This window comes from Mesorhizobium sp. B3-1-6 (assembly GCF_006439555.1).
In the GTDB taxonomy this organism is placed as follows: Bacteria; Pseudomonadota; Alphaproteobacteria; order Rhizobiales; family Rhizobiaceae; genus Mesorhizobium.
The window spans coordinates 1-50,435 of record NZ_VFTM01000042.1 but is presented as its reverse complement, the minus strand read 5'-3'; the positions used below and the strand labels follow the sequence as shown (position 1 = coordinate 50,435).

Annotated in this window: 47 protein-coding genes; 28 read left to right on the top strand and 19 right to left on the bottom strand. The window is 63.8% G+C overall.

All coding sequences use genetic code 11. From position 1 onward, the window contains the following. Positions 1-191 precede the first annotated feature (191 nt). Positions 192-782 (bottom strand): hypothetical protein, encoded by a 591-nt coding sequence (locus tag FJ414_RS28075; RefSeq protein ID WP_140647617.1) that lies wholly within the window; start codon positions 780-782, stop codon positions 192-194. Between the two features lie 211 nt (positions 783-993). Between FJ414_RS28075 and FJ414_RS28070 the strand changes: the two genes are divergently transcribed. Together FJ414_RS28070 and FJ414_RS28065 are read left to right on the top strand one after the other, a co-directional pair. Continuing rightward, complete coding sequence (locus tag FJ414_RS28070) at positions 994-2,532, top strand: trimethylamine methyltransferase family protein (protein WP_140647616.1); 1,539 nt, start codon at positions 994-996, stop codon at positions 2,530-2,532. 65 nt (positions 2,533-2,597) lie between these two features. After that, complete coding sequence (locus tag FJ414_RS28065; protein ID WP_140647615.1) at positions 2,598-5,024, top strand: FAD-dependent oxidoreductase; 2,427 nt, start codon at positions 2,598-2,600, stop codon at positions 5,022-5,024. Between the two features lie 107 nt (positions 5,025-5,131). Here the strand turns inward: FJ414_RS28065 and FJ414_RS28060 are convergent, their stop codons facing one another. Continuing rightward, the gene (locus tag FJ414_RS28060; protein WP_140647614.1) at positions 5,132-5,521 is read right to left on the bottom strand and encodes a DoxX family protein; all 390 of its coding nucleotides are present in this window, start codon (positions 5,519-5,521) and stop codon (positions 5,132-5,134) included. Between the two features lie 197 nt (positions 5,522-5,718). Here FJ414_RS28060 and FJ414_RS28055 point away from each other — a divergent pair, with 197 nt between their 5' ends. Further along, complete coding sequence (locus tag FJ414_RS28055) at positions 5,719-6,207, top strand: hypothetical protein (RefSeq protein WP_140647619.1); 489 nt, start codon at positions 5,719-5,721, stop codon at positions 6,205-6,207. Positions 6,208-6,237: 30 nt separating this feature from the next. Here FJ414_RS28055 and FJ414_RS28050 read toward each other — a convergent pair whose 3' ends face one another. Further along, entirely contained in the window at positions 6,238-7,014 is a 777-nt protein-coding gene (locus tag FJ414_RS28050) for a VOC family protein (RefSeq protein WP_140647613.1), read from the bottom strand. A gap of 267 nt (positions 7,015-7,281) precedes the next feature. Between FJ414_RS28050 and FJ414_RS28045 the strand changes: the two genes are divergently transcribed. The 5 genes from FJ414_RS28045 to FJ414_RS28025 all read left to right on the top strand — a co-directional run bounded on the left by FJ414_RS28045 (position 7,282) and on the right by FJ414_RS28025 (position 12,414). Continuing rightward, positions 7,282-8,016: a gamma-glutamylcyclotransferase gene (locus tag FJ414_RS28045; protein WP_140647612.1), complete on the top strand. Its 735-nt coding sequence runs from the start codon at positions 7,282-7,284 to the stop codon at positions 8,014-8,016. 112 nt (positions 8,017-8,128) lie between these two features. Next, positions 8,129-9,493, top strand: a complete 1,365-nt coding sequence (locus tag FJ414_RS28040) for an NAD(P)-dependent oxidoreductase (protein ID WP_140647611.1) — start codon at positions 8,129-8,131, stop codon at positions 9,491-9,493. Positions 9,494-9,495: 2 nt separating this feature from the next. Next, positions 9,496-10,809, top strand: a complete 1,314-nt coding sequence (gene preA, locus FJ414_RS28035; RefSeq protein WP_140647610.1) for an NAD-dependent dihydropyrimidine dehydrogenase subunit PreA — start codon at positions 9,496-9,498, stop codon at positions 10,807-10,809. Positions 10,810-11,408: 599 nt separating this feature from the next. Then, positions 11,409-11,927 carry an Rrf2 family transcriptional regulator gene (locus tag FJ414_RS28030; protein WP_140647609.1) on the top strand — a complete coding sequence of 173 codons (519 nt, stop codon included), beginning with the start codon at positions 11,409-11,411 and terminating at the stop codon, positions 11,925-11,927. A gap of 28 nt (positions 11,928-11,955) precedes the next feature. Beyond that, positions 11,956-12,414 (top strand): carboxymuconolactone decarboxylase family protein, encoded by a 459-nt coding sequence (locus tag FJ414_RS28025; protein ID WP_140647608.1) that lies wholly within the window; start codon positions 11,956-11,958, stop codon positions 12,412-12,414. 255 nt (positions 12,415-12,669) lie between these two features. Here FJ414_RS28025 and FJ414_RS28015 read toward each other — a convergent pair whose 3' ends face one another. Further along, entirely contained in the window at positions 12,670-13,392 is a 723-nt protein-coding gene (locus FJ414_RS28015; RefSeq protein ID WP_140647607.1) for an SDR family oxidoreductase, read from the bottom strand. Next, positions 13,389-14,234, bottom strand: coding sequence for an SDR family oxidoreductase (locus FJ414_RS28010; RefSeq protein ID WP_140647606.1), 846 nt, complete (start codon positions 14,232-14,234; stop codon positions 13,389-13,391). The genes FJ414_RS28015 and FJ414_RS28010 overlap by 4 nt, the downstream gene beginning before the upstream one ends. A 103-nt stretch (positions 14,235-14,337) precedes the next feature. Here FJ414_RS28010 and FJ414_RS28005 point away from each other — a divergent pair, with 103 nt between their 5' ends. Then, on the top strand, positions 14,338-15,210 hold the full coding sequence (locus FJ414_RS28005; protein WP_140647605.1) for a helix-turn-helix transcriptional regulator: 873 nt from the start codon (positions 14,338-14,340) through the stop codon (positions 15,208-15,210). Positions 15,211-15,513: 303 nt separating this feature from the next. Here the strand turns inward: FJ414_RS28005 and FJ414_RS28000 are convergent, their stop codons facing one another. After that, entirely contained in the window at positions 15,514-16,155 is a 642-nt protein-coding gene (locus FJ414_RS28000; RefSeq protein WP_140647604.1) for a TetR family transcriptional regulator C-terminal domain-containing protein, read from the bottom strand. Positions 16,156-16,382: 227 nt separating this feature from the next. Between FJ414_RS28000 and FJ414_RS27995 the strand changes: the two genes are divergently transcribed. Next, the gene (locus FJ414_RS27995) at positions 16,383-17,711 is read left to right on the top strand and encodes an aspartate aminotransferase family protein (RefSeq protein WP_140647603.1); all 1,329 of its coding nucleotides are present in this window, start codon (positions 16,383-16,385) and stop codon (positions 17,709-17,711) included. Between the two features lie 92 nt (positions 17,712-17,803). Here FJ414_RS27995 and FJ414_RS27990 read toward each other — a convergent pair whose 3' ends face one another. Further along, positions 17,804-18,442, bottom strand: a complete 639-nt coding sequence (locus FJ414_RS27990) for a TetR/AcrR family transcriptional regulator (protein ID WP_140647602.1) — start codon at positions 18,440-18,442, stop codon at positions 17,804-17,806. A 121-nt stretch (positions 18,443-18,563) separates the two neighbouring features. Between FJ414_RS27990 and FJ414_RS27985 the strand changes: the two genes are divergently transcribed. The 3 genes from FJ414_RS27985 (at position 18,564) to FJ414_RS27975 (ending at position 21,810) form a co-directional block, all read left to right on the top strand. Next, positions 18,564-19,814: a Zn-dependent hydrolase gene (locus tag FJ414_RS27985; protein WP_140647601.1), complete on the top strand. Its 1,251-nt coding sequence runs from the start codon at positions 18,564-18,566 to the stop codon at positions 19,812-19,814. Between the two features lie 164 nt (positions 19,815-19,978). Next, complete coding sequence (hydA, locus tag FJ414_RS27980; protein WP_140647600.1) at positions 19,979-21,430, top strand: dihydropyrimidinase; 1,452 nt, start codon at positions 19,979-19,981, stop codon at positions 21,428-21,430. A 2-nt stretch (positions 21,431-21,432) separates the two neighbouring features. Next, complete coding sequence (locus FJ414_RS27975; protein WP_140647599.1) at positions 21,433-21,810, top strand: hypothetical protein; 378 nt, start codon at positions 21,433-21,435, stop codon at positions 21,808-21,810. A gap of 17 nt (positions 21,811-21,827) precedes the next feature. On the opposite strand, the gene FJ414_RS27970 is transcribed toward FJ414_RS27975, so the two are convergent. Then, positions 21,828-22,238, bottom strand: coding sequence for a cupin domain-containing protein (locus tag FJ414_RS27970; protein WP_181175451.1), 411 nt, complete (start codon positions 22,236-22,238; stop codon positions 21,828-21,830). Positions 22,239-22,351: 113 nt separating this feature from the next. Here FJ414_RS27970 and FJ414_RS27965 point away from each other — a divergent pair, with 113 nt between their 5' ends. The 5 genes from FJ414_RS27965 (at position 22,352) to FJ414_RS27940 (ending at position 27,182) form a co-directional block, all read left to right on the top strand. Further along, positions 22,352-23,143 (top strand): ABC transporter ATP-binding protein, encoded by a 792-nt coding sequence (locus FJ414_RS27965; protein WP_140647597.1) that lies wholly within the window; start codon positions 22,352-22,354, stop codon positions 23,141-23,143. A 392-nt stretch (positions 23,144-23,535) separates the two neighbouring features. Beyond that, on the top strand, positions 23,536-24,414 hold the full coding sequence (locus FJ414_RS27955) for an ABC transporter permease (protein ID WP_140647595.1): 879 nt from the start codon (positions 23,536-23,538) through the stop codon (positions 24,412-24,414). Continuing rightward, on the top strand, positions 24,411-25,565 hold the full coding sequence (locus FJ414_RS27950; protein ID WP_140647594.1) for an ABC transporter permease: 1,155 nt from the start codon (positions 24,411-24,413) through the stop codon (positions 25,563-25,565). Before FJ414_RS27955 ends, FJ414_RS27950 begins: the two co-directional genes overlap by 4 nt. Positions 25,566-25,604: 39 nt before the next feature. Then, complete coding sequence (locus tag FJ414_RS27945; protein ID WP_140647593.1) at positions 25,605-26,576, top strand: ABC transporter substrate-binding protein; 972 nt, start codon at positions 25,605-25,607, stop codon at positions 26,574-26,576. Between the two features lie 168 nt (positions 26,577-26,744). Beyond that, positions 26,745-27,182 carry a CHRD domain-containing protein gene (locus tag FJ414_RS27940; protein ID WP_140647592.1) on the top strand — a complete coding sequence of 146 codons (438 nt, stop codon included), beginning with the start codon at positions 26,745-26,747 and terminating at the stop codon, positions 27,180-27,182. A gap of 58 nt (positions 27,183-27,240) precedes the next feature. On the opposite strand, the gene FJ414_RS27935 is transcribed toward FJ414_RS27940, so the two are convergent. From FJ414_RS27935 to FJ414_RS27925, 3 genes are all read right to left on the bottom strand, one after another. Beyond that, the gene (locus tag FJ414_RS27935) at positions 27,241-28,890 is read right to left on the bottom strand and encodes a thiamine pyrophosphate-binding protein (protein ID WP_140647591.1); all 1,650 of its coding nucleotides are present in this window, start codon (positions 28,888-28,890) and stop codon (positions 27,241-27,243) included. Beyond that, the gene (locus FJ414_RS27930; RefSeq protein WP_140647590.1) at positions 28,887-30,059 is read right to left on the bottom strand and encodes a CaiB/BaiF CoA-transferase family protein; all 1,173 of its coding nucleotides are present in this window, start codon (positions 30,057-30,059) and stop codon (positions 28,887-28,889) included. The genes FJ414_RS27935 and FJ414_RS27930 overlap by 4 nt, the downstream gene beginning before the upstream one ends. 81 nt (positions 30,060-30,140) lie before the next feature. After that, positions 30,141-31,073: an alpha/beta hydrolase gene (locus tag FJ414_RS27925; RefSeq protein ID WP_140647589.1), complete on the bottom strand. Its 933-nt coding sequence runs from the start codon at positions 31,071-31,073 to the stop codon at positions 30,141-30,143. Positions 31,074-31,320: 247 nt separating this feature from the next. Here FJ414_RS27925 and FJ414_RS27920 point away from each other — a divergent pair, with 247 nt between their 5' ends. Beyond that, entirely contained in the window at positions 31,321-32,331 is a 1,011-nt protein-coding gene (locus FJ414_RS27920) for a ribonuclease (RefSeq protein WP_140647588.1), read from the top strand. Positions 32,332-32,361: 30 nt separating this feature from the next. Here FJ414_RS27920 and FJ414_RS27915 read toward each other — a convergent pair whose 3' ends face one another. Further along, positions 32,362-33,639 (bottom strand): GGDEF domain-containing protein, encoded by a 1,278-nt coding sequence (locus FJ414_RS27915; RefSeq protein WP_140647587.1) that lies wholly within the window; start codon positions 33,637-33,639, stop codon positions 32,362-32,364. A gap of 266 nt (positions 33,640-33,905) precedes the next feature. Between FJ414_RS27915 and ettA the strand changes: the two genes are divergently transcribed. The 4 genes from ettA to FJ414_RS27895 all read left to right on the top strand — a co-directional run bounded on the left by ettA (position 33,906) and on the right by FJ414_RS27895 (position 38,117). Continuing rightward, positions 33,906-35,555: an energy-dependent translational throttle protein EttA gene (gene ettA, locus FJ414_RS27910; protein ID WP_140647586.1), complete on the top strand. Its 1,650-nt coding sequence runs from the start codon at positions 33,906-33,908 to the stop codon at positions 35,553-35,555. Between the two features lie 40 nt (positions 35,556-35,595). Next, entirely contained in the window at positions 35,596-36,363 is a 768-nt protein-coding gene (tam, locus tag FJ414_RS27905; RefSeq protein ID WP_140647585.1) for a trans-aconitate 2-methyltransferase, read from the top strand. Between the two features lie 110 nt (positions 36,364-36,473). Next, complete coding sequence (locus tag FJ414_RS27900) at positions 36,474-36,809, top strand: hypothetical protein (protein WP_140647584.1); 336 nt, start codon at positions 36,474-36,476, stop codon at positions 36,807-36,809. Positions 36,810-36,995: 186 nt separating this feature from the next. Then, positions 36,996-38,117, top strand: a complete 1,122-nt coding sequence (locus tag FJ414_RS27895; RefSeq protein ID WP_140647583.1) for a beta-ketoacyl-ACP synthase III — start codon at positions 36,996-36,998, stop codon at positions 38,115-38,117. Between the two features lie 7 nt (positions 38,118-38,124). On the opposite strand, the gene FJ414_RS27890 is transcribed toward FJ414_RS27895, so the two are convergent. After that, positions 38,125-38,691: an isoprenylcysteine carboxylmethyltransferase family protein gene (locus FJ414_RS27890; protein ID WP_140647582.1), complete on the bottom strand. Its 567-nt coding sequence runs from the start codon at positions 38,689-38,691 to the stop codon at positions 38,125-38,127. Between the two features lie 180 nt (positions 38,692-38,871). Here FJ414_RS27890 and FJ414_RS27885 point away from each other — a divergent pair, with 180 nt between their 5' ends. Beyond that, entirely contained in the window at positions 38,872-39,501 is a 630-nt protein-coding gene (locus FJ414_RS27885) for an MOSC domain-containing protein (protein WP_140647581.1), read from the top strand. A 235-nt stretch (positions 39,502-39,736) separates the two neighbouring features. Here FJ414_RS27885 and FJ414_RS27875 read toward each other — a convergent pair whose 3' ends face one another. The 3 genes from FJ414_RS27875 to tsaA all read right to left on the bottom strand — a co-directional run bounded on the left by FJ414_RS27875 (position 39,737) and on the right by tsaA (position 41,663). Next, the gene (locus tag FJ414_RS27875) at positions 39,737-40,576 is read right to left on the bottom strand and encodes an SDR family oxidoreductase (protein WP_140647579.1); all 840 of its coding nucleotides are present in this window, start codon (positions 40,574-40,576) and stop codon (positions 39,737-39,739) included. Positions 40,577-40,845: 269 nt separating this feature from the next. Further along, positions 40,846-41,160 (bottom strand): DUF2293 domain-containing protein, encoded by a 315-nt coding sequence (locus FJ414_RS27870; protein ID WP_140647578.1) that lies wholly within the window; start codon positions 41,158-41,160, stop codon positions 40,846-40,848. Next, positions 41,157-41,663 carry a tRNA (N6-threonylcarbamoyladenosine(37)-N6)-methyltransferase TrmO gene (gene tsaA, locus FJ414_RS27865; RefSeq protein WP_140647577.1) on the bottom strand — a complete coding sequence of 169 codons (507 nt, stop codon included), beginning with the start codon at positions 41,661-41,663 and terminating at the stop codon, positions 41,157-41,159. The genes FJ414_RS27870 and tsaA overlap by 4 nt, the downstream gene beginning before the upstream one ends. A 140-nt stretch (positions 41,664-41,803) precedes the next feature. On the opposite strand from tsaA, the gene FJ414_RS27860 reads away from it, so the two are divergent. Both FJ414_RS27860 and metF read left to right on the top strand, forming a co-directional pair. After that, a complete protein-coding gene (locus FJ414_RS27860; RefSeq protein ID WP_140647576.1) occupies positions 41,804-42,811 on the top strand; it encodes a metalloregulator ArsR/SmtB family transcription factor in 1,008 nt (335 codons plus the stop codon). Then, the gene (gene metF, locus FJ414_RS27855; RefSeq protein WP_140647575.1) at positions 42,811-43,728 is read left to right on the top strand and encodes a methylenetetrahydrofolate reductase [NAD(P)H]; all 918 of its coding nucleotides are present in this window, start codon (positions 42,811-42,813) and stop codon (positions 43,726-43,728) included. The genes FJ414_RS27860 and metF overlap by 1 nt, the downstream gene beginning before the upstream one ends. A 370-nt stretch (positions 43,729-44,098) precedes the next feature. On the opposite strand, the gene FJ414_RS27850 is transcribed toward metF, so the two are convergent. After that, the gene (locus tag FJ414_RS27850) at positions 44,099-45,019 is read right to left on the bottom strand and encodes a DMT family transporter (RefSeq protein WP_140647574.1); all 921 of its coding nucleotides are present in this window, start codon (positions 45,017-45,019) and stop codon (positions 44,099-44,101) included. 213 nt (positions 45,020-45,232) lie between these two features. Here FJ414_RS27850 and FJ414_RS27845 point away from each other — a divergent pair, with 213 nt between their 5' ends. Next, positions 45,233-46,453, top strand: a complete 1,221-nt coding sequence (locus tag FJ414_RS27845) for an alanine racemase (RefSeq protein WP_140647573.1) — start codon at positions 45,233-45,235, stop codon at positions 46,451-46,453. 145 nt (positions 46,454-46,598) lie between these two features. On the opposite strand, the gene FJ414_RS27840 is transcribed toward FJ414_RS27845, so the two are convergent. Both FJ414_RS27840 and FJ414_RS27835 read right to left on the bottom strand, forming a co-directional pair. Beyond that, entirely contained in the window at positions 46,599-47,777 is a 1,179-nt protein-coding gene (locus FJ414_RS27840; protein ID WP_140647572.1) for a lytic murein transglycosylase, read from the bottom strand. Positions 47,778-47,960: 183 nt separating this feature from the next. Continuing rightward, the gene (locus FJ414_RS27835) at positions 47,961-48,752 is read right to left on the bottom strand and encodes a GH25 family lysozyme (protein WP_140647571.1); all 792 of its coding nucleotides are present in this window, start codon (positions 48,750-48,752) and stop codon (positions 47,961-47,963) included. Positions 48,753-48,983: 231 nt separating this feature from the next. On the opposite strand from FJ414_RS27835, the gene FJ414_RS27830 reads away from it, so the two are divergent. Then, positions 48,984-50,366, top strand: coding sequence for a serine hydrolase (locus tag FJ414_RS27830; protein WP_140647618.1), 1,383 nt, complete (start codon positions 48,984-48,986; stop codon positions 50,364-50,366). Positions 50,367-50,435 lie beyond the last annotated feature (69 nt).

The window sequence follows — 50,435 nt, the reverse complement described above, 5'->3', positions numbered from 1 at the left end:
CCAAAAATCAGCGTTGAATCTGATTTGCCGGCCCGTGGGAATCCCAATTCCTTAAATCGTCACTACGGCCTAATGCATATCGCGCAAAAGTGTGCAGCGGTTTTGCGACAGCGACATGCATGAAAACAAAGGCCTAAAGCGCGTCGCCTGAATCCGCTTCAGCGCGACGCGCTTTAGGCCCAGACGAAGCGTTAACTGCCGCACTGCCGCATCTGCGCGGCGTAATCGCGGGCCATCTGGTCGGTGGCGCGCGCGTAGCCTTGAACGCCGGCGTCGCCGCGATTGCCGCGGCCATAGGCGGTCCAGCCGAGATAGTAGGCCAGATAGAGATTGTAGGTGTCGTTGCGGGCGACGCCGAAGGTGCCGGCGGTCTTGGAGTGGTACCAGCCGACGAAGTCGATGGCGTCGGCAAAGCGCGTGCGGCGCGCCGCCCAGTTGCCGGTCTCGCTTTGATATTGCGACCAGGTGCCGTCGAGCGCCTGCGAGTAGCCGGTGGCGCTCGAGACATGGGTCCACGGGATGAAGCCGAGCAGCTTGGTGCGCGGCGGGCGGGCGTTGCTCTTGAAGCCGGATTCCTTGCGCACGGTCGCCATCAGCACGGGGACGGGAATGCCGTATTTCTGCTCGGTCCGTTCGGCGGCCGACTGCCAGTTGTCGAACCAGCCGTCATTCTGGTCGAAGACGGCACAGACATTGTTGATGTGGCTGGGCGCTGTCGCGCAGGCCGAAAGCGCCAGCAGCACGGAGACAGCGACAATTTTACTAAAACTCGACCTACGCATTGGAAGACGAATAGGCCGAAATCATAAAAGGAGTCTTGCGCGGTTCCTTAACGCGGATGCGGAGGCACGAAAAAGCCGAGTGTCGATATTACGACCATCGGCGTCGTTATTCTCTTCATTGTCTTTGAAAAATGCCGCCTTGGCTAAAATCACGCCGGCAAATGGCGAATTCCTGACAGCTCGCATCTGATGCCGGCGCTCTGATGCGCGCATGAGCGAACCAAGACGCAAGCGCGGCGCCGAGCGCACCAGCAACCGTGGGCCAGCGGCCATTCCACAACTGCCGCGGCGGCGAGTGGAGAATCCCTATCCGCCCATGGCGCTGCTGTCGGCCGACCAGATCGAGGCCATCCACCAGGCGTCGATGCATATACTGGAGAATTTCGGCATCGAGGTGATGAGCGCGCGGGCGCTGTCGCTGTTCGAGCGCGCCGGCGCCAAGGTCGATCACGGCTCGATGAATGTGCGCGTCGATCGCGGCATGGTCGAGGCGGCGCTGAAGTCGACGCGCCCGGCCTACACGCTGACGCCCCGCAATCCGGACCACGCCATCCATCTCGGCGGCAGCACGATCAACTTCACGCTGGTGGCGGGGCCGCCCAATGTGCATGACATGGAGCGCGGCCGCCGCGCCGGCAACCTTGCCGACTATTCGGACCTCGTGCGGCTGGCGCAGCATTTCAACTGCATCCACATGCTGGGCAATCAGGTCTGCGCGCCGATCGAGCTGCCGGCGAACACAAGGCATATGGACACCTATTTCGCCAACCTGACGCTGACCGACAAATCTTTCCACGTCTCGGCGATCGGCCGGGGCAGGGCGCTCGACGGCATCGAGATGATGGCGATCGCGCGCGGGCTGACACTTGATGAGATGCGCGACGATCCCGGCGTCAACACCATCATTTCGGTCAACTCGCCGCGCCGCTTCGACGAGATGATGGCGGAAGGGCTGATGACCATGGCCGAATACGGCCAGTCGGTGGCGGTGACGCCGTTCACGCTGATGGGCGCGATGAGCCCGGTGACGCTGGCTGGCGCGCTGGCGCAGCAGAATGCCGAAGCGCTGTTCGGCATCGTGCTCACGCAGCTGGTGCGTCCGGGCGCGCCGGTGATGTATGGCGCCTTCACCTCCAATGTCGACATGAAGTCTGGCGCGCCCGCCTTCGGCACGCCGGAAAACACCAAGGCCAATATCGCTTCCGGGCAATTGGCGCGGCGCTATAGATTGCCCTATCGCACGACGCCGGGCTCGGCCTCGAACGCGGCGGACGCGCAGGGCGCTTATGAAACTCTGATGGCTTTGTGGGGCGCGGTGCTCGGCCACGGCAATCTCGTCTACCATGCCGCCGGCTGGCAGGAGGGCGGCCTGACGGCCTCGTTCGAAAAGCTCATCATCGATGTTGAGATGATGCAGCACATGATGGAGTTTTTGCGCCCGATCGTGGTCGACGAAGGCGAACTGGCCGTGGACGCGCTGGGCGCGGTGCCGACCGGCGGCCATTTCTTCGGCGAGCCGCACACGCTGGAGCGCTACGCCACCGCCTTCTACCAGCCGATGCTTTCCAACTGGCAGAATTACGAGGCCTGGCAGGAGGCTGGCGGGCTCGACACGACGGCGCGCGCGACGCGGCTGTGGAAGAAAGCGCTGGAGGAATATGTCCAGCCGGCCATGGACCCCGCCGTGCGCGAAGCGCTCGAAGCCTATATGGCGCGCCGCAAGGAAGCGATCGGGCAGGGCGAACCGTGATGGAACAGCTTCCCATCCTGATTCATTTCAATCTCTCAACTCACTGAACCAACGAGAAAAACCCCATGAAGTCGCATGCAAAGGTCGTGGTCATCGGCGGTGGTGTCGTCGGATGCTCGGTGCTGTTCCATCTTGCCCGCCATGGTTGGACCGATGTCGTGCTTCTCGAACGCGATGAGCTGACCTCGGGCTCGACCTGGCATGCGGCGGGCGGCATGCACACCATCAACGGCGACCCCAACGTCGCCAAGCTGCAGAAATACACGATCTCGCTCTACAAGGAGATCGAGGAGCTTTCGGGACAGGCGACGGGCGTGCACCTGACGGGCGGCGTGCTTCTGGCGGCAACCGAGGCGCGGCTCGACTGGTTGCGCGGCGTCGTCTCCAAAGGCCGCTATCTTGGCATCGACCTCGAGGTGATCTCGGCGAAGGAGGCGGCAGAATTGATGCCGCTCATCGATCCCAGCCAGTTCGTTGGCGCCGTGCGCAACAAGGAGGACGGCCACCTCGATCCGTCCGGCGTGACCCACGCCTATGCCAAGGCCGCGCGCAAACTGGGCGCCGAGGTCGAGCGCTTCACCAAGGTCGAGGACATCGTGCGCCGGCCCGACGGGTTGTGGCGCGTCATCACCAACAAGGGCGAGGTGGTGACCGAGCATGTCGTCAATGCCGGAGGGCTGTGGACGCGCGAGGTCGGCCGCATGGTCGGGCTGGAACTGCCGGTTCTCGCCATGGAGCACATGTACCTGATCACCGAGGACATGCCGGAGGTCGCGGATTGGAACAAGAAGACCGGCACCGAGATCATCCATGCCGTCGACTTCGACGGCGAGCTGTATCTGCGCCAGGAGCGCGGCGGCATGCTGATGGGCACCTATGAGAAGGCCAACAAGGTGTGGTCGGAGTTCACCACGCCTTGGAATTTCGGCCATGAACTGCTGGAACCGGACATCGACCGCATCGCGCCGTCGCTGGAAGTCGGCTTTCGCCACTTCCCGGCCTTCCAGAAGACCGGGATCAAGCAGATCATCAACGGCCCATTCACCTTCGCGCCCGACGGCAATCCGCTGGTCGGCCCGGTGCGCGGCCTGCCGGGCTTCTGGGTCGCCTGCGGCGTCATGGCCGGCTTCAGCCAAGGCGGCGGCGTCGGTCTCGCGCTCTCCAACTGGATGATCGAGGGCGATCCCGGCGCCGACATCTGGGCGATGGATGTCGCCCGCTACGGCGACTGGGCGACGATGGCCTACACCAACGCCAAAGTGCGCGAGAATTACTCGCGCCGCTTCTCGATCCGTTTCCCCAACGAGGAATTGCCGGCCGGGCGCCAGCTCAAGACGACGCCGGTCTACGACCTGCTGTCGGCCAAGGGCGCGCAATGGGGCGTTTCTTTCGGGCTTGAGGTGCCGCTGTGGTATGCGCCCGCGGGCGTCAAGGATGAGTTCTCATGGCGGCGCTCCAACGATTTCGCCCATATCGCCAATGAAGTGGCGGCGGTGCGCGGCGGCGTCGGTCTGTCGGAGATCTCGAACTTCGCCAAATACAAGGTGACGGGCGAGGGCGCCTCGGCCTGGCTCGACCGTGTGCTTGCCTGCAAATTGCCGAAGCCCGGCCGCATGACGCTGGCGCCGATGCTGAAGCAAGACGGCAAGCTGATCGGCGACTTCACGCTCGCCAACGTTGGCGACGGCGAATGGTTCATCGCCGGCTCCGGCGTCGCCGAGCAATACCACATGCGCTGGTTCGAGGCGCATCTGCCCAAGGACGGCTCGGTATACATCGAGGCGCTGGGGCAGAAACTCACCGGCCTCGCCATCGCCGGACCGAAAGCGCGGGAGGTGCTGGCGAAAGCCAGCCGCGCCGACGTCTCCAATGCCGCATTCCCGTTCATGGCGGTGGCGCGGATGGATATCGGCATGGCGCCGTGCCTGGTCGGGCGCGTCAGCTATACCGGCGATCTCGGCTACGAGATCTGGGTGGCGCCCGAATATCAGCGCGCCGCCTTCCAGGCGCTGCTGGCGGCGGGCGAGGAATTTTCGATCGGCTTGTTCGGCTCGCGCGCGCTCAATGCGCTGAGGCTCGAGAAGAACTATGGCTCATGGGCGCGCGAATACCGGCCGATCTACGGACCGCTCGAGGCCGGGCTCGACCGTTTCGTCGCCTATGGCAAGGATGCCGATTTCATCGGCAAGGCAGCGGCGCTCGCCGAGCGCAAAGGGGGCGGCAAGCTTCGGCTGCGCAGCTTCATTGTCGACGCCACCGATGCCGACGTCATCGGCGACGAGGCGATCTGGCATGACGGCGTCGTGCTCGGCTGGGTCACGTCCGGCGGCTATGCGCATAATTCGAGGAAGTCGGTAGCCTTGGGCTATGTGCCCAAGGAGATCGCCGACAGACCGGATGGGTTCGAGATCGAGATCCTCGGCCAGCGCCATGCGGCGCGCATCCAGGCGGCGCCGCTGTTCGACGCCAATTTCGAACGGATGCGCGCCTGAAGCGCTACGGCTTCGCCGATGCGCTTCAGGCGCTTGGCTTTGTGCATGCCGTCATCCCAAAACGGCTGAGCACTTTTGGGCGACATGCACTGGCGGTGCATGCTTTGTCAGCCGCGGCGGTTGTCCAGCGCGAAGGCGCCGGACCCGGCGAAGATCAGATAGAGGAAGATGAAGCAAAAGGAGATCGCCAAGTCGCCGCCGTTGTTTACGGGGAAGAAGTCGCGCGGGAAGTGCGCCATGAAATAGGCGATGGCCATTTCGCCAGCCAGGAGGAAGGCGACCGGGCGGGTGAAGAGCCCGAGCGCCAGCAGGATGCCGCCGGCGAATTCGAGAATGCCGGCCGCCGTCGTCAGCCCGGTGAGGGCGTGCGGCTGAGCGCTGACCGGGAAGTTGAACAGCTTCTGCGAGCCATGTTCGATGAACTGCAACGCGGTCATGATGCGCAGCACGCCCAGCGCCTGCGGCCGGTACCGGGCAAGGCTTTCAAAAAGCTTCATCTAAAACTCCATTTTACCCCGCCCGGCCATAAATTGTCACCCGGCAATGGGCCACTCACTTCCCACGGCCCCACCATCAACAATCGGTGAGTGAAAATGGTTTCACCTCCCAATAAATGTTCTCGCAATGGTTGCATATTTATCCCTATGGTTGTATTGATATGCCGAGACATCAAACCATACGGGTCCGCTTTGCCATGAAAAAAATCCTCATCAGCCTATTCGCAATCCTTGCAGGCACCAGCTTCGCTGCGGCCGCTGACGGGGGCTGCGATGCCTTCAAATGGCCGGTTGCGCGCGAGCAGGCCTTGTTCCCGGCGGCGCCGGCCGGCCAGTCCGGCACCTCCCTGACAGTCGGGCAAGCGGTGGATTTCTCGCTCGAGGCCGTCGACACGGTCAGCTTTGAAGTGCCGCCGGAACGCGCACCGGCAGCCGGCACGTTCGGCGCGACGGCCAGCGTGGCCGTGCCGCCTGATGGCGAGTTGCAGCTCAGCCTATCCGACGAGGCCTGGATCGATGTCGTGCAGGACGGCAAGACCGTAAAATCGGCGGCTTTCAGCGGCGTCAAGACCTGCCCGGGCATCCGCAAGAGCCTGCGCTTCAAGCTCGCCGGCGGCGCGGCGATCATCCAGATCAGCGGCGCAAAAAAGGCCGATCTGAAGGTGGCTGTGCTGACGCCGGAGTGATCCGGCGCCAGCCCATCCAAGCACGCGCTGCTACCGCGTCGACGCCAGCAGCGCGAAATGCGCGCCTTGCGGGTCCTGGCACTGGATGATCCACTGGCCGCTCGGCACCTCCATCGGGCCCATGATGACCTTGCCGCCATTGTCGGTGACGCGCTTGGCGGCGGCGTCGATGGCGTCGACGTTGAAATAGAACTGCCAGACGGGAACCGGGATCTGCGGCGGCTTGTTCATGATGCCGCCGCCGGATTCGGGGCCGGCGCCAAAAGTCTGGTAGATGCCCATCTCACCCATGTCCAACTGGCCGGCGCTCTCCCAGCCGAACTGGCTGGAATAGAAGTCGAAGGCGGCTTTCCAGTCCGAGGTGTAGAGCTCGTGCCAGCCAACATGGCCGGGTGTGGTCGCCGGCACCGGCGGCTGTTCAGGCTGATTGGGCTGAAGGAACATGAAGGCGGCGCCTTGCGGGTCGGCAACGACGGCGAAGCGGCCGACGCCCGGAATGTCGTCCGGCGCGCGGTGCACCGCACCGCCGGCGTCCTTGAGCGCTTGCGTCGAGGCGTCGACGTCCTTGGTGTAGATATAGCCCACCCAGGCCGGCGGCATACCCATCTTGGCGGGTTCTTCCGGCATCGTCATCAGCCCGCCGACGCCGCGCACGCTGGAATTCATCACGATGTAGCGCGGCATGCCAGGCGCCTTGTCGAAGGGCTCGGCCCGCCAGCCGACAACGGCGGTATAAAAAGCCTCGACGGCGTCGAGGTCGGTGGTCATCAGTTCGTACCAGAAGAAAGGTTGCGGGGATTTCGGCATCGTCGGTCTCCTCACCGGTTCAGGCAGCGATCGCGGTTCGATCCATCCTAGGACGATCCTGGCGACAGAAATCCGACATCTGGGCTGGAATTCGAGGATGGCAAGGCACCAGCGCATATCGCCTAGGGCGCGCAGCGGTTTTGCGACGACGACATGCATCAAAGCGCGCCTCGCTCCGATCCGTTCCTGCGTGATGCTTTAGGATTCGCAATCTTGCGCGCCATGGGGTTTTCGACTTTGCTTGTTGCCGATGAGGGGTTTCGATCCATGCGCCACATGTCACTGACGCCGGAACTTGTCGCTCTGTGCCATCGGGAGGAGGTCGACCCTGGCCCCAGCGGGGATTGGACACAGCTAAGCGACGATGATTTCCGGACGCTCGCCACGCGTCTTGCCGGCGAGGCCGATGAAGGTCCGCTTTGGGTGTTCGCCTATGGCTCGCTGATCTGGAAACCGGCCTTCGAGTCCGTCGAGCAGTTGCGCGCCTCGGCGCATGGCTGGCATCGCTCCTTCTGCCTGGATCTCGTGCGCTGGAGAGGCAGCGCCGAGCAGCCCGGACTGATGATGGCGCTCGAACGCGGCGGGCGCTGCGATGGCGTGATCTACCGCCTGCCGGACGGTGACAAGGCAGCCCAGATCGAAAGGCTGTTGCGACGCGAGATCGACGATCACGAAGCCGTCAGCTCGGTGCGATGGGTCCCAGTGCGCACCGTGCAAGGATCGCTCAAGGCGCTCGGTTTCTGGGTCGGCGTCACCGGCAGGGGGACGTCTCTCGGGCAGCCGCTGGAGAGCGTAGCAAAGATATTGGCTTGCGCATGCGGCCATGTCGGTTCCGGCGCCGAATATCTCTACAACACCGTCAGCCACCTCGAGACCTTCGGCATCCATGACCGCAATCTGTGGCGGCTGCAGGAACTGGTGGCGGACGAGATCCGGTCGATCCATGGCCACAAGGTCACAAGCCATGCCATAGCAGAGGTTACTGAGGTGGCTATAACATGATTTCATTTGTCATGTTTTACTCAGCCATTACAGTGGCTTGGCCGAAAATTGACCAATTGATAAAAAAATAAAACGTGCTAGCCTTCCCAAAACGACAACAAGGGGAGCTGGAATGGCGACTGGTCATTTCATCGAAGGCATTGCCGGCGGCCGGCTGTCTTCCGAGCAATATGCCGACAATTTTTCCGACCTGCATCCGCCGCTCGATCATCATGAGGCGCTGGTCGAATCCGATCGCTGCTATTTCTGCTACGACGCGCCGTGCATGAACGCGTGTCCGACTTCGATCGACATCCCGCTGTTCATCCGCCAGATCGCGACCGGCAATCCGCTGGGCTCGGCCAAGACAATCTTCGACCAGAACATCCTTGGCGGCATGTGCGCCCGCGTCTGCCCGACCGAGACGCTGTGCGAAGAGGTCTGCGTGCGCGAGGTGGCAGAGGGCAAGCCTGTGCAGATCGGCCGGCTGCAGCGCTACGCCACCGACGTCGCCATGAGCGAGGACAAGCAGTTCTACAAGCGCGCCGAGCCGACCGGGAAGAGCATCGCCGTGGTCGGTGCCGGGCCGGCCGGGCTGGCGGCAGCGCATCGCCTCGCCCGTCATGGCCATGAGGTGACGATCCTGGAGGCGCGGCCGAAGGCCGGCGGCCTCAACGAATATGGCATCGCCGCCTATAAGAGCGTCGACGATTTCGCCCAGGCCGAGGTCGACTATGTCACGGCGATCGGCGGCATCGATATCCAGAACGGCAAGGCGCTCGGCCGCGACTTCCAGCTTGCCGACCTGATGCGTAACTACGACGCGGTGTTCCTTGGGCTCGGGCTCGGCGGGGTCAATGCGCTGCGCGCCGATGGCGAGGATGCCGATGGCGTCACCAATGCGGTGGAATTCATCTCGGAACTGCGCCAGGCGAGCGACCTTTCCAGCCTGCTGGTCGGCCGACGCGTCGTCGTCATCGGCGGCGGCATGACGGCGATCGATGCCGCGGTGCAGTCGAAGCTGCTCGGCGCGGAAGAAGTGACGGTCTGCTACCGGCGCGGCCAGGAGCACATGAACGCGTCCGGCTTCGAACAGGACCTGGCCGCCGCCAACGGCGTCACCATCCGCCACTGGCTGCAGCCGAAGCGCGTCCTTGCCGAGAACGGCAAGGTTTCGGCAATCGAGCTCGAATACACCGCGATCAGCGGCGACAAGCTCACAGGCACCGGCGAACGGCTCACGCTTGTCGCCGACCAGGTGTTCAAGGCGATCGGCCAGAGCTTTGTGCCGGCGCATCTCAACGGCAGCGGCGAGCAGATCGACCTCGAAGGCGGACGCATCAGGGTCGACGCGGAAGGCCGCACTTCGCTGGCAAAAGTCTGGGCCGGCGGCGACTGCATCTTCGGCGGCGACGATCTGACGGTCTCGGCGGTGGCGCAAGGGCGCGACGCCGCCGAGAGCATCCACCGGGCACTGGCCTCTAACGGGAGGGCATGAGCATGGCAGACATCCGCAACAATTTCGTCGGCATCAAATCGCCCAACCCGTTCTGGCTGGCCTCGGCGCCGCCGACGGACAAGGCCTACAATGTCATCCGCGCCTTCAAGGCCGGCTGGGGCGGCGTGGTGTGGAAGACGCTCGGCGAGGAGGGCCCGCCGGTCGTCAACGTCAACGGCCCGCGCTACGGCGCGATCTGGGGCGCCGACCGCCGCCTGCTCGGCCTGAACAATATCGAGCTGATCACCGACCGCGACCTGCAGGTCAATTTGCGCGAGATCAAGCAGGTCAAGAAGGACTGGCCCGACCGCGCAATCGTCGTCTCGCTGATGGTTCCCTGCGTCGAGGATGCCTGGAAGGCAATCCTGCCGGTGGTCGAGGACACGGAAGCCGACGGCATCGAGCTCAATTTCGGCTGCCCGCATGGCATGTCGGAACGCGGCATGGGCGCGGCTGTCGGCCAGGTGCCCGAATACATCGAGATGGTGGTGCGCTGGTGCAAGCAGAATACCCGTATGCCGGTCATCACCAAGCTGACGCCCAATATCACCGATGTGCGCAAGCCCGCGCGAGCGGCACTTGCCGGCGGCACGGACGCGGTGTCGCTGATCAACACCATCAACTCGATCACCGGCGTCGATCTCGACAGTTTCGCCCCGCAGCCGACCATCGATGGCAAGGGCTCGCATGGCGGCTATTGCGGTCCGGCGGTGAAGCCGATCGCCATGAACATGGTGGCCGAGATCGCTCGCGATCCCGAAACGCATGGCCTGCCGATATCGGGCATCGGCGGCATCACCACTTGGCGTGATGCCGCTGAATTCATGGCGCTCGGCGCCGGCAATGTGCAGGTCTGCACCGCGGCCATGACCTACGGCTTCAAGATCGTGCAGGAGATGATCGCCGGGCTGGAGAACTGGATGGACGAGAAGGGCCATGCCTCGCTCTCCGACATCATCGGCCGCGCAACGCCCAACGTCACCGACTGGCAGTATCTCAACCTCAACTATGTCGCCAAGGCGCATATCGACCAAGACGCCTGCATCAAATGCGGCCGCTGCCATATCGCCTGCGAGGACACCTCGCACCAGGCGATCACCAATATGGTCGACGGCGTCAGGCATTTCGAAGTGATCGAGGCCGAATGCGTCGGCTGCAACCTCTGCGTCAATGTCTGCCCGGTCGAAGGCTGCATCACCATGGAGCCGCTGGCGGCCGGCGTGATGGACCAGCGCACCGGCAAGCCGGTGTCCCCGATCTACGCCAACTGGACGACGCACCCCAACAATCCGATGGCCAAGGTGGCGGCGGAATAGGCTTGGGTTCCTCGCCCCACGCAGTGGGGAGAGGTGGCCCGGCGAAGCCGGGACGGAGAGGGGTCTTCGGGACGGCTGGACACCGCCGAGGCCCCAAATTGCCTGTTGCCATTCCTTGCGCCTCGTTTGCGGCTACGGCGTGCCACATTTCCAAGCGGCTGGCCTTTGGCGATAGCGTGCATGGGAGCTTGGCGCATGCATTGTCTTATGCAGCACTGGTCGACCCCCACTCCGTCTCGGCTTCGCCGAGCCACCTCTCCCCCGATCGACGGGGTAGAGGAAGGCGTGCCAAGCTTTTTGCCGTCAATGCTCGTCCAGCGGCGCTCCCTTCCTTTCCCTCCGGAGGGGGGAAAGGTGGCGCTGCGAAGCAGCGACGGATTGGGGGAACCATGTGGCAATCAAGCTTCGGCCTGATCAGTCGCGCCAGTCACAGAAGATGTGCATAGCGTAGCGCTTTGCCGGGTGCGAGGAACCCAACTCCTGCGAAGCGCCGTTCTCTCTCATCCTGCCATTGCGAATTAGCGGGCAATTTTCATCTTGCCTATTGCAGATAAAAACTATCCACGATAAAAGATATCCATGAATTGGAGATCGGCACGATGAAGCTGGGCGAGGGCGTTGAGGCGGCCATCCATTGCGCGGCGACGCTGGCCAGCGTCGATGGCAACAGCACCATGCCTGGCGCCGCGCTCGCGGAGTGCTTCGGGCTGTCGTCGAGCTATCTCCTGAAACATCTCAATCAGCTCACAGCGGCGCGCATCCTGGAATCGGTGCCAGGGCCGGCGGGCGGCTATCGGCTGGCGCGGGCGGCGGAACAGATCACGCTGCTCGACGTCGTGCTGGCCGTCGAGGGACGGGAGCCGGCGTTCCGCTGCGGCGAGATACGCCAGCGTGCCCCGGTCAAGATCGATGCCTCGGCCTATGTCAAACCCTGCGGCATCAATGCCGCGATGCTGAAGGCCGAGCGCGCCTATCGGGCAGCGCTCGCCGAAGTGAAGATTTCCGACATCGTGGCGGAGTATGCGGCCGAAGGCGATCCGCGATCCTATGCCGCGAGTTGCGCCTTCGTCGAGCGGCACCAGCGGCCGCAGAAATCCGCTTCATCCAAACAGATATAGACCCACCCAAAACCTGGAAGGAAAGACGATGAAACAGAGATTGCAATTCTACGCCAAGGCTCCGGAGCTTCTGAAGGCGGTCACGGCGCTCAACAAGGCGGTCGACGAGTGCGGGCTGGAAGAAAGCCTGATGCATCTGGTCAAGCTCAGGGCCTCGCAGATCAATGGCTGTTCCTACTGCGTCGACATGCACAGCCGCGAGGCGAGGCGCGACGGCGAGACCGAGCAGCGGCTCTATCTGGTCGCCGCCTGGAAGGAATCGCCGCTGTTTTCAGAGCGCGAGCGCGCCGCCCTTGCCTGGACCGAGAAGGTAACGAAGATTTCGGAGAACGGCGTTCCGGACGACCTCTATGCCAGCACGCTCGAACATTTCTCCGAGGAGGAACTGGTCAAGCTGACGGTGGCTGTCGGCATGATCAACACCTGGAACCGGCTCAGCATCTCCTTCCACGCCATCCACCCGGTCGAGAGGGCCAAGGCCGCCTGAGCGAACGGGGCGGCGCGCGGGGCGGTTCAGTTGTCGGCGAGCTATTTGCTGATGTCGGCGCTGCCCTCATTGCCCTGCCGTCTACGGGGAGAAATGCCCGGCAGGGCAATGAGGGGCAGCGCTGACGCCGGATTTTCGCCTTAAGCGCGTCGCGCTGGAACGGATTCAGGCGACGCGCTTTTAGGTCTTTGTTTTGATGCATGTCGTTGTCCCAGAACCGCTGCACACTTCTGAGCGACATGCATTGGTCACCACTCACGCCGCAAAGCGCAAACCACCGTCGCAAGTCAGCACCTGCCCGGTCATGAAGCCGTTGGAGACCAGGAAGGCGATCGCCTCGGCGACGTCCTCGGCGCGGCCGATGCGGCCGACCGGTGTCTTGCCGGCATATTCGGCAAACACCGCCTGCCGCTGATCGTCCGGCAAAAAGTCCCACCAGGGCGTGTCGATGACGCCGGGCGCCACGACGTTGACGCGCAGCGGCTTCAGCTCGACAGCCAGGATCGGCGCGACGGTGAGCAGCATGCCGTTGATGGCGCCGATGCCGGCGACGCCGGGCGCTGCAATCTGCGCCGAGACGGCCGAGATGAAGGTGACCGATCCGGCCTTGTTCATGGTCGGCAGGGCCGCCTGCAGACAGGACAATTGCGGCCGGATCTTTTCCTCGACGCCACTGCCGATATCGGCGAGGTCGAGCGTCGCGAACGGCCCCAATCCCTTGCCGCCGCTCGCGGCGAGGACCAGGTGATCGAACGGCCCGAGACCGTCGAAGAAATGCCGGACCTCGTCCGGCTTCGTCGCGTCGAAGGCGGCCTTGCCGACGGTGCCATCAAGGATCTTCCACGCGCCTTTGAGCTTCTCCTCGTTGCGGCCGGTGATGGTCACTTTCATCGTGGGGCCGACCAGCCGTTTGGCCGTGGCAAGGCCGATGCCGGATGAGCCGCCGATGATGACGCAATGTTCGATGGTCTCGCTCATGAATGTTGTTCCTTGGATTTGGAGGATGGACGCTCGATCAGTTCGAGGCTCAAGGTCCGCAATCGGCGGCGGGCTTTTTCGTCATAGGCCTGGGCCTCGGCGCGCGATTCCCGCTGGCCGTCGAAGTAGCGGCCGCTGCGTCCTTCGAGCGCGGGCGACGTCGCGAGGTTGAGGATGGCGTCGGCGCCGGTCTCGACAGAGCTCCACGGCGTGACGCCGGCCTGCCGGACCATGGTGGTGTCCATGTAGCTTGCCGGGTGCAAGGCGTTGACGCTGACGCCCGTGCCATCGAGCTGCTGAGCCAGGTCGACGGTGAACAGGATCTGCGCCAGCTTGCTCTGGCAGTAGGCGCGCACGCCGCTGTAGCCATGCGTCAGCATCACGTCGTCGAAGTCGATCGCCTGCTGGCCGGCCGAGGCGACATTGACGATGCGCGCCGGCGCGCTTGCCTTGATGAGCGGCAAGAGTTCCGAGGTCAGCAGGAAACCGGCGAGATAGTTGACGGCGAAGCGCAGTTCATAGCCGTCAACGCTGACCTGCCGCTTCGCGCCCTGGCCGCCGGTGCCGACGCCCGCATTGTTGATCAGGATGTCGAGCCGGTCGGTCCTTGCGCGCACGGCTTCGGCGAGGCGGCGCACCTCGGCAAGCGAAGCGAGGTCGGCTGCGAGAAATTCGGCTTTGCCGCCTTTTGCTTCTATGGCGGCTGCGGTCGCCTTGCCGCGGCCTTCGTCGCGGCCATGCACCAGCATGCGCGCGCCGGCCGCGCCGAGCCGCTCGGCGACCACGCGGCCGACGCCGTCAGTCGAGCCGGTGACGAGAATGGTTTTGTCCTTGAGTTCCATGTCCAGAGCCTCCTTGCGCTGCTCTGAAGGGAAAGATGGGACATCGCGCGAGGCCCAAACAGTTCAAACTTTATCCTGGTATCGGTACTGCTATAATAGATGCATGGATGCCACCGCCCATTCTCCCGAAGATCACCGCCGGCGCGAACTTGGCGCCTTCCTGCGTTCCCGTCGCGAGCGGCTTTCGCCCTCGGAGACCGGCATTGCCGCCGGTCAGCGGCGGCGCACGCCCGGGCTGAGGCGCGAGGAAGTGGCGATGATCGCCGGCGTCGGCACGACCTGGTATACCTGGCTTGAGCAGGGCAGGGACGTGCGTCCTTCGGTCGAGGTCCTGACCGCGCTCTGCCAGGCATTGCGGCTCGACGGCGCCGAGCAGCGGCATTTGTTCACGCTCGCCGGCCGCCAGCAGCCGGAGCGGCGGCGCATCGTACAGGTAAAGGTCGAGGGACCGTTGCTGCACATGCTGCAGAGCCTGGTCCTGCAGCCCGCCTATGTCGTCGGCCCGCGCTGGGACGTGCTGGCCTGGAACGACGCGGCCGTCGCCATTTTCGGCGATTACGGCCTGCTGGAGGGTGATGCGCGCAACATCATCCATGGTGTCTTCACCGATCCGCACCGGCGGCACCTGCTGGTGGATTGGGAGCAACTGGCGCGCGCAACCCTTGCCGCGTTCCGCGCCGAGAGCGCGAAATACACCGGCGATCCGGACTTCGAGCGGCTGATCGCGCTGATGATGCGCTCAAGTTCCGAATTCCGCGAGTGGTGGCCGCAGCGCGATGTGGTGCATCGGCTCTCCGGCCTGAAGCATCTGCGCCATCCGATCGCCGGCGCCATGACGTTCGAGCATATGAGCCTGTCAATCGACGACGGCTCGGACATGCGATTGATCGTCTACACGCCGCTTGCCGAGCAGAACTCGGTCGCGAAGCTGCAGAAATTGTTGGATGCACAATCGGTTCAGAAACGCAGCGCGTGAGGCTGGCTGGCGGCAGCCCCCCAGCTTCGTCATCCACGGGCGGAGCGGGAGCGAAGCGGACGCGGAGACCCGAGGATCCATTCCGTTACCTTGATCGAAGGGTGCAGCGGAGCAGAATTCTGGACGGTGGCGGCGCTCCGAGGTCACGGAATGGATCCTCGGGTCTGCGCCGCGTCGCTTCGCTCCTTGCTCCGCCCGTGGATGACGAAGTGATGGGCGCCTCGGCCAATCTCCAAGGTCAGCAACAACCAGACGACGGTTAGCCACACACACGGGCCCCACCTGCTAAGCCACTTGTCGACGTCAGCCCTTCGGCTTCAGCCCATCCAGGAACAGCTGCTCCAGGAAGCGCGCGGCGTCCTCGAAGCGCCCGTCGCCGCCGCGGTCGGCGCCGAGCACGGCGCGGACCTGGACGTCGAAATCGGCATAGTGCTGCGTCGTCGCCCAGATCGAGAAGATCAGGTGCCAGGGATCGGTGCGGGCGATCTTGCCGGCGCGCATCCAACCCTTGATGACGGTGGCCTTCTCGTCGACCAGGGTCTTCAGTTCACCCTCCAGCATCGGCTTGATGCGCGGCGCACCCTGCAGGATCTCGTTGGCGAACAGCCGGCTTTCGCGCGGGAAGTCGCGCGCCATTTCGAGCTTCCTGCGGATGTAGCTTCTGAGCTCCGTCAGCGGATCGCCGATGTCGTCGAGCTCGCGCAGCGGCGCCAGCCAGGTGTCGAGCAGGCGCTGCATCAACGTCTCGTGAATGTCTTCCTTGCGGCGGAAGTAATAGAGAAGGTTCGGCTTCGACATGCCGGCGGCTTCGGCGATCTGGTCGATGGTCGAGCCGCGAAAACCGTTGGCGGAGAAGACTTCGAGCGCGGCTTCCAGGATGAGCTCGCGCTTTTCCTGCTGGATGCGGGTGCGGCGGGGAGCGGAGCTTTCCGTCGTGTCCGTCATCCTTGCAGGCCGTCTTCGCGTGGGCTCTCTGGACCAATTGTCTGGACCAGTTTTTCCTTGGGCTGTGGAGCGCGATTTCGATGCCGCATTTCCGCTAGTAATCCCTTGACCGCCGACAGGCGGTGCTAACGTTTGTCCAACCGGTCAAAATTTTGCGTAGCACGAAAACGCAGCGAAGACCAAGCGTTGGCCGCACCGAAACACGCTTACAAGGGGAAGTCCTGGTCATGTCCAACCGGCTGAAAGTCACGCCGAACGATCTCAGCGCATTCTGGATGCCGTTCACGGCAAACCGGCAGTTCAAGCAGGCGCCGCGCATGTTCGTGTCCGCCAAGGACATGCACTACACGACCAGCGACGGCCGCAAGGTGCTGGACGGCACCGCGGGCCTGTGGTGCGTGAACGCCGGCCACTGCCGGCCGAAGATCACCGAGGCGATCCAGAGCCAGGCCGCCGAGCTCGACTATGCGCCGGCCTTCCAGATGGGCCACCCGATCGTGTTCGAACTGGCGAACCGCCTGGTCGACATCGCGCCCAAGGGCATGGACCATGTCTTCTTCACCAATTCCGGTTCGGAATCGGTCGAGACGGCGCTGAAGATGGCGATCGCCTATCACCGGGTCAGGGGCGAGGGCTCGCGCACCCGCCTCATCGGCCGCGAGCGCGGCTATCACGGCGTCAATTTCGGCGGCATCTCGGTCGGCGGCATCGTCTCCAACCGCAAGATGTTCGGCACGCTGCTCGGCGGCGTCGACCATCTGCCGCATACGCACCTGCCGGAGAAGAACGCCTTCTCGAAGGGCGTGCCCGAGCATGGCGCCGAACTCGCCAACGAGCTGGAGCGTCTCGTCACCCTGCATGACGCCTCGACCATCGCCGCCGTCATCGTCGAGCCCGTCGCCGGCTCCACCGGCGTCATCCTGCCGCCGAAGGGCTATCTGCAGAAGCTTCGGGAAATCTGCACCAAGCACGGCATATTGTTGATTTTCGATGAAGTGATCACCGGCTTCGGCCGTCTCGGCGCGCCGTTCGCGGCGGACTATTTCGGCGTCACGCCGGATATCATGACGACCGCCAAGGGTGTCTCCAACGGCGTCATCCCGATGGGCGCGGTGTTCGTCAAGAAGGAGATCCACGACGCCTTCATGACCGGCCCGGAGCACATGATCGAGTTCTTCCACGGCTACACCTATTCGGGCAATCCGATCGCCTGCGCCGCGGCGCTCGGCACGCTGGACACCTACAAGGAAGAGGGCCTGCTGACGCGGGGCGAGGAACTGGCGCCCTACTGGGAAGACGCGCTGCATTCGCTGAAGGGCGAGCCGCATGTCATCGACATCCGCAACATCGGCCTGATCGGCGCGATCGAACTGGCGCCGATCGCCGGCAGCCCGACCAAGCGGGCCTTCTCGGCCTTCGTGAAGGCCTTCGAGCGCGGCGCGCTGATCCGCACCACCGGCGACATCATCGCGCTGTCGCCGCCGCTGATCATCACCAAGGGCCAGATCAACGAACTGATCGACCATGTTCGCGATGTGCTGAGGTCGATCGACTGACAAGCCGGCGCGGATATCCTCCCCGTCGAGGGGAGGTTGTCCGCAAAGCCGCTGGCTGAGGTCGACGCCGTGGCGCCGACCTTCGGTGTGATTCAGACAGGCTGCGCGCCGATGCCCGTCAGGATCACCCGCTTGATGTTTTCCTTGGCTTCCCGCCATTGCCGGTCGGAGAGCGACTTGCCGCCGTTCAGCGTCTCGATCTGGTGGCCGAAATCGGCATAGTGCTGGGTCGTGGCCCAGAGCATGTAGAGCAGGTGGCGCGGGTCCACCGGGTCCATCTTGCCCTCCTCGATCCAGCGCCCGATGATCTCGACGCGGCCGTCGGTCCATTCGCGCAGTGTCGATTCCATATAGTCCTGAAGCACCGGCGCGCCGTGCATGACTTCCGAGGCCCAGACCTTCGAACCGTCCGGGTGGCGGCGCGATATTTCCATCTTGGCGTCGATATAGGCGCTGATGCCGTCAACCGGGCCGCGCGCCGCGTCGAAGCAATTGGCCGCCTGCAGCCAGATCTCGAAAATGTTCTGGACGACGGACCGGTAGAGCTCTTCCTTGGTGGCGAAATAATAGTGCAGATTTGCCTTTGGCAGCCCCGCCAGATCGGCGATCAGCTGCATCGTGGCGCCGCCGAACCCGGCCTCCGCGAATACCTTTTCGGCGGCGAGAAGAATAGCTTTTTCATTCTCCCGCCTTATGTCCTGTCTCCGCATGGGGCGGGTGGTTTCGGCCATGTCTCCCCCAAGATTCTCGTTGACCGCTTGGTCAGCTTGTGTAGTCTGAAAGCTGACCATACGGTCAGGATGCAAACCACTCAAGGGGCGACAAGACCCCTGGTGAAAATGGGAACCGCAAATGGCCGCACCCGGCGAAAATCTGCGAATCAATTCAGACCGTTTGTGGGATTCCATCATGGAGATGGCGAAGATCGGCCCCGGCATTGCCGGCGGCAACAATCGCCAGACCGTGACCGACGAGGATGGCGAGGGCCGCCATCTTTTCAAGCGCTGGTGCGATGCCGCCGGGCTCGAAATGGGCGTCGACGAGATGGGCACGATGTTCGCCCGCCGCGAGGGCACCGATCCCAGCCTGCCGCCCGTCTATGTCGGCAGCCATCTCGACACGCAGCCGACCGGCGGCAAATATGACGGCGTGCTCGGCGTTCTGGGCGGGCTGGAGGTCGTGCGTTCGCTCAACGACCTCGGCATCAAGACCAGGCATCCGATCGTCGTCACCAACTGGACGAACGAGGAAGGCGCGCGCTTCGCGCCGGCGATGATGGCGTCCGGCGTGTTCGCCGGCGTGCTCGACCAGGCCGACGTCTACCAGCATGTCGACAAGGACGGCAAAAAGTTCGGCGAGGAGCTCGAACGCATCGGCTGGAAGGGCACCGAGAAGGTCGGCGACCGCAAGATCCACGCCTTCTTCGAATTGCATATCGAGCAGGGACCGATCCTCGAGGACGAGGGCATCGACATCGGCGTGGTCACCCATGGGCAGGGCCTCAAATGGCTGCAGGTGACGCTGACCGGCAAGGAAGCGCATACCGGCTCGACGCCGATGCCGAAGCGCCGCAATGCCGGGCTCGGCATGGCGCGCGTGATCGAGCTGGTGCACGAGATCGCCATGGACTACCAGCCCGACGCCGTCGGCGCGGTCGGCCATATGGAAGTCTATCCGAACTCGCGCAACATCATCGCCGGCCGCACCGTCTTCACCATCGACATCCGCTCGCCCGAGAAGGAGGTGCTCGACGCCATGGATGGCCGCATCCGCGAAGGCATCGACACGATCTGCGACGCGCTCGACATCCAGTACAAAATCGAGCAGGTCGGCCATTTCGATCCGGTCACCTTCGACAAGAACTGCGTGAAAGCAATCCGCGATGCGGCCGACCGGCTCGGCTATTCGCATCGCAACATCGTCTCCGGCGCCGGCCATGACGCCTGCTGGATCAATCGGGTCGCACCGACCGCGATGGTGATGTGCCCGTGCGTCGACGGCCTCAGCCATAACGAGGCGGAAGAGATCACCAAGGAATGGGCGAGCGCCGGCGCCGATGTGCTGTTCCACGCGGTGGTGGAAACGGCGGGAATCGTGGAGTGACCGACTAGAGCAATCGCCGTTTCACGGAAACGGCGATTGCTCTATCTCTTTGTTTTAACGCAATTTCGGACGGAAAACCGCTTCACACTTTTCCTGAAATTGCTCTAGACCAATCACCTCGCAACGCCGCTCGCAAAGAAGCGCGAAAGAACAGGGGAACAGATATGACCAAAGTGATCCGGAACGGCACCGTCGTCACCGCCGACCGTACGTGGAAGGCCGACGTGCTGATGCAGCACGGCAAGATCGTCGCCATCGGCTCGAACCTGCATGGCGACCACGAGTTCGACGCCACGGGCTGCTATGTCATGCCGGGCGGTATCGATCCGCACACCCATCTCGAAATGCCGTTCATGGGCACCTATTCGGCAGACGATTTCGAGTCCGGCACGCGCGCGGCGCTTTCCGGCGGCACGACGATGGTGGTCGATTTCTGCCTGCCCGCGCCGCAGCAGTCGCTCTTGGAAGCGCTGCAGATGTGGGACAACAAGACCTCCAAGGCATCGTGCGACTATTCCTTCCACATGGCGATCACCTGGTGGGGCAAGCAGGTGTTCGACGAGATGGCTCAAGTGGTCGACCGGGGCATCACCTCGTTCAAGCACTTCATGGCCTATAAGGGAGCGCTGATGGTCGATGACGACGAGATGTATTCGTCGTTCCAGCGCTGCGCCGATCTCGGCGCGCTGCCGCTGGTTCATGCCGAGAACGGCGACGTGGTCGCCGCACTGTCGCAAAAGCTGCTTGCCGCCGGCAACAACGGCCCCGAAGGCCATGCCTATTCGCGTCCGCCTGAAGTGGAAGGCGAGGCGACAAATCGCGCCATCATGATCGCCGACATGGCGGGCGTGCCGCTCTATGTCGTGCATGTCTCCTGCGAGCAGAGCCACGAGGCGATCCGCCGCGCGCGCCAGAAGGGCATGCGGGTGTTCGGCGAGCCGCTGATCCAGCACCTGACGCTCGACGAGAGCGAGTATTTCGACAAGGACTGGGACCACGCGGCGCGCCGCGTGATGAGCCCGCCCTTCCGCAACAAGCTGCATCAGGATTCGCTGTGGGCCGGCCTGCAGGCCGGATCGCTGCAAGTGGTGGCGACCGACCATTGCGCCTTCACCACCAAGCAGAAGCGCAACGGCGTCGGCGACTTCACCAAGATCCCGAACGGCACCGGCGGGCTCGAGGACCGCTTGCCGGTTCTGTGGACGAGAGGCGTCAACACCGGACGGCTGACGATGAACGAGTTCGTCGCGGTGACCTCGACCAACATCGCCAAGATCCTCAACATGTATCCGAAGAAGGGCGCGATCGTCGAAGGCGCCGATGCCGACATCATCGTCTGGGATCCGAAGCGCAAGAAGACGATCTCGGCCAAGAAGCAGCAGTCGGTGATCGACTACAATGTCTTCGAGGGCGTCGAGGTGACGGGCCTGCCGCGCTTCGTCTTCTCGCGCGGCGAATTGTCGATCGAGGAGGCGGACGTCAAGGCCAAGGCCGGCCATGGCGAGTTCGTCGCCCGCGAGCCGAACGCCGCGGTCAACCGGGCGCTGTCGACCTGGAAGGAGATCTCCGCGCCGCGCAAGGTGGAGCGTACCGGCATCCCGGCCACCGGGGTCTGACCATGCGGGCTCCTTACCTGCTCCTGGCGGCGGCCGCGATGCTGGCCGCTGGCCATGCCCAGGCCGCGGGCATCGACCTGTCCAAGCCTTATGGCGACAAATATGGCTGCATCAACCGGAACAGGCAGGAAGTCGCCGCCGACAAGATGCTGCTTTTGACCGACAAGGAACTGATCACGGCGGCCAGCGCCTGCACCTTCAGCGACAGCCAAGCGCAGGCTGATGGATCGCTCGTGGTGACGGCAAAATGCGAGGCTGAAGGCGAAGAGGGACAGGCGCCGGCCAAGTTCACCATCAAGCGCAGCGCGAAGAACGCGAAGAAGCTGGTGGTGGCCGACGAAGACGGCAATGTGATGGGCGAAGTCGCGCGATGCAAGTAACGGCGGCCCCACCAGCCTCAGGCAACCAGAGCATCCAGTTCCGGCAGCAGGACGACGCTTTCCTGCTCGTTGGGATCGGTGCGGGCAATGACGGCCGAGGACGGGGCGTTGCTCAGATTGGCCGGCAGATGCGGCACTCCCGCCGGAATGTAGAACAGGTCGCCGGCCTTGACGACGATATGATGCTCGAGCCGGTCGCCGTACCAGGTGTGGACTTCGCCCGAGAGCACATAGATGGCCGTCTCGTGGCTTTCATGCATATGCGCCTTGGCGCGGGCGCCGGGCGGCATGGTGAGAAGATGCATGCAGATGCCGGACGAGCCGACGGTTTCGGCGGCGATGCCGGCGAAATAGCTCAGCCCCTGCTTGCCCTGATAGGTGCTTTCGGGGCGAACGAGACGACAGGTGGGTTTAGGCGACATCGGCAAGGCTCCGGGCGGCGTCGATCGGGTGGGACAGGACGAGTGGAAAGCAACGCTATCATAAAATCAACCGGATTGCGGACAGTACGGCAGCGGCTGCGAAAGACAGGCTGCAGCCAATGACCGAACAGCCGCCAGCCGTCGTTTCGGCAAGCAAGCTCGGCCTCACCTTCCAGACCAATGACGGTCCGGTGCAGGCGCTGTCCAACGTCGATCTGACCATCGGCAAGGGCGAATTCGTCTCCTTCATCGGGCCGTCGGGCTGCGGCAAGACCACCTTGCTGCGCGTCATCGCCGACCTGGAGAAGGCAACCTCGGGCGCGATCTCCGTCAATGGCATGACGCCAGAGCAGGCGCGCGAGAAACGCGCCTATGGCTATGTGTTCCAGGCGGCGGCCCTGTTCCCGTGGCGCACCATCGAGCGCAATGTGGCGCTGCCGCTGGAGATCATCGGGCTCAGCCAGTCCGAGCAGGCCGAGCGCATCAAGCGCACGATGGAACTGGTCAACCTCTCGGGCTTCGAGAAGAAATATCCCTGGCAGCTTTCCGGCGGCATGCAGCAGCGCGCCTCGATCGCACGCGCGCTCGCCTTCGATGCCGACCTGCTTTTGATGGACGAGCCGTTCGGCGCGCTGGACGAGATCGTGCGCGACCATCTGAACGAACAGCTTCTGGAACTATGGGAGCGCACCAACAAGACGATCTGCTTCGTGACCCATTCGATCCCCGAGGCTGTGTATCTCTCGACGCGCATCGTCGTGATGTCGCCGCGGCCCGGCCGCGTCACCGACGTCATCGAATCGACGCTGCCGAGGAAGCGGCCGCTCGACATCCGCGAGACGCCGGAGTTTTTGGCGATTGCTGCCCGCGTGCGTGACGGCTTGAGGGCGGGGCACAGCTATGATGATTGAGGGGGACGAGTTTCCTCCTCTCCCCCACGGGGAGAGGGTGGCCGGAGCGAAGCGGAGGTCGGATGAGGGGGCGCGCAACCGCGCCTTCGTCATCCTAGGGCGGAGCAGGCACGCCACCGCGCATGTCAAGGAAGCCGGCCATCGCGATTTCGTCATTCTAGGGCGTAGCGACGCGAAGCGGAGCGCAGACCCTGGGATCCATTCCGTGACGCTGGTCGAAGGGTCAAAACGATGCAGAATGGCCGCTAAACGCCGCAGGGCGAAAGGTGCCTTGTTCCGCACCGTTGCGGAGCGGAGGGGTAACGGCATGGATCCTAGGGTCTGCGCCGCGTCGCTTCGCTCCTTGCTCCGCCCTAGGATGACGAAGGCGTGTGGCCCGCGAGGCGCCGTGAATGGATAGCTTCCGCTCGAAAGTCATCCCCGTCACCACCATCCTCGCCGGCGCGGTAATCCTCTGGTATGTCTTTGCCGTCATCCTCAACGCGCCGTTCCAGCGCGACCTCGATCGCCGAGCCAAGGCGACGCCCGGCACCGTCGAGTTCATCGGCAAGACGTTGTCGCAGCCGAAGCCGACGCTGCCGGCGCCGCACCAGGTGGCGGTGAATTTCTTCGAAAACACCTTTTTGCGATCCGTCACCTCGAACCGCAGCCTGGTTTACAACGCCTGGGTGACACTGTCCTCGACGCTGCTCGGCTTTGCCTTCGGCACGGCGCTCGGCATCGTCATTGCGGTGGGTATCGTGCATGTGGCGACGCTCGACCGCAGCCTGATGCCCTGGATCATCGCTTCGCAGACCATTCCGATCCTGGCGGTGGCGCCAATGATCATCGTGGTGCTGGCGGCGATCGGCATCACCGGCCTGATCCCCAAGGCGCTGATCTCGACCTATCTGTCGTTCTTCCCGGTCGCCGTCGGCATGGTGAAGGGCCTGCGCTCCCCCGAGCTCATGCATCTCGATCTCATGCATACCTATAACGCCAGCGCCTCGCAGACATTCTGGAAGCTGCGCGTGCCGGCCTCGGTGCCGTTCCTGTTCACCTCGATGAAGGTGGCGGTGGCGGCAAGCCTTGTCGGGGCCATCGTCGGCGAACTGCCGACCGGAGCGGTCGCCGGTATCGGCGCGAAGCTGCTCGCCGGCGCCTATTACAGCCAGACCATCGATATCTGGTCAGCCCTGGTCGCGGGCTCGATCGTCGCGGCACTGCTGGTGATGGTCGTCGGCATTGCCGGACGCCTCGTCGACCGGGCCATGGGCGGGAGGCCGGCATGAGCTGGTTGAAACCGTCCTGGCAACCGGTGCTGGCGATCGCGCTGTGCCTCATCGCCTTCGCGCTCGGCGCAATGTCGAAGCCGGAAGCAGCCGCGCTGGCGGAGCCGGCCGCAACGCTGGCCTATCCCTATATGGGCGCGAGAGGGCTGATCATCGGGCTGTTGCTCATCGCGGCACTGGTCTCGCTCGCAACGCTGACGCCAGTCGTGGAGGCGATCGTACTCTTTGTCGGCGCGCATGCCGCAGCCTGGCTCTTGATCAAGGGCATAGCCGGGTTCGAAGGCACCGCGCTGGCGCCGTATTTCCTGCTGCTTGCCGCCGCCTGGCTGCTTGCCTGGCGCTGTGTCGCCTTGCTGTCGTCGTTACGCCCCACGCAGGGCTGGGCGAAGACGGCGCTGCGCCTGATCATCCCGGCGATCTTCGGCGCCTGGATCCTGATCATCTGGGAAGCGGTGACGCGCGGCGCCGGCGTCCCCTTCATCCTCTTGCCGCCGCCCAGCGCCATCGGGGCGCGTATCGCCAACTCGCTGCCGATCCTGGGGTCGGACGTGCGCCAGACGATCTTCAAGGCGGTGCTGATAGGCTATGTCGTCGGCAACCTCGCCGGCTTTATCGTCGCCATCCTCGCCGACCGCGTGCCGTTCCTGCGGCACGGCCTGCTGCCGATCGGCAATATGGTTTCGGCGCTGCCGATCATCGGCGTCGCGCCGATCATGGTCATGTGGTTCGGCTTCGACTGGCCGTCCAAGGCCGCGGTCGTCATCATCATGACCTTCTTCCCGATGCTGGTGAACACGGTCGCCGGGCTGGCCGCATCCGGGCATATGGAACGCGACCTGATGCGCACTTATGCATCGGGCTATTGGCCGACCTTGCTCAAGCTCAGGCTGCCGGCCGCGATGCCGTTCATCTTCAATGCGCTGAAGATCAACTCGACACTGGCGCTGATCGGCGCCATCGTCGCGGAGTTCTTCGGGACGCCCGTGGTCGGCATGGGATTCCGCATCTCGACGGAAGTCGGGCGGATGAACATCGACATGGTGTGGGCCGAAATCGCAGTTGCAGCACTTGCGGGTTCGGTCTTTTATGGCGTGGTCGCTCTCATCGAGAGAGCCGTCACGTTTTGGCATCCCTCTGTCCGAGGTGGATAGGGGCGGTGGGTTTGGGTGCTAACTTCAGAGGGTAATAACATGAAAAGACTGCTGATTTCTGCTTTGGCCGGCGCCATGTCGCTGGCCGCCTTCCAGGCGATGGCCGCCGACAAGGTGACACTGCAATTGAAATGGGTCACGCAGGCCCAGTTCGCCGGCTATTATGTCGCCAAGGCCAAGGGCTTCTACGATGCCGAAGGCCTCGACGTCGACATCAAGCCGGGCGGTCCCGACATCGCGCCCGAGCAGGTGATCGCCGGCGGCGGCGCCGACGTCATCGTCGACTGGATGGGCGGGGCACTCGCCGCCCGCGACAAGGGCGTGATGCTCGTCAACATCGCCCAGCCGTTCAAGAAGGCGGGCATGGAACTGGTCTGCCCCAAGGATGGACCGATCAAGACGGAAGCCGACTTCAAGGGCCACACGCTCGGCGTCTGGTTCTTCGGCAACGAATATCCGTTCTACGCCTGGATGAACAAGATCGGCCTCAAGACCGATGGCGGCCCTGACGGCGTCACCGTGCTCAAGCAGAGCTTCGACGTGCAGCCGCTGATCCAGAAACAGGCCGACTGCATCTCGGTGATGACCTATAACGAATACGGCCAGGTGCTGGACGCCGGCTACAAGCCGGAAGACCTCACCGTCTTCAACTACTCCGCCATGGGCAACGACCTGTTGGAGGACGGGCTCTACACGCTCGAGGACAAGCTCAAGGATCCGGCCTTCGAGGACAAGATGGTGCGCTTCGTGCGCGCCTCGATGAAGGGTTGGAAATACGCCACGGAGAACACCGAGGAGGCGGCTGGCATCGTCGTCGACGCCGGCGGCCAGGACGAGAACCACCAGAAGTTCATGATGAAGGAAGTGGCCAAGCTGATCGACAATGCCGACGGCAAGCTGATCCCGGCCGCTTACGAGCGCACCGCCAAGGCGCTGCTCGACCAGAAGATCATCAGCAAGGAGGCGAGCGGCGCCTACACGACCGCGATCACCGACAAGGCGATCAAGTAAGCTCCGTTCTCGACGCGGAAGCTGGAAAGGGGCGGGCGACCGCCCCTTTTTCTTTGGGGTCGCGGTAAAATAATTGTGTGCCGGGATACATCCGGGCACCCAACCGTTGCATTGATGCATCCGCGCGCCGGGGAGCCGTGCTGGATGCTGCAACCAACGGAGGTTCTCATGCGCATCCTATTCGTGCCGATGCTTTCGGCTTTAGCCGTCTCGACCGCCTTTCTCCTCGCATGGCCGGCCATGTCCGAGACGATGAAGTTCAAGGCGACGCTCGACGGCAGCCAGCAGAGCCCGCCCGTGACCACCAAGGGCAAGGGAACCGCCACATTCACCTTCGACAGCACAAGCAAGAAGCTCAGCTGGAACGTCAAATATTCCGGCCTCAGCGGGCCTGCCGTGGCCGCCCACATCCACGGACCGGCAGACATGGGCGCGAACGCGGATCCGGTGATCCCGTTCAAGAAGCTGAAGAGCCCGATCAAGGGGTCGGCGACGCTGACCGACGCGCAGGCAGCCGACCTCGAGGCCGGCAAATACTACGTCAACGTCCACACCGCCAAGAACAAGGACGGCGAGATCCGCGGCCAGATCGAGAAGGCGATGTGAAGACGAAAAAGGGGCGGTTTAGCGCCCCTTTTGTCGTGCAGCCGGCAGAAAGGCTGCCTCAGCTCTTCTCACGGATTTGCGTCAGCGTGCGGGTCGGCGTGATCGCCTCGGGATCGAGCTTGATCTCGACGATCGCCGGCTTGCCGCTGGCGCGCGCGCGCTCGAAGGCGGGCGCGAAGTCGGCGGTCTTTTCGACCGTTTCGCCATGGCCGCCATAGGCGCGGGCCAGCGCCGCGAAGTCGGGGTTCTTGAGATCTGTGGCGACGACGCGGCTTGGATACTCCCGCTCCTGATGCATGCGGATCGTGCCGTAAATGCCGTTGTTGACGACGATCACGATGATCGGCAGATCATACTGAACAGCTGTCGCGAACTCCTGGCCGTTCATCAGAAAGCAGCCGTCGCCGGCGAAGGCAACCACGGTGCGATCCGGGAACAGCGATTTGGCCGCGACCGCGGCCGGCGTGCCGTAGCCCATCGAGCCGGACGTGGGCGCGGCTTGCGTGCCGAAGCGGCGGGAGCGGTAGAAGCGATGCACCCAGGTGGCGTAGTTGCCGGCGCCGTTGGTGAGGATTGCATCCTCCGGCAGAACCTTTCCCAGATAGTCTATGATCGGGCCCATCTGGACGGCGCCCGGACCGGTCTGCGGCGGCGTTGACCATTCGAGATAGGCGGCGTGCGCATTTTCCGTCTCGGCCGCCCAGCTGGGCTTGGCCGTTGGCCTGCGCTTGGCGAAAGCCTCGACGAAGGCGGCGGGCGAAGCGTTGATCGCCACTGTCGGCCGGTAGACGCGGCCGAGTTCGCCGGCATCGGCATGGACATGCACCAGCGCCTGGTCGGGGTAGGGGCTCTTCAGCAGCGTGTAGTCGGAAGACGGCATCTCGCCCAGGCGGCCACCGAGCAAGAGCACGACATCGGCCTGCTTGATCCGCTCCGCCAGCTTCGGATTGATGCCGATGCCGACATCGCCGGCGTAGTTTGGATGGAGATGGTCGAACAGCATCTGGCGGCGGAAGGAGCAGCCGACCGGCAGCGACCAGGTCTCCGCGATCGTGCGCATATGCGCCACCGCTTCCTCGTTCCAGCGCGTGCCGCCCAGAATGACGAAAGGACGCTTGGCATTGCTCAGCAACATCTCCAGCGCATCGAGCTCGTCCTTACCTGGACGCGTCTCGACAGGCGTGTGCGGCAGCGCTTCCGGAGCCTCGACCTCGCTGGTCAGCATGTCTTCCGGCAGCGAGATGACCACCGGGCCCGGGCGGCCGGAGGTCGCGACCGCGAAGGCGCGGGTGACGAATTCGGGGATGCGCGCGGCATCGTCGATCTCGACCACCCATTTGGCGATGTCGCCGAAGAAGCGCTTGTAGTCGACCTCCTGGAACGCCTCGCGCTCCTTGGCGTGGCTGGCGACCTGGCCGATGAACATGATCAGCGGCACCGAATCCTGCATGGCGATGTGGATACCGGCCGAGGCATTGGTCGCGCCGGGGCCGCGAGTGACGAAGCAGATGCCGGCCTTGCCGGTCAGCCGTCCCTGGCAGTCGGCCATCATCGCGGCACCCCCTTCCTGGCGGCAGACGATGGTGCGGATCGAAGAGTCATGCAGCGCGTCGAGCACCGCGAGATAGGATTCGCCCGGAACGCAGAAGATGCGGTCGGTGCCGTTGGCTTCCAGCGCCTCGACGATCAGTTGTCCGCCGGTCTTCATTTTGCTCTCTCCAGTTCGGCAAGGATTTCGTCCGTGTGCTCGCCAAGGCGCGGCGAAGGGCGCTCATAGACGAGCGGCGTGCCCGACATCACCATCGGCGCGCGCACCGAGGGCAGGCGATTGCCGTGGCCATCGTCGAGGTCGAGCCGCATGCCGCGCGCGATGGTCTGCGGATCGGCGAACATCTGGCCGATCGTGTTGATCGGGCTCGCCGGCACGCCGGCGGCTTCCAGCTTCGCCAGCAACGGATCGCGATCGAACGCCGCCAGCGTCTCGACGATCCGCTCGCGCAGCTTCACGCGGTTGGCGACGCGGGCAGGGTTGGTGGCGAAATCCGGATTGGCGGGCAGATCGGCGATGCCGACGGCGGCGCAGAACTTGCCGAACTGCCCGTCATTGCCGACCGCGAGGATGATGTGGCCGTCCCTCACCGGCAGGACTTCGTAGGGGGCGATGTTCATATGCGCATTGCCCATCTGCACCGGCGACTTGCCCGAGACCAGATAGTTGAGGTTCTGGTTGCCGAGGGCCGAAATCTGGCTGTCGTAGAGCGCCATGTCGACATGCTGGCCCTCGCCGGTCTTTTCGGCATGGCGAAGTGCTGCCTGGATGGCGATCACCGAATAGAGGCCGGTGAAGAGATCCGAGATGGCGACGCCGGCCTTCTGGGGCTCACGGCCGGGCTCGCCGGTGATCGACATCATGCCGGCCATGGCCTGGATGATGAAATCGTAACCCGCGCGGGGCGCGTAGGGTCCATCCTGGCCGAAGCCTGTGATCGAGCAATAGACAAGCCGCGGATTGATCGCCTTCAGGTTTTCGTAGTCGAGGCCGTATTTCTTCAGGCCGCCGAGCTTGAAGTTTTCGATCAGCACGTCGGCTGTGGCGATCAGCCTGCGCAGCGTCTCGGCGCCCTCGGGCTTGGAGAAATCGACGGCGATAGAGCGTTTGCCGCGATTGCAGGAGTGATAATAAGCGGCCGAAAGGTTTTCGCCGTCATGGCTCATGACGAATGGCGGACCCCATTTGCGGGTATCGTCGCCCCCGTCAGGGCTCTCGACCTTGATGACATCGGCGCCGAGATCGGCCAGCAATTGCCCGGCCCAGGGACCGGCCAGGATGCGGGCAAGTTCGATAACGCGGATGCCTTTCAGCGGAGGGGCGGTCATGGATCACCGTGTTCTAACGAAACGCAGGCTCTAGCAACACGCACCGGCCGTGTCACGACCCATACGATAGGCCACGCCGGATCAGGATTTCAGCACGCCGTCGGCCCAAGCGGCGAAATCATTCATGACGGAGTCGCGGTTGATCTCGTTCAGGCTTTCATGGCGGGTTTCCGGATAAACCTTTGAAACCAGATTCGAAAAGCCCAATGCCCGCATGCGCTTTGCCAGGTGATTGACGGCCTTGCCGTAGTCCGACGCGGGGTCTTTCTCGCCGCCGACAAGGTTGACGAAGAGATCGCGCCGGACGCCGGCAAAGCTCTGGTCCTTGCCGCCATGAACCGCCATGTCGACCACATCGCGCCACATCGAGACCGACGCATCCCAGCCGCAGAGCGGGTCGGCGACATATTTGTCGACCTCGACCGGGTCGCGCGACAGCCAGTCGAACAAGGTCCGGTGGTCGGGCACCGCCTTGCCCCAGGCCTGGAACGTGAGCTTGGGCAAAAGGCGAGACGGCACGTCGGAACCCAGCCGCATCCGCTCCCAGCCGAGGATGAGCAGCGCCAATTGCCCGAGCAGGCCTTGCGAGAAATTGCCGTTCCAGATCGCGGCGGCATGGACACGCTCGGAGTGGCGCAGGACGAAGTTCAGCGCGACCGAGGCGCCGAGCGAATGGCCGAAGATGATGACCGGCAATCCCGGATGCTCGGCCGCGATCAGGTCGTGAACGGCATCGACGTCGGCGATCACCTTGGCGATGCCGTCGCCGTCGGCGAATTTGCCGAGCGGCGCGCCGGGAGCCTTCGTCGCGCCATGGCCACGATGGTCGTGGGCATAGACGTGGAATCCGCGCGGCCCCAGGAAATCGGCAAAGCGGGCGTAACGCGCCGCATGTTCGGCCAGGCCATGGTTGATCTGGACCACGGCGCGGGGATTTCCGGCGGCTTCTTTCACATAAAGGTTGAGCTCGGCCCCGGTCGGTGAAGCCAGCCTCATCTGCTTGTCGAATGGCATGTCTCGCTCCCTCGGCGACTGTTGGGCGAGGCGTTTGCCGGCGTCAAGAGGATGAGCGCGCTTGCCGAGATGCTACGTCGGCAATCCGTCACATCGCCAAGGCGATCGGGCAGCTTGCGGGCGCGCGGATTGCAAGCGCTCAGCTGGGGATAGTTTTTTCGCGCGACGAAAAAGATCGCAATTCTGACACGTCGGCTGTTCTAGTGTGACGAATCCAATACGGTTCAATGATCGCCGGGAGAACGGGATGCGGGTTTGGGCGTTGTGGGGTTCGATGGTGCTGGCTTTCGCCGGTGTCGGGGTGGCGCATGCCGACGTGAAGATGAGCGGCACCTTCGTGGCCGACAGCGCCTGTCCGGCGACGCAGGCCATCAAGAGTGGCAAGAACCCCGGCAATGTCTCGACCGAGGCCGGCAAGAGCTACGAGCTGCTTGCCGGCAACAAGGACGAGCCCACGCACTACCTCATCCAGGTGCCGGGTGCCGATCCCGAGCGGCGCTGGGTGAAGATCAGCTGCGGCCATGTCACCGGCGGCGGCGCGTCGGTCACGCCGGCGCCTTCCGGCCAGACCAAGCCGTCATCGTCTGCCTCCGGAAAACCCGAATATGTCTTTGCGCTGAGCTGGCAGCCGGCTTTCTGCGAGACCAAGGCGAGCAAGCCCGAATGCAAGGCACAGAGCCCGAACGAGTTCGATGCCTCGCATTTCACGCTGCATGGGCTGTGGCCGCAGCCGAACGGCAATTTCTATTGCCAGGTCTCGGCGAGCGACAAGGCCAATGACAATCCGTCGCATTGGGGAGACCTGCCACCGGTCGATCTCGACGCAAAGACGCGTGCCGAGCTCGACCAGGTGATGCCAGGCACGGCTTCCAAGCTCGAGCGCCACGAATGGATCAAGCATGGTACTTGCTACGGCAAGAGCCAGCAGGACTATTTCTCCGACGCGCTCAACCTGATGCGGGCGGTGAACGCCTCGCCGGTGCGCGACCTCTTCAACAAGAACATCGGCAAGCAATTGACCTCGGACCAGATCCGCGGCGCCTTCAACGAAGCCTTCGGTCCCGGCGCAGGCGACCGCGTGCGCGTGTCCTGCCTGGTCGACCCGTCAAGTGGGCGGCGCCTGATCGGCGAGATCACGCTCGGCCTGTCCGGCCCGGTCGGTCCCGACAGCAAGCTCACCGATCTCTTGATGGCCTCCGCGCCGACAGCCAAGGCCGGTTGCCCGAAGGGCGCGGTCGACGCGATCGGATTCCAGTAGGCGGAATTCCCAGGTCCAGGCCGATCTTGGTTAGGCTGACCTTGGGGCCGCCTGCAGGATGATCGCCTCGCTGCCGGGCTCGCCGACCACACGGTCGCGGCCGCTCAGCTTGGCCTTATAGAGGCGCTGGTCGGCCAGCGCGAAAATGTCGGCGAGGCAGCGCGTCGTCTCGCCGACGGTGGAGACGCCGGCACTCACGGTGATGTTGAAGCGGGTGGTGTGCGCCGATGTCTTGGTGGCGTTCCTGATTATCTCGCCGAGCAACCTGGCGGGCGCGTGCGACTGTTGCGTCAGCACGGCGAACTCCTCGCCCCCGATCCGGAACACCTGATCGTTGCCGCCGACGGTCTCGGCCAGCAGCACAGCCATCGATTTCAGCACCTTGTCGCCCTCGGCATGGCCGAAGCGGTCGTTGATCGACTTGAAATGATCGACGTCGACGATGAGCAGGCTGAGCGGCTTGCCGATTCTGATGGCGGCCGACACGGCGGACTCGCCGTCGGCGTCGAAACTGCCCCGATGCAGCAGGCCGGTGAGGCCGTCGCGGCCGACATATTTGATCAGCGCTTCATAGCGCTCGCGATAGGTGAGCGTGTCGAAGATGTCGGAGAGGCCGCGCGGAACGGCGATGTCGCTGTCCTCGACCCATTTGAGATAGGCGACGAGCATGCCGCTATAGGCAAGTGCGGCGCCCATCTTGGCCAACCAGCCGCCGAAGAAGACCTCGATCGGCGCGCCGGCGACGAAATGCAGCGCGGTGAAGAAGCCGGCCTGATCGAAGGTGAGCACGCAGGCGACCGATGCGAGGATGCGCAAGAACGGCCTCGCGCGCAGATAGGCGCCGAGCTTCTCGTAGAGCAGGATGATCAGGATGGCGTCGACGAACAGCAACGAGGTGCCCCACACCATCAGCCAGCCCATCTCGTCGATGAAGCCGATGTTGGGCATTCTGCCGTCGGGAAGCGGAGAAACGGCGTGCAGGCGCAGGATCAGCACCAGGCCGATCATCAAGGCGTTGCCCAGCAAAAGGCCGTAGATCGGCTGGCGGACCGTCGCGGCATCCTCCTTCATATAGAGCAGAAGCAGCATGACCAGCTTGCCGGAAAACAGCACGGCTGAGCCTGGCGAGACCAGGCCAAAGGGCAGCGCGACATAGAAGACGCTGGCGAGATAGGTCTCGAGGAAATGCATGACGCCGAGCGCGCAGATGAACACGCCAAGGCCGATGCGGCGCCGGAAGCGGAAAAGCGTGACCATGGCGCCGAAATACAGAACCGTTTCGGCAAGGAGCAGGACACCGTTCAGCACGTCGTCGATCCGACCTTTCCCCGAAACCGCGGCTTGGCCGCGATTTCCCAACCTATTAGCGTTTTGAAGGCGAATGGTTAACCACTGATTTCACGCTATGGCCGGCGGCGGCGAAAAGCTGGGGGCGGAGTCGGGAGCGCAAACCGGCGAATGCGCACCGTTTGGCCGCCGGCGTGCCGAAAGCGATTGCCGTTCGTCGCTTCATCGCCTACATAGCGCGCAACCCCCCATTCACCTTGACACTTCAGTTTCCAGGGAAAGCGCGCGTGGCTCGCCAGTTCATCTATCACATGTCAGGCCTGTCGAAGGCCTATGGCACCAAGAAGGTGCTCGATAACGTTCACCTGTCCTTCTATCCGGACGCCAAGATCGGCATTCTCGGCCCCAACGGCTCGGGCAAGTCGACGATCCTGCGCATCATGGCCGGGCTCGACAAGGAGTTCCAGGGCGAGGCGTGGCTGGCCGAGGGCGCAACCGTCGGCTATCTCCCTCAGGAGCCGCAACTCGATCCAAACAAGACCGTGATGGAAAACGTCATGGAAGGCGTCGCCAGGAAGACGGCCATCATCGAGCGCTACAACGAACTGATGATGAACTATTCCGACGAGACGGCCGATGAGTCGGCCAAGCTCCAGGACGAGATGGATCGCCTGAACCTGTGGGACCTCGAGCAGCAGGTCGAGATGGCGATGGACGCGCTGCAGTGCCCGCCAGGCGATTCCGAGGTGACGAACCTTTCAGGCGGCGAGCGCCGCCGCGTCGCGCTTTGCCAGCTTCTGTTGCGCCAGCCGGATCTGCTGCTGCTCGACGAACCGACCAACCATCTCGACGCCGAGACCACGGCGTGGCTGGAAAAGCACCTGCGCGATTATCCGGGCTCGGTGCTGATCATCACCCACGACCGCTACTTCCTGGACAACGTGACCGGCTGGATCCTCGAGCTCGATCGCGGCCGCGGCATTCCCTACGAGGGCAACTACACCAAATATCTCGACGCCAAGGCCAAGCGCCTGATCCAGGAAGGCCGCGAGGACGACGCCCGCCAGAAGTCGATCTGGCGCGAGCGCGAGTGGATCCAGTCCTCGCCCAAGGCGCGTCAGACCAAGTCCAAGGCGCGTATCAAGGCCTATGAGGAGTTGGTCGAGCAGTCGCAGAACCGCAAGCCGACCGACACGCAGATCGTCATTCCGTCGAGCGAGCGCCTGGGCAACGTCGTCATCGAGGTCGAAGGCCTCAACAAGGGCTTCGGCGACGAGCTTTTGATCGAGAACCTGTCGTTCAGGCTGCCGCCGGGCGGCATCGTCGGCGTCATCGGCCCGAACGGCGCCGGCAAGACGACGCTGTTCAAGACCTTCACCGGTCAGGAAAAGCCGGATGCGGGCACCGTGCGCATCGGCGAGACGGTCAAGCTCGGCTATGTCGACCAGAGCCGCGACGCGCTCGATGGCAGCAAAACCGTATGGGAAGAAATTTCCGGCGGCGCCGAAATCATCAAGCTCGGCAAGCACGAGATCAACAGCCGCGCCTATTGCTCGTCGTTCAACTTCCGTGGCGGCGACCAACAGCAGAAGGTCGGCAACCTGTCGGGCGGCCAGCGCAACCGCGTGCATCTGGCCAAGATGCTGAAAGGCGGCGGCAACGTGCTGCTGCTCGACGAGCCGACCAACGACCTCGACACCGAAACGCTGGGTGCGCTGGAAGACGCGCTGGAGGCCTATGCCGGTTGCGCCGTCATCATCAGCCACGATCGCATGTTCCTTGATCGTATGGCCACCCACATGCTGGCCTTCGAGGGCAACGCGCATGTCGAATGGTTCGAAGGCAATTTCGAGGAGTATGAGAAGGACAAGCTGCGCCGCCTGGGCGCCGAAGCGGCGGCCCCGCACCGCATGACGCACAAGCGGCTGACGCGGTAGGATCAGTCCCCAAGGGCGGCGAACAAAGCAAGGTTCTCACATGGCTGACTGGTCCGCCGCCCAATATCTGAAGTTCGAGGATGAGCGCACGCGGCCCGCGCGGGATCTGGTGGCGCAAGTGCCGGTCGATTTTCCGCGCCGCGTCGTCGATATCGGCTGTGGCCCGGGCAACTCCACAGAGCTCCTGGTCGAGCGCTGGCCGGATGCTCAGGTCAGCGGCTTCGACACCTCGCCAGACATGATCGAGAAGGCGCGGGCGCGGCTGCCGAATGTGAATTTCGATCTGGCGGATGCCGCCGGATGGCAGCCCGAGCATCCCGTCGACGTCATCTTCGCCAATGCTGTCTTCCAGTGGCTGCCGGAACATCCGGCGGTGTTCCAGCGGCTAATGGGGCTATTGGCGCCGGGCGGCGCCCTGGCCGTTCAGATGCCGGACAATCTCGGCGAAGCCTCACACCGGCTGATGCGCGAGACCGCTGCGGATGTGCCGTTCGCGGCCAAGCTGAAGGGCGCGGCGCGCGGGCCACTGCCGCTGGTGTCCTTCTACTACGATCTTCTGTCGCCGCTCGCCGATCGTCTCGACATCTGGCACACCATCTACAACCATCCGCTGGCCGATGCCGAGGCGATCGTCGAATGGGTCAAGGCGACCGGCCTGAAGCCCTTCCTCGATCCGCTCGACGCGGATGAGAAGAAGCTGTTCCTCGACAGCTATACCGCCAAGATCGCCAAGGCCTATCCAAAGACGGCGAACGGCAAGGTGCTGCTGCGCTTCCCGCGCATCTTCATCGTCGCCAAACGAGTCTAGGCTCCCCGCTTCCGAGGCGCTTGACCGGTTCGCGCCGTCATGCGCATTTCATCCGTCTGGACAATGGTCGACTATCCCAAAGGGAAGGACCACGGGGCAGGGGGTGAGAGATGACATTGGGCAAGACGGGTCTCGCATGCGGCCTGTGCATGACCGCGCTGATTTCTTTTTCCATCGCCGCCGAGGCCAAGCCGGCACGCTGCTTCACCACGGATGACGGCTATTATCCGTGCAACTACAAGGCTTTGGACGGCGAAGGCAGCTTCCGCGTCTCGGCGCCAGGCTATCCCACGATCACGCTTGAAATCGACCAGCCGGGCTTTGCCTTCGGCTATGCCAGGTTCGGCAGCCGCAACCGATCGCTGCCGGGGCAGTTCGTGCGCAGCCGCGACGACGGCGCCTGCTGGAACAATCCGCAGACCAACACCAAAGTCTGCGCCTGGTGAACGCCCTCGCGGATTTGTGGGGTCACGAGTTTAAGCTGGCATAAACCGGCCAAATGCGACAAGGGTTGCGCCGGGCCATTTCCGCGCCCACATCAAAGCCGCAAGGCCCGTGCCATTTGTTTCAACGCAATTCCGGACGGAAAACCGGTTCCCACTTTTCCTGGAATTGCTCTAGACGGATTGGACATGCATCGCGTCATCATCAGCGGCATCGGCGCCGAAATCCCTGAACCCGTCATCACCAATGAAGAGCTGGTCGAAAGCTTCAACAGCTGGGTCGACACCGAGAATGTGCGCCGCGCCGACACCGGCGAGCCGCTTTTGCAGAAATCGGACAGCGACTTCATCGTCCACGCCTCGGGCGTGAGGAGCCGCCATGTCGTCGAGCGCGAGGGCATCCTCGACCCGACCCGCATGTCGCCGCGCATTCCGGCACGGCCGGACGACGCGCTGTCATTGGAGGCGGAGTTCGGCATCGCCTCGGCCAGGAAGGCGCTTGCCCATGCCGGGGTCGACGGGTCCGACATCGATCTGGTGATCTGCTCGGCCTCGCATCACCAGCGGCCCTATCCGGCCATCGCCATCGAGATGCAGGAGGCGCTTGGCACCAAGGGCGCCGGCTTCGACATGGGGCTTGGCTGCTCTTCCGCCGCGGCGGCGCTGCATGTCGCCGTCAACCTGGTGAGGGCGGGGGCACACAAGCGCATCCTGGTGTCGACGCCCGAAATCATCACCGGCCATCTCAACTTCCGCGACCGGCAGACGCATTTCATCTTCGGCGACGCCTCGGTCGCCATGGTCGTCGAAGGACTGGCGCAGGGCGAAAAGCGGCCGGGGCGTTTCGAGGTGCTCGACACGCGCACCTGGACGCAGATGTCGAACAACATCCGCACCAATCTCGGCTACCACACGCGCACGGCCCAGGACGATCCCTACATGATCAACCTGGAAGGCAACCTCATCAAGCAGGTCGGCAACAAGGTGTTCAAGGAAGTCACCGTCGCCGGCCAGAAATTCATCGTCGAATTCCTGGCCGAGCACGGGCTGACGCCGGAAGGCATCCGGCGCTTCTGGCTGCACCAGGCCAATGCGCGCATGAATGCGATGATCCTGAAATTGTCCTTCGGCCACGACGTCGACCATGACCGCGCGCCGATGGTGCTTGAGCGGCTTGGCAACACCGCCGGCGCCGGCGCCATCGTGGCGCTGTCGGAGAACCATGCCGACATGAAGGCCGGCGATTTCGGACTGATCTGCGCCTTCGGCGCCGGCTATTCGATCGGCGGCGCGCTGTTGAGAATGCTGTAACCGGCGATCAGGCGGGTGCGAAAGGCACCAGCATCGGCACGCGCCTGGCGTAATCGTCATAGGCCGGGCCGAGCTCGCCGCGCAGGAAGCTCTCTTCCAGCCTCGCCTTGACGACGACGCCGACGAGCAGCAGGGCGGCGCCGGCAATGCCCCAGACCGTGCCCTTAACCGCCATGGTGGCGAGGACGGACAGCAGCAGTCCGGTATAGATCGGATGGCGGACCAGGCCATAGGGGCCGGTATCGACGACACGATGATCGGCCTTGGCGGTGACGTTGGCCGACCACAGCCGGCCGAGATGCAGCCGCGCCCACCAGGCGAAGGCGATGCCGATGGCGATCAGGGCAACGCAGATCCAGGCTCCGGCGAGCGTCGGCGTCCAGAGCCGAAGCCGGCCGACATAGCCGTGCGCCGGCACGAACAGCAGAACGGTACCGGCCAGCCAAAGGACCCGGTAGCGTGCCTCCGACTTGAGATCCGCGCGCTTTTGCGCGGGGTCGGCCCAGGAGGCGGCAAGAAGCCAGGACACCAGCCAGAATAGCCAGAGTGCGGCGACAGCTTGTCCAACCTGCATGATCGAACCTTCCCGATTGCGCGCGTGACCGTCCATGCAGCCGTCGCGGCAGCATCGCGGCTTGCGGCGACTGGCGAAAGGGATTTGCGGTAAGAAAATCGTGATCACCATCAAGCGGCGTGATCGGATCATCAGCGCTTTCGACTGGACCGCATTCTTCGGCACCATTAGACCAGCGGCATGCAGGAAACGAACCTGGAACTCTTTCCCGTAGCGGAACCGGCGGTCGACATCGTGCCGGGCCGCAAGCTGACGGCAAAGGCAGCGGCGCTCTATGCCGCGCCGCACGATCATTTCGAAACGAGTGCGGTCGAGGAGTTGCGGCTCGGCTTCGACGGTATCGCGGGCGACTTCCATGGCGGAACGACGCGGCGTTCCGGCGGACGCGAGCCCTGGTACCCGCGCGGCACCGAGATGCGCAACGAGCGGCAATTGTCGCTCGTCGCGGCGGACGAGCTTGCCATCGTCGCCCAGCGCATGGGGCTCGATGAGATCAAGCCGGAGTGGATCGGCGCCAATCTTGTGATCGAAGGCGTGCCGCATCTTTCGATGCTGCCGGCCGGCTCGTTGCTGTTCTTCAAGGGCGGGGTGACGCTCAAGGTCGACGGCCAGAACAAGCCCTGCCGCGTTGCCGGACAGTCGATCGCCGAGCATGTCGGCGCCGCCGATCACAATGCCACCGCGCTGCTCTTTCCCAAGGAGGCGAAACGGCTGCGCGGCCTTGTCGCCTGGGTCGAGAAGCCGGGCGTCATCAGGGCCGGCGAGGAGATCTCGGTACGGGTGCCGGAGCAGTGGATTTACCCGGCTTGAGGCATGCTGATATTCAGGTGAGGTCGGCCTGCGAATGGCAGTTTCCTGCGCTTCCGGTACTGACGTGTCCAAACGCACGCTCCGTTCCGGCCTTCGCCGGCCGAAGCTCTCATGAGGGTCTCCGCGCTACGAAGGCTACGGCCGGCCTAGGCCGGTTCTCGGAACCCACCGTTCTCGACTCGCCCTGACCTAAATCTCAACATGCCTCCGCGGGCTTAGGTACCGCCAAAGAGTGTTAGCTCTTCCGGTTCTTGTTGGCGCCCTGCGCCATCACCGAGACATGGTCCCACTTTTCCCACGTGGCGATGCGGCTGGCGTATTCCTGTCTGATCATCGGCAGGCCGCCATCGCCGAAGAAGACCCTGAGCGGCGGCTCGGCGGCATCGACGATCGCCAGCATCGTCGCGCCGGTCGCCTGCGGATCGCCAGCGACGGAACGGCTGCGGCGCTCGGCCATCGCTGCGCGGACCGGCTCATAGGCGTCCAACGGCTTGGAGACCCTGGCCGACGGCCCGGCCCAGTCCGTGGAGAAGCCGCCCGGCTCGACAAGGGTGACGTGGATGCCGAAGCCGGCGACTTCGAGGCTGAGCGACTGGCTGAAGGCTTCCAGCGCCCATTTTGAGGCGTGATAAAGGCCGAGCGAGGCAAAGGCGTTGACGCCGCCGATCGAGGATATCTGGATGATGTGGCCGGAACGCTGCGCCCGCATGATGGGCAGCGCGGCTTGCGTCACCCAAAGCGCGCCGAAGACGTTGGTCTCGATCTGGTCGCGCGCTTCCTGCTCGGTGACTTCCTCGATGGCGCCGAAATGGCCGTAGCCTGCATTGTTGATGACGACGTCGAGCCGGCCGAAACGCTTGTGCGCTTCGGAAATCGCGGCGTCGACCGCTTGTTTGTCGGTGACGTCGAGCTCAATGGCGGCGACGTTGCCGCCATATTTCTCGACGAGACCGGCAAGCGTGCCGGCATCGCGGGCGGTGGCGGCGACGTGGTCGCCACGGGCGAGCGCGGCCTCGGCCCAGACGCGGCCAAAACCCTTCGACGATCCGGTGATGAACCAAACCTTATCAGTCATGATCTGTGATCCTTGCCCCTGGAGCCGTGCGGCGCCTCTCAGGATCGCCGAGCCACTCCAAGTCGTTGTTTTTGTGTAATTCCGGGCGGAAACCGCTACGCGCTTTCCCTGGAATTGCTGTGGTGACGGTGTATTCCGGATGCAAACGGAGGATGCTCCGTTTGCTGCATGTACGGCGCCTTGGGCGTTTTTCCAGAGGCGCTGCCGGATTTATTTGGCGGCAGGGCCAGGGATAGAGCACGATCAGACGTCCGGTGATCGCGCCGACCTCACTCGTCCTCGTCGTCTTCCTCGAGCAGCCGCGTTGCCCGCCAGCGGGTCAGCACCATATTGGTCTGCTCGATGACGAAGAAGCGCGCCGAATCCCGATCATAGCCTTCGGCCAGAAGCTTTTCGTAATCGGTGTGGACATGGCGGATATGGGCGATGGCGGCCAGCCACACCGCGATCGTCGGCGGCAAGCTCTTCATATGCACCGAACCGGCGTCGGCGCGGATCTTTTCCATGTCGGCGTAAGGGGCGAGCGGCAACAGTGCGGTCAGCGCCTTGGCAATCGCGCGGCGGCGGCCGGTGGGGGCGCTCATTTCTCGTCGCGCCCGGCGATGGTCGCCTCGGGGAACGCATCGGTCGAGGCGTAGTAGGGCTTGATGTCGATGACCGGCGTGCCGTCGAGCACATCGATGGCGTCGATCTCGATCCGGCCGGCCTCGATGTCGAAAGCGACGAGCTTCGCCACATGCAGGCCGACAGGGTTCGGCCGGGCAGGGGAACGCAGCGAGAAAACGCCTTTCGGTTCAGCCGCATGGCGCGGTTTTTGCACAATCAGATTCCGAGGCGCGTGATGGAGCCAGGACAGGATGACGATGTGGCTGGCGCGTTCCAGGTTTTGCAGCCCCGGGCGATAGGGCTCGTCGATCAGGATTGTCGCGGGCCGCCTGGTTTCGCGGGCGGCGCGCATGTTCTTCGGGCACTCCTCGCGGACCGCCCAGGGCGAGACAATGCGGCCGATGAAGACGACATGACCGTCCGGCCGCAGCTCCGCCGGGTCGGCCGCAAGAAGTGTTTCGCCTTGGCGCGTCTCAAACATCCTGTTCATCCCGCGGAAGAACCGCTTGCCCGGCGCGAATCGCGGCTGCGCCATTTTCTTGTCCGGAAGCGACATAGCGCTTGCCAGGGTTTCAAAATCGACATAAACATATCTTTATATCTTTCAACGAGAACCCGCTCATGCATGTCTCGCTCGACACAATGGTAGATACATTGAAGGCGGCGGCCGAATCCAGCCGGCTGCGCATCCTGGTGCTGCTTTCGCGCGGCGATCTTACCGTCTCCGACCTCACGGAGATCCTTGGACAGTCGCAGCCGCGGGTCTCGCGTCATCTGAAGCTGCTGCTCGATGCCGGGCTGATCGGCCGCTACCAGGAAGGGTCCTGGGCCTTCTTCAGGCTGACCGATACGGATAATTCGCGCGATTTCGTACAGCGTCTGGTCTCGGCCATAAGAGAGGCCGATCCGCAGGTGGTGCGCGATCTCGAGCGTTTGGCGGCGGTGAAGCGCAAAAGGCAGGACCGGGCTGCCGAATATTTCTCCGAGAATGCCGCGAGCTGGGATCACATCCGCTCGCTGCATGTGCCGGACCGGGCGGTGGAAGCGGCGCTCATCAAGCTTGTCGGCAAGCGGCCGTTCCAGTCGATGCTCGATCTCGGCACCGGCACCGGCCGGCTGCTCGAAATCTTCGCGCCGCTCTACCGGCGCGGCGTCGGCATCGACATGTCGCGCGAGATGCTGACCGTGGCGCGCGCCAATCTCGACAAGGCCGGCATCGCCAATGCGCAGGTGCGCCAGGGCGATATCTTCTCGCCGCCGGTCGAGCGCAATGCCTTCGACCTCGTCACCATCCACCAGGTGCTGCACTATCTCGACGATCCGGCCCGCGCGATCGCCGAAGCGGCGAGGCTGCTGCGGCCATCGGGCCGGCTGATCGTCGTCGACTTCGCGCCACACGCGCTTGAATTCCTGCGCGACCAGCACGCTCACATGCGGCTCGGCTTTTCCGACCGGCAGATTTCGGAATGGTTCGGGGAAGCCGGCCTCGACCTCGAGGACAGCCAGGAATTCGAGCCGCGTGGCGGCAACGAGGCAAGGCTCACCGTCAAGCTCTGGCTCGGCCGCGACCGCCGGCTGCTGATCGCCGATCCATCCAACGATTCCTTGCCAGTGAGGGAAACAGCCTGATGAACCAGTTCCGCTTTTCCCGCCGTCCCGACATCGGCGACAAGGTCCGGGTTTCGTTCGAATTCTTCCCGCCGAAAACCGACGAGATGGAAGTGAGGCTCTGGGACACGGTCACAAGGTTGGAGCCGCTCAAGCCGAAATTCGTCTCGGTGACCTATGGCGCCGGCGGCTCGACCCGCTCACGCACGGCGCGCACGGTCAAGCGCATTCTCAACGAGACGTCGCTGACGCCCGCGGCGCATATGACCTGCGTCGATGCCGCCCGCGATCAGGTCGACACGGTCATCCGCGAGTTCGCCGACATGGGCGTCAAACGCTTCGTGGCGCTGCGCGGCGATCCGGCGGCCGGTGTGGGGACAAGCTACCGTCCGCATTCCGACGGCTACGCCAATGGCGCCGAACTGGTCGGTGCGCTGAAGAGCGTCGGCGATTTCGACATCTCGGTCTCGGCCTATCCGGAGAAGCATCCGGAAAGCCCTGACTTCGCCACCGACATCGACATGCTGAAGCGCAAGGTCGACAATGGCGCGACGCGGGCGATCACCCAGTTCTTTTTCGACAACGATCTTTACGAGCGCTATGTCGAGCGGGCGCGCCGCGCCGGCATCTACATCCCGATCGTGCCGGGCATCCTGCCGGTGCACAATTTCACCCAGGTCGCCAATTTCTCGTCGCGCTGCGGGGCGCTGGTGCCGGCCTGGCTGGCCGAGCGTTTCGAGGGGCTGGAGAACGATCCGCAGACGCATGCCCTCGTGGCCTCGGCCGTGGCGGCCGAGCAGGTGCTCGACCTTGTCGAGCGCGGCGTTGGCGATTTCCATTTCTACACGATGAACCGCGCCGATCTCGTCTTTGCCGTCTGCCACATGATCGGCATCCGCTCGCATGAGGCGGAGGCGGCCGGTTCGGCCGCGGCTTGAGCCCGGCGGAAACGGAAAAGGCCGGGTAGAACCCGGCCTTTTCGAACTGTTTGGACTATTCTCGGTGCTGGTCTTCCCGGCTTTGGCGGGTCAGGGAAGAACGCCTATGATAAGGGCACCGATGAATGCGAATGCGGCACAAATCATCAAAGCGTTGATCGGCCTCGTCAGTCCCATGTCATAGCCTCCTCTTCAGAGCTATGGCAGGAGTCTAGGGTCATTTGTGCCACAGGCAAGCGGAAAACGTGCTGCAATGCGACATGATTGTGGAATTTGCGACCGGGGATTTGCTATTAGCCGTTGAAACTCTTCGGCAAAAGCCGGCTCAGGGGTTGTGAATAAATTGTGGCGGCGGTGTGGCATGACACCGCTACCATTTGCCGAACAATCGCCCATCGATGGTGATGAGGCCGAGTCCGATCAGCGTCATGCCACCGACCTCGAACAGCGCCAGCCGCTCGCCGAGGAAGAGGAAGCCGAGCAGCATCGCGCTGACCGGCACGATCAACATCACCAGCGAGGCATTGGTGGCGCCGGCCGAGGCGACGAGGTTGAAATAGAGGATGTAGGCAAAGGCGGTGGACAGCAGCGCCAGGCCCAGCACCGCGGCCCAGACGGGTGGCGAGGCCGAGAACAATCCCGCCGGACCATAGGCAATCAGCACGATGGGGATCATGATGATGGTCGATGCGGTCAGTTGCCCGGTGGCGATGACCGGCGAAGGCACGCCCTTGAAGCGGCGCGCGATCATCAGGGCGACGGCGTAGGAGAGCGACGCGCCGATCAATGCGAACTTGGCCCAGACCGGTCCGCCAAGCCCGGCAAGCAGGCCAGGTCCGATCATCACCGCGGTGCCGGCGACACCGAGCGCGATGCCGGCCAGCTTGTTCCAGGACAGCTTCTCGTCGGTGGTGAGCGCGTTGGCCAGGATCAGCGTCCAGAACGGCGTCGTCGCATTGAGCACCGAGGCGATGCCGGCGCCGAGCTGCGTCTGGCCGGCGAAAATCAGCGAGAACGGCACGACATTGTTGGTGAGCGCCAGCAGGAAGAACCGGCCGGCATGCGGGAAGGCGAGCCGGAACGAAGGGCCGCGGACCGCCAGATAGAGCTGAAGCGCTGCCGCGGCGATGGCGACGCGGAACAGCACCAGCGCCAGCGGGTGGATTTCCGACACTGCAATGCGGGCAAAGAAGAACGAACCGCCCCAGATCGCGCCGAGCAGGAGAAGCTGCGCCCAATCCTTGAGCGCCATCGGTCCGCGCGTCGGCGCGGCGCCGGCCGTAATCGACATGTCCTTTTCCTCCCGGAGCCAATCGCAATCTCAGCCGGTCAGACATTCAACAACCGTTATCGGGTTCGGCGGCAAGAGCCACCCGAAACCTGACCGGTGGTTTAGCGTTGGCAAAAAGTGCGGCCGGCCGCGCGGTATGGCGAGACACAGAACTGTTTTCTTTGGCAGCTAGCTAGGATTAATTGTGCGCGCTCCAGACCTGAGGATTCGTCCATGCAGCGATTCGAAAATGCCCGTGAGGCGGCACTGGCGCTTCGTCCGGACGACCCGGTCTACTGTTTCCGCCCGCAGGTGCTGAAGGCGGATGCCTTGCAGTTCATGGGGATGTTCCCCGGCAAGACCGCTTATGCAGTGAAGACCAATGGCGAGCAGATCGTGCTGAAGACATTGGTCGAGGCCGGCGTCAGCACTTTCGACGTCGCTTCGCCGGGCGAGTTCGCCGCCGTGCGCGCGGTCTCGGCGGATGCCGAGATGCTCTACATGCATCCGGTCAAGGCGCAGTCGGACATCAAGCTGGCGCTTGAAAAATACGGCATCCGGGTGATCTCGCTCGACCATGAAGACGAGATCACCAAGCTGACGCGCGTTGTGCGGGCGCTCGATATCGACCCGGGCGCCATCACCGTCTTCGTGCGCATCCAGACCAAGGGCCATGCGGCCTACGAATTGTCGAAGAAATTCGGCGCCGGGCCGGCCAACGCGGTCGAGCTTGCCGAGCGGCTGAACCGCACCGGCTACAGGGTGGGGCTCTGCTTCCATGTCGGCAGCCAGATCGAGGATCCCGATACCTATGAGCGGGCACTCGCCTCGGCCGACTGGGTGCGCAACCGCTTGACCTTCGACATTGCCGGGCTCGATGTGGGCGGCGGCTTCCCCGCCGAATACGGCCACGATCCCAATCGCAAGCAGGTCGAGATGCCGTCGCTCGGCCAACTGATGTCACGGCTTGCCGGCGACCTGAAAGAGTATCAGTTCGACCAGATGCCGCTGGTGGCCGAGCCCGGCCGCGTGATCGTGGCGCGCTGCCTGTCGCTGATCGTGCGGGTGCTGTTGCGCAAGGGCAAGCGTCTCTACATCAATGATGGCATCTGGGCCTCGCTGTCGGATTCATGGACCGGCAAGATCACGCTGCCGGCGCGCTTCATTCCCGATCCGGCGATCCGCACACGCAACGGCGCGGAAAAAAACATCGTGCCGTTCAAGGTCTGCGGCGCGACCTGCGATTCCGTCGACATTCTGTCGCGACCATTCTGGCTGCCGGAAACGGTCGACACCGGCGACTGGATCGAGATCGGCCATATCGGCGCTTACTCGCTGTCGCTCAGGACGCGTTTCAATGGGTTCTATCCCGATACTTTCGTCGAGGTGACGACGCCATTCGACGAGGGCGACGCGCCGCAAGGCTTTGCCAGCCTGGAGACGATGGCGGATTGATGAATGGGGAATAGTGAGTAGTGAATAGTGAGTAGTGAGTAGTGAGTAGTAATTCGGGTTGACTTCACTCATATATGGGTGATTTTCCTGTTATTCACTATTCACTATTCACTATTCACTATTCACTATTCACTAATCACTATTCTTACAATTTCGCCAGCAATTCCGGCGTCGGCCAGCCATCGACCGGCAAACCGAGCCGCGTCTGCTCCTTGCGGACAGCTTCGCGCGTGTTGGTGCCCAGGATGCCGTCGACCGTGCCTACGTCGTATCCCTTTGCCTCGAGCTTGGTTTGCAGCGCCTTCATCTGGTCGCCGCTCAGGCCCTGCTCGGGCATACGCGGGTCGAACTGCGGCGCGCCGGCAAGGCGCGTGGCAAGCACGGCCGCGGTCAGCGCGTAGGTGAAGGACTGGTTCCATTCCAGGTAGACGTCGAAATTGTCGTAGGCCAGGAAGGCAGGCCCCTTGCGGCCCATCGGCAGCGCCAGGCCGGCTTTCAGTCCGTTGTCGACGAGCGGCGTGCCGTTCGGGTTGGTCACGCCCCATTGCGCCCATTGCGACAGCGGCAGCTTGTTGGTGCGGCCAGTCTGATCCCAGGGCATGTCGTCGGGGACGCGCACTTCCTGGATCCAGGGCTGGTCGCGCTTCCAGCCGCGCGACATGACCTTGTTGGCGGTCGTCATGATGACGTCCGGCACGCTGCCCCTGAGATCGACCTTGCCGTCGCCATCGCCATCGACGCCCTCGGCCAGATAGTCGGTCGGCAGGATCTGCGTCTGGCCGATCTCGCCGGCCCAGGCGCCCTTGACGTCAGCCGGCAGCACGCCGCGGTCGATAAGCGTCAGCAGCGGCACCAATTGCTGCCGGAAAAGCTGCGGGCGGCGGCAGTCATGTGAGAGCGTCACCAGCGCATTCAGCGTATGGAAGTCGCCCTGTACGGCGCCGAAGTCGGTCTCCAACCCCCAGAAGGCGGCGATGATGGCCGGCTGGACGCCGAACTCCTTGTCGGCGCGGTCGAAGACCTCGGCATATTTCTTCAGATTGGCCGCGCCCTGCTTCAGGCGGTAGGCCGAAATCATGCGGTTGGAGAATTCGGTGAAAGTCTGGGTGAAGACGCCCTGGGCGCGGTCGCGCGCCAGCGCCCGCTCGTCGATGGTGGCGTCCTCCAGCGCGTCGAGGCCGACGGCGCCGACGCCGGCGGCCTTGGCTTCGGCCGCAACGCCCTGCTTCCAGGTCTCGAAATCACCGCCGCATTCCTGCGCCGCCGCGGGCAGTGCAAGCGCGCCGACAAAGAGCGCCGCCAGGATTTCAACGCGCAATCGCATCGCTTTCCTCTCGAGACCGGCGCATGGCCCCATCGTGACCCCGGACGGGATCGGACAGGCGCATGCGAGGATTTCAAAGCCCAGGAGCCGCGCCAGGCACTCGCGTGAGTACGCCGCTCCGGATTACCAGCGGTTGCATGTTTCGCCGCCCGCCGTGTCGAAAAGCAGGCGGGGCGGCCGATGTCAACGGGTGTTCTGCCGCAGCCACTTCTTCCAGGCGGCTTCCGAGCCGTTGAAGACGTTGATGTCGGATTTGCCGGTCATGCCGGGTACGATGCCGGTGCCGGTGTACTGCCAGAAGGTGAAGGGGTGGCTGCCGTATTTCTCGCGCGGATGGCCTGCGACCGAGCGCAGCCAGTAGGGATAGCCGCGGAAGGTCGCCAACTGGTTGTCGTCGAAGAAGTCGAGCGAGGTGTAGATGATCGGCTTCTTGCCGTAATGACGCTCGACCATTTGCAGGAAGACGGTCATTTCGCTGCGCACAGTGGCCGGATCGGGGCGCAGCCTGCAGGTCGGCGATTTCGGGTTCCATTCCATGTCGAGCACCGGCGGCATCGCCGACGAATCTCTTGGAACATTGGCGATGAACCAGCGCGCCTGGGTTTCGGCCGGCGTGCAGAAATAGAAGAAATGATAGGCCGCGCGCGGAACTCCGGCGGCCCTGGTGCGCGACCAGTGCTCGTTGAAATATTCGTCGAAGCGGTCGCCGCCTTCCGTCGCCTTGATGAAGGCGAAGGAGATGCCGCTGGCCCTGGCTGTCGGCCAGTCGACGGAGGTCTGGTATTTGGAGACATCCGTGCCGTGGATGGCATAATTCCACGGCGCGCCGCTGTCCCATTCATGCGGCTTTGAATCCTCGAATTTGGGCGCGCGCACGGCCACCGTCTGCGTAGACGGCGACAATGGCGAAAGATCGTCCACCGTGGAGCAAGCGCCCAGCAGCGTAAGCATCAGGATGGCCGCAAGACGGCGCATGGCATTTCCCAAGCCGGGTTCAGCCGGCCGCTGATGGGTCCTTCACTGGTGGTGGTCGCTTGCGCAAGCCCCTTCCGGATTGTCGCCCCACGAGACTATCCGGCTCCTCCGTTGATCGCCGAACATGGTTGATAATCCATTGACGGCGCTCGACAACACCGATGATTTTGCGGAAGCAATGGCGGCAAATCGATGACATAAATCGAGCCGAAGACTCCAAAGGGCGGAATGATGCGGGCTGTCGTGAAGTTCATCAAATGGCTGCTTGGCCTTGTGATCCTGGCCGTGGTCGCGCTTGTTGCCTGGCTTTATTTCGCCCCGCCGGAACTCATCCGTGTCGGTTCCGGCTATTCGGCCAAGATCGTGTGCTCGAACGTGTTCATCGCCGGCCGCGACGCCAAGCAGGTGCTGGCTGTCGACGTGCAGGCGCCGGGCCATCCGCTGCTCAAGCTGATGAAGGTCTCCGTCGACAAGGAGAGGGGCATCGTTTCGGCCGGCCTGTTCTGGGTTCTGGGCAAGAGCGTCGCGGTCGAGCGCGACGGCGTCGGCTGCGCGTCGCTTCCCGATGGTGACACCGGCAAGGCAAGGCAGACGTCGCTGCGCGCCGCGGCCTCCACGCCGCTGCAGCCGGACGCGCTTTGGCCCGATGGCGAGCGCGTGGACGCTTCCCAGAATCCGGACGTGGCGAAGATCGTCGACGATGCCGCCATGGCAGGCACGGGTGTGCGAGCGATCGTTGTGGTGAAAAACGGGCGCGTCGTCGCCGAGCGTTATGGCGAGGGCTTTTCGACCAAGACGCCGCTGCTCGGCTGGTCGATGACCAAGACGGTGAATGCCGCGATCGTCGGCACGCTGGTCAAGGACGGCAAGATCGCCATGGACAAGAAGGGCCTGTTCGCGCCATGGAAGGCCGATGGGCGCGCCGCCATCAGCCTTGCCGACATGATGGCGATGTCGAGCGGGCTCGAATTCAACGAGGATTATGGCGACGTCGCCGACGTGACGCGCATGCTCTATCTCGAGCCGGACATGGCAGGCTTCGCCGAGACCAAGCCGCTGAGCGGCGAGGTCGGCAAGGTTTTTTCCTATTCGAGCGGCACCGCGGTGATGCTCTCGCGCCTGTGGCAGGACGCGGTCGGCGACAAGGCCAAGGCGCTGGCCTGGCCGCGCACGGCGCTATTCGAGCCGCTCGGCATGCACAGCGCGGTGCTCGAGACCGACGAGCAGGGGACTTTCGTCGGCTCGTCCTATCTTTACGCGACGGCGCATGACTGGGCGCGATTCGGCCAGTTCCTGCTGCAAGGGGGCGTCTGGAACGGAAACCAGATCCTGCCCCCCGGTTTCGTCGACTGGATGCGCGAGCCCGCGCCGGCTTCAAAGGTATACGGCAAAGGCCAGGTCTGGATCGAAGGCCCGGGCGATGAGGAAAATCCCGGCGCAGGCGTCGCTGCAGGCCTGCCCAAGGACACCTATTGGATGGAGGGCCATGACGGCCAGACGGTGGCGATCATTCCGTCGGAGCAGTTGGTGGTGGTGCGGCTTGGATTGACGCCGGGCAAGCTGAACTACCGGCCGCAGACTATGGTGGCGGCGCTGGTGAAGGCGCTGCATTAGGCCGTAGTGACGATTTAAGGAATTGGGATTCCCACGGGCCGGCAAATCAGATTCAACGCTGATTTTTGG

Bases quoted from the DNA above. Each gene is read 5' to 3' on its own strand.
- FJ414_RS28075 (WP_140647617.1), bottom strand. From the start codon at position 782: ATGCGTAGGTCGAGTTTTAGTAAAATTGTCGCTGTCTCCGTGCTGCTG.
- FJ414_RS28070 (WP_140647616.1), top strand. From the start codon at position 994: ATGAGCGAACCAAGACGCAAGCGCGGCGCCGAGCGCACCAGCAACCGT.
- FJ414_RS28065 (WP_140647615.1), top strand. From the start codon at position 2,598: ATGAAGTCGCATGCAAAGGTCGTGGTCATCGGCGGTGGTGTCGTCGGA.
- FJ414_RS28060 (WP_140647614.1), bottom strand. From the start codon at position 5,521: ATGAAGCTTTTTGAAAGCCTTGCCCGGTACCGGCCGCAGGCGCTGGGC.
- FJ414_RS28055 (WP_140647619.1), top strand. From the start codon at position 5,719: ATGAAAAAAATCCTCATCAGCCTATTCGCAATCCTTGCAGGCACCAGC.
- FJ414_RS28050 (WP_140647613.1), bottom strand. From the start codon at position 7,014: ATGCCGAAATCCCCGCAACCTTTCTTCTGGTACGAACTGATGACCACC.
- FJ414_RS28045 (WP_140647612.1), top strand. From the start codon at position 7,282: ATGCGCCACATGTCACTGACGCCGGAACTTGTCGCTCTGTGCCATCGG.
- FJ414_RS28040 (WP_140647611.1), top strand. From the start codon at position 8,129: ATGGCGACTGGTCATTTCATCGAAGGCATTGCCGGCGGCCGGCTGTCT.
- preA (WP_140647610.1), top strand. From the start codon at position 9,496: ATGGCAGACATCCGCAACAATTTCGTCGGCATCAAATCGCCCAACCCG.
- FJ414_RS28030 (WP_140647609.1), top strand. From the start codon at position 11,409: ATGAAGCTGGGCGAGGGCGTTGAGGCGGCCATCCATTGCGCGGCGACG.
- FJ414_RS28025 (WP_140647608.1), top strand. From the start codon at position 11,956: ATGAAACAGAGATTGCAATTCTACGCCAAGGCTCCGGAGCTTCTGAAG.
- FJ414_RS28015 (WP_140647607.1), bottom strand. From the start codon at position 13,392: ATGAGCGAGACCATCGAACATTGCGTCATCATCGGCGGCTCATCCGGC.
- FJ414_RS28010 (WP_140647606.1), bottom strand. From the start codon at position 14,234: ATGGAACTCAAGGACAAAACCATTCTCGTCACCGGCTCGACTGACGGC.
- FJ414_RS28005 (WP_140647605.1), top strand. From the start codon at position 14,338: ATGGATGCCACCGCCCATTCTCCCGAAGATCACCGCCGGCGCGAACTT.
- FJ414_RS28000 (WP_140647604.1), bottom strand. From the start codon at position 16,155: ATGACGGACACGACGGAAAGCTCCGCTCCCCGCCGCACCCGCATCCAG.
- FJ414_RS27995 (WP_140647603.1), top strand. From the start codon at position 16,383: ATGTCCAACCGGCTGAAAGTCACGCCGAACGATCTCAGCGCATTCTGG.
- FJ414_RS27990 (WP_140647602.1), bottom strand. From the start codon at position 18,442: ATGGCCGAAACCACCCGCCCCATGCGGAGACAGGACATAAGGCGGGAG.
- FJ414_RS27985 (WP_140647601.1), top strand. From the start codon at position 18,564: ATGGCCGCACCCGGCGAAAATCTGCGAATCAATTCAGACCGTTTGTGG.
- hydA (WP_140647600.1), top strand. From the start codon at position 19,979: ATGACCAAAGTGATCCGGAACGGCACCGTCGTCACCGCCGACCGTACG.
- FJ414_RS27975 (WP_140647599.1), top strand. From the start codon at position 21,433: ATGCGGGCTCCTTACCTGCTCCTGGCGGCGGCCGCGATGCTGGCCGCT.
- FJ414_RS27965 (WP_140647597.1), top strand. From the start codon at position 22,352: ATGACCGAACAGCCGCCAGCCGTCGTTTCGGCAAGCAAGCTCGGCCTC.
- FJ414_RS27955 (WP_140647595.1), top strand. From the start codon at position 23,536: ATGGATAGCTTCCGCTCGAAAGTCATCCCCGTCACCACCATCCTCGCC.
- FJ414_RS27950 (WP_140647594.1), top strand. From the start codon at position 24,411: ATGAGCTGGTTGAAACCGTCCTGGCAACCGGTGCTGGCGATCGCGCTG.
- FJ414_RS27945 (WP_140647593.1), top strand. From the start codon at position 25,605: ATGAAAAGACTGCTGATTTCTGCTTTGGCCGGCGCCATGTCGCTGGCC.
- FJ414_RS27940 (WP_140647592.1), top strand. From the start codon at position 26,745: ATGCGCATCCTATTCGTGCCGATGCTTTCGGCTTTAGCCGTCTCGACC.
- FJ414_RS27935 (WP_140647591.1), bottom strand. From the start codon at position 28,890: ATGAAGACCGGCGGACAACTGATCGTCGAGGCGCTGGAAGCCAACGGC.
- FJ414_RS27930 (WP_140647590.1), bottom strand. From the start codon at position 30,059: ATGACCGCCCCTCCGCTGAAAGGCATCCGCGTTATCGAACTTGCCCGC.
- FJ414_RS27925 (WP_140647589.1), bottom strand. From the start codon at position 31,073: ATGCCATTCGACAAGCAGATGAGGCTGGCTTCACCGACCGGGGCCGAG.
- FJ414_RS27920 (WP_140647588.1), top strand. From the start codon at position 31,321: ATGCGGGTTTGGGCGTTGTGGGGTTCGATGGTGCTGGCTTTCGCCGGT.
- tam (WP_140647585.1), top strand. From the start codon at position 35,596: ATGGCTGACTGGTCCGCCGCCCAATATCTGAAGTTCGAGGATGAGCGC.
- FJ414_RS27900 (WP_140647584.1), top strand. From the start codon at position 36,474: ATGACATTGGGCAAGACGGGTCTCGCATGCGGCCTGTGCATGACCGCG.
- FJ414_RS27895 (WP_140647583.1), top strand. From the start codon at position 36,996: ATGCATCGCGTCATCATCAGCGGCATCGGCGCCGAAATCCCTGAACCC.
- FJ414_RS27890 (WP_140647582.1), bottom strand. From the start codon at position 38,691: ATGCAGGTTGGACAAGCTGTCGCCGCACTCTGGCTATTCTGGCTGGTG.
- FJ414_RS27885 (WP_140647581.1), top strand. From the start codon at position 38,872: ATGCAGGAAACGAACCTGGAACTCTTTCCCGTAGCGGAACCGGCGGTC.
- FJ414_RS27875 (WP_140647579.1), bottom strand. From the start codon at position 40,576: ATGACTGATAAGGTTTGGTTCATCACCGGATCGTCGAAGGGTTTTGGC.
- FJ414_RS27870 (WP_140647578.1), bottom strand. From the start codon at position 41,160: ATGAGCGCCCCCACCGGCCGCCGCCGCGCGATTGCCAAGGCGCTGACC.
- tsaA (WP_140647577.1), bottom strand. From the start codon at position 41,663: ATGTTTGAGACGCGCCAAGGCGAAACACTTCTTGCGGCCGACCCGGCG.
- FJ414_RS27860 (WP_140647576.1), top strand. From the start codon at position 41,804: ATGCATGTCTCGCTCGACACAATGGTAGATACATTGAAGGCGGCGGCC.
- metF (WP_140647575.1), top strand. From the start codon at position 42,811: ATGAACCAGTTCCGCTTTTCCCGCCGTCCCGACATCGGCGACAAGGTC.
- FJ414_RS27850 (WP_140647574.1), bottom strand. From the start codon at position 45,019: ATGTCGATTACGGCCGGCGCCGCGCCGACGCGCGGACCGATGGCGCTC.
- FJ414_RS27845 (WP_140647573.1), top strand. From the start codon at position 45,233: ATGCAGCGATTCGAAAATGCCCGTGAGGCGGCACTGGCGCTTCGTCCG.
- FJ414_RS27840 (WP_140647572.1), bottom strand. From the start codon at position 47,777: ATGCGATTGCGCGTTGAAATCCTGGCGGCGCTCTTTGTCGGCGCGCTT.
- FJ414_RS27835 (WP_140647571.1), bottom strand. From the start codon at position 48,752: ATGCGCCGTCTTGCGGCCATCCTGATGCTTACGCTGCTGGGCGCTTGC.
- FJ414_RS27830 (WP_140647618.1), top strand. From the start codon at position 48,984: ATGCGGGCTGTCGTGAAGTTCATCAAATGGCTGCTTGGCCTTGTGATC.